This is a genomic window from Leeuwenhoekiella sp. H156, assembly GCF_052218455.1.
In the GTDB taxonomy this organism is placed as follows: domain Bacteria; phylum Bacteroidota; class Bacteroidia; order Flavobacteriales; family Flavobacteriaceae; genus Leeuwenhoekiella; species Leeuwenhoekiella parthenopeia.
Genome location: NZ_CP197499.1, coordinates 2,809,305 through 2,866,975, shown reverse-complemented (window position 1 = coordinate 2,866,975; position 57,671 = coordinate 2,809,305). Strand labels below are relative to the sequence as shown.

Below are 57,671 nucleotides of genomic sequence, written 5' to 3'. Positions count from 1 at the left end.
ATCTGGCTTTAAGCTCTACACTTAAAACCTTTATTGTAGATCAAAATGGTTTTATCATTAATGCGCACACCAATTTGTTCAGCACAACTTTTGAAAGCGAACTGCTTACAGCTTTGAATAAATAATCCGGAGTTTTTTTAAGCTGAATTAATCCAATAAAAAAATCGCCCGTCTTGATTTAAGACGGGCGATTTTTTATTTTGAAAGAATGGCTTTTTAGCTATTCCCTTTTTTATAATCGGCTAAGAATTTCTCCAGACCTATATCTGTAAGTGGATGACTCAAAAGACCTTCTATAGACGAAAGCGGCCCGGTCATTACATCAGATCCTAACTTGGCACAGTCAATAACGTGCATCGTGTGACGGATCGAAGCTGCAAGGATTTCAGTCTCAAAAGCATAGTTGTCATATACCAGACGAATGTCTGCGATAAGCTGAAGACCATCTGTAGAGATATCATCAAGACGACCTAAGAACGGAGATACATAAGTAGCACCTGCTTTAGCTGCAAGCAATGCCTGCCCTACTGAGAATACAAGAGTACAGTTTGTACGTATCCCTTTATCACTAAAGTATTTTAATGCTTTAACACCATCTTTAATCATTGGTATTTTAACTACGATTTGCTCGTGTAATGCAGCAAGCTCTTCACCTTCCTTAACCATTCCGTCAAAGTCTGTAGAGATTACCTCTGCACTCACATCACCGTCAACAAGATTACAGATGTCAACATAATGCTTAAGAATATTTTCTCTTCCGGTAATGCCTTCTTTAGCCATCAATGATGGGTTCGTGGTTACACCATCAAGTACGCCCAGATCCTGAGCTTCTTTAATCTGATCAAGGTTTGCGGTATCAATAAAAAATTTCATGAGGATATTTTTGGTTTATCAATTGTTTTATGGTCAAAATTAAGCAATTAAAACTTGAATTTTCGTAAAGTTACGTTATTATACAAATTAAGTGTTAATGTTACATTTACGTATTAATTTGGAACTTTTAGAGCTTGTAATGGTTCAACAGCAGTCGCTCATAGGTTTTGCCGGGCAACACACCTTTTAAAAAGGTAGAAAAGCGTTGCATAAAAGCCCCCACTTTATAGTCTACCTGTGGTTCTTTGGTATTGATAATTTCGAAAACGGCTTTAGCCATAAGCATAGGATCCTCCCCTTCATCTACGTGCTCGTCCATCAAAGCTAAAGACTTCCCGTAATTTGACGCGTAGTCTGAATCTTCACGCAAAGGAGCGTGATAACGACCGGAAGCGATATTGGTTGCAAAATCTCCCGGCGCCACGTTAGTCAGCTTAACATTAAATTCCCTGAGTTCCATACGCAAGGCTTCGGTGGTTAAACTCAAAGCTCCTTTGGTAGCTGAGTACGCACTGCGATAGGGCAAGCCCATATAACCGGCAATAGAAGTCACATTGATAATTAAGCCCCTGCGTTGTTTACGCATGGTGGGAAGAACTGCTTTCATCACTGCAATAGGACCAAAATAATTAGTCTCAAAAACCGACTTCAATTCCTCTTCCGGAATTTCCTCAAGCGGACCGGTTATACCTTTACCGGCATTGTTTATAAGTACATCAATAGTGCCTTCCTGCTCTAAAACAGTGGCAACGGCAGCTTTTATAGTTTCGGTTTTGGTCACGTCAAGTGCTACCAGATTGACCCCGTTAAGCGTTGAAGATTTTGGGTTACGACTGGTACCATAAACGGTAAAACCTTTGGTAACCAAATATTCAGCGATTGATTTACCAATGCCTGAGGAGGCTCCGGTGATCAGGACAACTTTTGACATAATGTGCGTTTAATGGCGAAGAATTTACGCAAAAATAAGGCATAAAAAAAGGCAAGCTACCTACATCACACCGCTACGACCATCTACCCTTGCTGCGTTCCCGCCCTGGGGGAATTCGACAGGAGCTGGTTGTGTAGGACTTGCCGGGTGCAAATATACATTACCTATCTGCTTTGCCAAAGGTTTTTTAAACTGAATTTATTGATTTAACTTCATCCCCAAATTCCAAAACACATGCGCATTTCTAATCTTCTCGTTATCTTGTCTTTAGGCATCTTCTTAGTCTCCTGCGGAAACGGAAAAGATCTCACCAAAAGTTTTTCGATCGTTGTTGACAAGCCTTTAGAGAGTTTAAAAAACGGCGAAAACATCACGATAAGCCTTAAACCAAAAGGTGATATTGTGCTTGATTCGGTAGTTTATCAGCTCGACAATACGAGAATAGGCAGTCAGCCGGGACTCGAGGCCCTTTCCTATACCCTTAATGAACAAAAGCTCGGCAAAAAGCAACTGCAGGCAACCTTATACGCAGGCGATAAAACCGCTGTTCTTAATGAAACGCTCATTTTGCTGTCTTCAGAAACTCCCGTGCTGTATACCTACGAAATCGTCAATACCTTTCCGCACGCCAAAGAATCGTATACACAGGGACTTGAATTTCACAAGGACAGCCTTTATGAAAGTATTGGCGAGTATGGTAAATCGGCCCTGCTTAAAACCGATTTGCAAAGCGGAACAATTCTAAAGCGCATTGATCTTGACAAAACGTATTTCGCCGAAGGCTTAACCGTTTTAAATGAAAAATTGATACAGCTAACCTGGCGTGAGAAAATGGGTTTTATTTACGATATCGACAGCTTTAAAAAAACCGGAAGCTTTCAATATGGTCAAAGTAAAGAAGGATGGGGCCTTTGTAATGATGGTAAAAATATCTATAAATCTGACGGTACCGAAAAAATCTGGATTTTAGATCCCGAAACCTATGCCGAGACCGGATATTTTGAAGTGGTTGACAATAAGAAAGTGCGCTCCAAGTTTAATGAACTCGAGTGGGTTGAAGGTAAAATTTATGCAAACAGTTATCAGTTTGACAGCATCACCATAATCAATCCCGAGACCGGTGCTATTGAAGGCGTTGTCGATCTCAGATCACTCAAGAAACAAATAGGCTCCATTACCGATGATGCTAATGAAGTACTCAATGGGATTGCGTATGATTCAAAAAATCAAAAGCTTTATGTAACCGGCAAACACTGGGACAAATTATTTGAAATACGCATTTTCAAAAAATAAATTGAAGCGTGAAAAGTCAACTCGCATTTCTGTATAAGACATCCCTCTTCCTTGTAGTACTTGTGAGTTTAGCGTCGTGCAGGGATGATTTTGAGCCCGAGCGCAGTACAGGAAAGCTCGAATTTTCAAGAGACACCCTATATCTCGACACGGTTTTTTCAAATATTGGCAGCAGCACCTATACCCTTAAAGTATTCAACCGCAGTGACGCGTTTATACGTATCCCACAGGTAGGCCTGGCCAGGGGTGAAAATTCGGCATATCGCCTCAATATTGACGGCCGTGCCGGAAAAGTTTTTAATGAAGTAGAAATTTTACCCCGCGACAGTATTTTTATTTTTATAGAAACCACCCTGGACGCTCAAAATAATGATCAGCTTATCTACACAGATCAGATTGTTTTTGATGCTGAGCCTTACACCCAGAAAGTCGAACTCGTGACCCTTGTGCAGGATGCTGAATTTCTTTTTCCAGGTAGAAATGCCCAGGGTATTAAAGAGACTTTACAAATAGGTGTTGATGAAGCGGGCGAACCCATCCTTATAGAAGGTTTTGTTCTTGCTGACGATCAATTGCGCTTTACCAATGAGAAGCCTTATGTTATTTACGGCTACGCCGGAATCGCTGACGGAAAAACTATGATCATCGAGGCAGGAGCACGACTGCATTTTCACGACAACAGCGGCATTATTGTGGGCAATGGCGGAAGGATTGAAGCTAACGGAAGCTTAAGCACGAACCCGGAAACTTTAGAAAATGAAATTATTTTAGAAGGAGATCGTCTCGAGCCCGAGTATGCTGCTGTGCCCGGACAATGGGGTACCGTCTGGTTTACTCCGGGAAGCACGGGGCTTATGAATTATGTAACCCTAAAAAACAGCAATCTGGGTATCCTGGCAGATGGTAATACCGGCAATGCGGAAGCCGATATCCAATTGAAAAACACGCAAATCTATAACAGCGCTCTGGTAGGTTTATATGCCGTTACCGCTTCTATTGATGCTGAAAACCTGGTAATAGGCAATTCGGGGATTTCCAATCTATGGATCAGGATGGGCGGCAGCTACAGCTTTACGCACAGTACTTTTGCCAATTATTGGATTCAAAGTTTTCGCAACACCCCGGCCGTACAGATTGACAATTTTTTGGAGACCGAAGATGCCCTGCTTACTTCAGGCCTAACAAAGGCCGATTTTGTAAATTGCATCGTTTACGGTAACAGAGCTGAAGAATTGGGATTACGGTCTGTTGAAGAACTACCTTTCAATTTTTCATTCAGTAACAGTTTGATTCGGTTTGATGATCGTTTTGGTGAATTTTCGGCTTTGCCAAACTATGACTTTACAGATACAGCTAAATATCAAATGATTAAACGCAGTGAAGATCCTGATTTTGAAAACACAGCAACTAACATGTATCGTATAGGCTTAAATTCTGCTGCCCGGGCATTGGGTAATGCTGCAGGAGCTGCTCGCGTACCCCGGGACATTAGCGGTACAGAACGCAACAACAACCCGGATGCCGGGGCTTATCAGGCTACAAATCTTGACAATTAGATGCTCAAAAAACTAATTTATACCGCCATTTTTACGCTTAGTCTATTAAAAGCGCAGGCGCAGGCTCCGGAGCTTGAAGCTACCGGAGACCAAATCTATTGCCCCGGTTCTGAGATTTCAATCGTCGAAGATTTTACACTGACTAATGCTTCAGGCACGGCAATAAACGCGATTTATGTTCAAATTTCAAGCGGCTATGAGCAGGGCCGTGATTTTTTGCGTTACAACGGGAGTAATACGGCTATAACCCCCAGTTTTACAGCTTCCAGCGGTAAATTACAACTTAGCTTCCCCCCTACTTTGAGTCCTGCTGCGATAGAAACAGCCATAAAAAACGTAGGTTATCGCAGTACCAATACCAACGTAAGCGGCATTAAAGAAATCTCGATCACCATTGGCGATGCCAACTATTTACCATCAACCGGACATTACTATAAATACTTTCCGGATGCCGGAATCTCCTGGGATGCGGCCCGTGCTGAGGCTGAGAAAAAAGATTATTACGGCTTAACCGGTTACCTCGCTACCATAACAACTCCAGATGAAGCCCAGCTTGCAGGAAAACAATCTAGTGGAAACGGCTGGCTTGGGGGTACAGATCGGGAAACCGAAGGCGTCTGGAAATGGGTTACCGGACCTGAAGGAGCCAACGGCGGTTTGATATTCTGGAACGGAGGAGCTAATGGCTCAACTCCCAATTACGCAAATTGGAACGTCAATCAGCCTGATAATGCTCACGGCGGGGACGGTGAAGACTATTTACACGTTACAGCTCCCAGTATTGGCAACCCGGGGTCCTGGAATGATTTGCGGCTAAATGGTGATCCTTCGGGAGATTATCAGCCTCAGGGATTTGTAGTAGAATTTGGTGGTATGCCTAACGATCCGGTTCTTAAAATAGCTACCTCATCACAAATACGGGTTGCAGCTGTAGTAAGTACTACCGGCGACACCCGTTGCGGTCCGGGCGCAGTAAGCCTGAATGCTCAGGGAACCGGAGGAGAACTTCATTGGTATGACAGTGCCACCGGCGGAAATCTTCTGTTTACAGGGGCCAACTTCACAACCAATATAAACACAACAACCACTTTTTTTATCGCCGCAGAACCCGCGGGCTGCACTTCAGGCAACAGGCGCTCGGTTCAGGCTCTTGTACTCGAACCGGTGAATGTTGCTGCCCAACTTGATGTTTTTAATTGCGATGAAGATGGTACTCCTGACGGTTTTACAGTTTTTAACCTCAACACTATTGCCGCAGATATCTCAAATTCATCTTCTGAAACGGTAATTTTTTATACAAATCGCACAGATGCCGAGAATAATGACACTACAACCAGAATCAGTTCTTCAGACTACGACAGCAGCGCTGGCAATACACTTTATGCCCGCACCCAAAATACGAATGGTTGTTTTGGGATAACCCGGGTAAATCTGGAAGTTTCGACCACCTCCTTTCCTTCCGGTTTTGTTTATGAGCTTGCCAATTGTGATACCGATGGTGCTGTTGACGGCTATTTTGACTTTGATCTCAATGAGGCCACGCCGGCAATGCTGGCTCAGTTTCCGCAAGGCAGTAACCTAAGTGTTTCGTATTACCGCACCCGGGATGAAGCGCTTCTCAATCAAAATGAAATACCTCTTAACAACCCCTACCGCAACGAGACTGCAGATGAGCAGGTTGTTTACGTTCGGGTTGAAGACAATTCCGGCAACCGCTGTTATGGAGTAGGACCCCATTTAAGATTGCAGGTATTACCCGTACCTGAATTTGAAATCTTCAATGAAGGCCGTTTTTGCAGTACCGCTGCCTCATATACTCTCGAAACTATAAATGCACAGGGCTCCTACAGTTACGAATGGCGTGATGAACAGGGTATTTTATTGAGTACCGAATCTTTTGTAGTGGTCACGACTCCCGGAATTTATACCGTTAGCGCCGGCAACGGGGCGTGTGTCTCCGAAACTCAGCAAATTGAAGTCATCGCCTCTGAAGCTGCTACGCTTAGCACCGAAAATATCGAAGTAACCAGCGAGGGCGAATTTAATACCGTACGTATTATTAATAGCGCCAATCTGGGTCAGGGCGATTATGAGTTCGCTCTGGGAGATGAGCTGGGACCCTATCGTGACGAACCCCTTTTTGAACGGGTTACTCCGGGATTTAAAACCCTATTTGTTCGGGATAAAAATGGATGCGGCATCAGCAGTATTGAAATCCCCATACTGGGTTTTCCCAAATACTTTACGCCAAACAACGATGGTTATCACGATACGTGGGAGCCACTTGGGCTTAGTACACAGGACTATAGCGCAGTAAGTATCACTATTTTTGATCGTTATGGAAAACTTCTAAAAGCGCTTTATGGCTTTGGCGAAAGCTGGGATGGTACCACCCGTAATCGCGCGCTTCCTTCAGACGATTACTGGTATCGAGTAGAACTTACCGATTTAGATGGGGTGGTTACTCGTTTTAACGGCCATTTCACTTTAAAACGTTAGAATTGAAGATGGAAACCCTTCGGCTCTTTTCATACGGAACCCTTCAGCATAGCAATATACAGCAAAGTTTGTTTAAGCGGAAACTGGAAGGTACGGCCGATAAAATACTGGGGTATAAGTTGGGAACCATTACCCTTCCTGAAAATCACCCGAATGCGCAAACCTATTTTATAGCTATTTATACCGGTGATGAAAAAGATATTCTCGATGGAATTTGCTATACCATAAACGCATCAGAACTAAGTCTGGTCGATGACTATGAAGGACCCGCATACGAGCGTGCAACGGTTATTTCAAATTCGGGCAAAAAGGTTTTGATTTATAGAAGACCGATACACTAGTTTTAAATCTTAGTAATTTTCCTTCGACATATATAATTTTCGCTTATATCGATCTTTTAGTGTATTTTTTTTAACAATAAAATAGACCATATTCCGCTTTTTAGGCTCAACTACACAGAATGCATTTTTTTTCAGGTTTTCAGAAAAAACACCATAGATTCGTTGTAAAATCAACCAAATATGCGTCTGTTTCTCTCTTTTTTCAGCCTGTTTTTTGTTCAATTTGCCATTGCTCAAAATAATAGCCATCTTGATGCTCAGGTTTCGATTTCCCTTTCTGAGGAAACCTTTGACGCGGTTTATGTTCTGAAAAATTTACCGGTTAATTCGCAAAAACTTTCCTTTAAGCTGAATAAACATTTTAAAGTAAAACAGGTTTATTTAAATAATGACCCGATAGCCTCAAGCAAGTATCCGCAAAATTGCAACGACTGCCTTACTCACAATATCAATATCAACAGGCCTCTGAACAACCTCGATCATTTGAAGATTGAGATATCCGGAAAAATAAAAAATCTGGAAACCGATAAGGATGTGAGACGCCATAAAGGAGAAGTTGTGCTCGTAGATGGGGTGCTTCTGGCCGGTGCTAATGATTACTGGTACCCACAGGTGGTGCGCACCAGCGGTTCCCTTTCTGAATATATTAATCCGTTTAATATGACCTATTCGATCACGGCAACCTGTGCAGAGTGTGATCAAATTTACCTGGGTAAGGGAACTCCAAAAAACAGTGGAGCAACTTTCAGCAATGACCGCGCCGAAGGAGATATTACATTGATTGCAGGAACATTTGATTTTAAGGAAGATACCTATGCCAATTACATCAATGTTTCCGATACTGATATTCAAAAAATACAGACACGCTTTTCAAAAAGTCAGCAATTTCTGGAAGAATTCACACAGTTTACCGGAAAACAAAGCAAAACAGTCTATGCTCAACTGGAATCGCCCATTTATGGCAATGAAGCCAATTACAATACCATCGTAAATACCTCAGCCAAAGTAGACCTTAATAAAGTGGATGAAAACCTCACCGAGGATACGGCCTATTATTACTTCGCCAGCAACTTTGAGCCTAAAACTAAACTTGATCGGCTGTTTTTACAGGCTTTGGCTAAATATGCGCGCATTAAATATCTCGAGACCAATAACCGCGTTCAGTATAATCGCCTAACCGGAATTGTAAAGACTGGTAGTAGTGCTGAAAAACCGGTGGAATCTCAATCACAGCTTCAGGCATTACTCATTACACCGGGTCAATTTTTAGAATTGGAACAACGCATTGGTGCCGAAGAAATGCAAAGCTTCCTTAAGAATACCTTTCAGAATTTAGCATACGGCAAATCGAGCTATGATGCCTTCACCGAAAGTATCGCCTGTGTTAATACGCCCAACACCAATCTGGAAGCCTTAATAACACGGGTTCAGGATCAGTTTAAACTACGAGCTGCCGAACGCAATACCGATGTGCTGGTAGGTTTTTAAACCCTTCTGGACGGCTCTATTTAAAACGCAATAACGATTCTTTCACCTTAAGCAGACTGCTCGCCTTTTCTTTAGGTATTACCGACTCGTGACTGAGCAGAAAGTCGAGCTGCGCAAGTTCTATGCGTATTTGACGTGAACTGTGTAAAATCTGGAATGCTTCAGCAAAGCGCTTATTTAATTCGTCTAAAATAACCTGATCTCCGCCCTTTTCACTATTAACCAGGAGCATACCGAAGCTCACTTCGGTCATTCCCAAAAGCACCGAAATATCGAGGTCTGCGGGATCTACATCATCCAGGTGTTTTAAAAAGTCAGACAGATAGGCAAACACCGGTTTTTTGGTGTACTTATTCAATTGATTTTTTAGATTACCCTTACCGTAAGCTTCGAGCAGATAGCTTAAAAACACAATGTTTGAGAACGCGTCAAGCGTTTTACCGTCGTATGGGTTTGTGCTGTTATCGTAAGCTTCGGTATAGTAATCAAGTGCTGTTTGCAGGTATTGCAATTGCTTTTCCCCTTTTTCGTGCATCGACGCAAATTTGTAACAGTTGCCCACAATGCCCAGCCTTAAAGTGGTCTTGCCAATAAGGGCTAGCTTGGTTACCAGATCGAGCTCTTCCTTCCGCTCTGCGGCATCTTTAGAGAAATTCAAAGAGCGTAACAGACAAAAATGCTCTAAAACCTTCATCGAAAAATTAGCATCTTCGAGAGTCAAAACCGCCCTGAAGGTATCTAAAGCCTCAGCGGGCATATCGAGCTCATCGTAAATTAAAGCCTCTTTCTCTCTGATCACACCGTCGATCAGGTCATTTCGACTGGCATTTTCAAGAATTTCATCAAGCTTGCGCTTTACTGTTTTAGGATTAAAACTGCTGTGACGTATAGACGCATAAAGGTTTTCAAGATCTGTATACACCTGTGAACTCAGGACATAATCAAAGACTTCTTCTTTCTGGCGGACGTGTTCAAAAAACTTATAATGTTGATTCCCGTAGCATTGGTAAGCACCCCAGGTATTGGTATGCCGGTGGTTTTGATAGCATTTTTTACGCGCCATTTGTACAGCTTCGCCAAATTCATAACCGGAAAGCATACGACTGTAAAATTCTTCTGAGAAAGTTTCTGCGGCGGCGTCATCAACAGCCCAACCGGTCACAATGATGGCTTTAACACCCATGGCGATAAGTTGGGTTCCTATATTGGCCGCCAGTTTGTAACGCGAGCGCATGAAGGCATCATCGGTAGCATTTAAGGTTCCCGAAAAGCAGCAATTGATAAAAACAAATTCGGGCACATAGCTCAATTGCTTGATCATGGCAGGGTCTATACAGATGCCGTTACCAATGGCTATGCCCACCCGGTTATTTGCAGGATCGTAAAGCCCATGACCTGCAAAATGCAACAGTTTATATTCATTGGTATACAATTGCAACATAATATCTGTAGCATTGCTGTTAAGCAACGGAAAGGTCTCAAATCCCGAATTTTTAAGCTTATCATTTACCATTTGCGCCTCTGCTTTTGCAGCAGCTAACTGAGGCAGTGATGCCTCATTATAAATAGGATCGCCTATAATAAGCGTCTTGTTGCTCACGCTGCGCAACTGGTTACTCTCATAATCTGAAGTCAGCAACTGGCGTATGAGTCCGCTGTTTACGGCTGCCGGGGTTTCATCAGACTCAAAATCATGAAACAGCTCCCAGGGGAACTGAGCCGCTTTGAGATCGAGTTTAAACAAAATATTGTTCTGATTGCGGATGATGTCTTTAAACTGATTGGGTATGAGCAATTCAAACAGGGTTTTAGAAAGCCGCTTATCCCATGCCGAACTGCGCGACATCTGCTCCAGCAGAATCCCTACCTGTTCCAGACCGTTGTGCACTTCCTCTTCTTCTATCCGCGCCAAACCGCTTGATGAATTGTAAGCAAACCCGGTTATGCGATCGCCATCACAAATGCTTTTTACATTAAAATGATGCCACCAGTCTTCAGACTCATCTACAAATGCACGCCTTTTTTTGGCTCCCTCCTTACGCTCTATGCCTTTTATGAGCTCAAAATTAAAGCGGTTATCTGAATTTTTGAGCCTGCTCAACGCCCAGTAGGCCTGGCTCGCCAACGACTCGTAATGGTTTACAAATTCTACCTGAGTTAGTTCCTGTAAACCTTCCCCGTGTTCTTTTATAAACCGGTTGGCGCTGCTTACACCCAGTAAAATTCCCTTGATAGAATCTTCGATTTGTAATCTTCCGTAACCGGTACCCATCAGGATAAAGGAGATTCCCTCGGCATAGGATTTGGCTTTTGCCAGGGTATAATTATCGCGCATAAACATAGCGTATTTAAGTGCCGCCATCTCTACCGTTTTGGCAAGCAAATAATGGGTAAGTTCCTGCGAATTGCCCAGACCGCACACAATCGCTCCCCGCGGATTGGTATTCAGGTTAAAAAACACCTCACTCTCCCCTATCTTGCCGGGATAATATCCCATATCGTAGCGCTGCATCAGACGGCCATTGAGGTAGTTATCGAGCGCTTTTTCGGCACTGTGCACACCGTCATTATTAAAATGCCCCAGCATTACGGGGTATCGGGAAACTTTAAGATCGGCATTAATAACGGCAACATTAAGCATCGTGCGATCAGGCTGGGTAGATTTTCGAGCCGGTTCTATACCAAACAATACATCGCCTACCAGATTGAGGTTATTGCCCGGTGCAGGTACTGCGTGTACTTCACTGATGACTTCACCGGCGCGGGAGATGGGTTTGGTTTTGAGTAACCTATTGGTTTTACCTTCAAGCAGAATATCAACGATACCGTCGTAAATCCTGGGATCATTGGCGAGTTCGCCGTGTGAGGTATGCGTATAATACACATTGTCTTTTGGAATGCGCGACGGGATGCCCGTTACCCAGGTTACGCTACTGTCGCCCGCTGTGGTTGCGAGGTAAACCAGTTTTTTCTTATTCGAAAGAAAACGCGATTCGGTCTTATAATCATAAACCGTTTGCTCCGCGTGACCGGCCACATAATACACCTCTTTGAGGTCATCTTCGGTTAGATGTGTAACAAAATCCAGGACAGAATCGCGGTATTTTTTAAACTGATCCAGATCTTTTTTAAGCGGAATAACCATAGGCTCGGTACTTTCCGCTTTGCGGTCTTTCCAGAACTGCGAGTCCCAGAAGGGGCGTTTGCTATTGTTTTCAATAGGAAGTAATTCAAATATTCCCGGAAATTCCCTAAATACCTGAAGCAACTCTTCCTTAGAATTTTTAAAATCGATCATCGCCAGCTGCTTCACCCGGCTGCTGTGACCGGTGAGCACTTCCATAATCAAATACGAACCCAGCCAGGGCGTGCCCAGCATCACAAATTTATTGGCGGGTTTTTCGATAAAGCGTTTCCAGACGGGCGCAGCGTCCATCATAAACTGGCGTACTACCAGACCACCCATAGAATGCGCGATGATGTGAATGGGCTGGTTGTAAGTGTCCAGTAAATGCTCCACCTTTTTAGCGAGTTGGGCTGCAGAACCTTTCACGCTTTTACGCCAGTCAAACGGAAAGGTGATCACATCGTGCGTTTTAAGCAGGTGCTTTACAAAGTCATCGTAGTATTTTTTAATCACGCCCGAAGCTTCCACCCCGCTGGTATTGATTTCGAGATCGTCTTTAATTGCTCCTCTGTTTAATTCCCTAAAATCAATCCACTGCGGATTGCCGTTGTGATCGAGACTCGAACCCATAATCCCGGGAAGCAAAATGGCTATGCGCTTATTGCCGCTCACGTGCTCATAATGCACACCTTCCATAGAAAACATGCTGAGCAATACCCCACGGTTACCGGCTCCCGAAAACTTCTGGGAATAAAAGCCTGCCTGACCACCCGGAGCCGTAACGGCAGCCTGCAGAATGGCGTCACAGGTATTTTGATTGCGGAAGTAGTTGAAATGATTGGTGCTTCCGTCTTTCGACAGAAAGTATTGAATACCGCCCAGACGAGGTGCCCCCTGCTCCATACGGTCTGAATCGACCACCAGATCGTTTGCCTTCCAGTAAAACAAATTGGCCAAAATTACCTTAAGCGAATCGCCCAAGTGCCCTCCCACTTCGGCATCGCTGGCAATCACATACAAATCATTGGCGACCGCACTTCCTGAAAAGTTCAGCATTTTTTGAAAGCTGCTGTCGGGCACCATACTATACAAACCGGGCATTGCCTCGTGATTGGCTTTCTGTTTTACCACTTCGAGTAAAAACAGTTTTACGGTATTGTAAACCACGTTGACCTGTGCTCCGACAACCAAGCCCAAAGCATTGAGCAGCACATTGAGAAAATGATCTGTTCTGCGCGAAAGCAGGGTGGTGCCGCTGGCAGGGGCTGCTACCCGTATGACCTTGCGCACTTCAATTTTCTTTTTCCGGGCAATGGTGTTGATCTTTTTCATCAACTCAAAAGCTTCGGGATCTTCTTTTGTCATCATGCCCAGTTCCAGGTCACTAAAGCCAACCACTTCATTACGGTGATCGCATTTGGCCAAAACATCAGCGACAAGTCCGCCGCGGGAATGGCTCAATATTTCAACACTAACAGACTGGTCTACGTGTTCTAAAAAGTCGAGCGCATTTTGCAGCGGACTCACAGAAAGCGTACGATGATCAAGCGCAAGAATTCCTGCATTATACTGGCGCATCAACTGGTCCCAGATAGGACTCTGCCCCAGGCGCAATTCGGCGAAAGCGGCAAAGGTATTAGACAAGGTTCCGTGTATAAGCAGCAGGTAGGCTGTACTGGCAGGAGCAATTTTGGCCACCGGCATATATTGAAAGCCTGCATCAAGCTTGTAAAGTCCGGGCTGTGGCATCGCCCGCTTGTCGTAGGCAATCGCCAGATTTTTTGCAGAAGTCTCGGCGGCAGTGCCCAGTGTTTTAGCACGAATAAGTTTTAAGGTTTTAACCACCACACTACCAATAGCTCCCCTGGAGGCCTGCCTTCCGGTAACCTGAGGCTCAAAAACAAAAACTTCTCCCGAGCGCTTACCCGAAGCAGGTGCATTGTAAATTTCTTCAATATCCAGGGCATTGCCTATCCATTGAGTTTGATCAGAAAAGGTGAGTTCAATAATATCATCATCCTTCAGTTCGAGCTCAATACGCCGGTTTTCGGCGCGGCTTTTTTCGAGCTGTACCGCGGTGACCACTTCAAATTCTGAAAACTGGGCGGTTTGTAGATTTAATTCTTCGGCGATTAGGGTTCCGTAAACGAGTGCTTTGGTCATGATTTGCTGAAATTCTGATAGTTGTGAACTAAATGTACCTAAAAGACCCATTGCGAAGCACTTACCGTCCTGAATAAGGGGTAAAATCCCCGCCCACGTGCGGGAAAAAGGCGTAGTCTTTCCGGCGGGACTACGCGATTTCCTTACATGTTGATTTGAATAATGGTATTTTTGAATTTGAACACGTGAATTTTTCCGCAAAGCGGAAGCATTCCACACTTATAAAAAGGATAACTGTGCAAAAAGATAAGCTTACAAATAGCATCCGTACACGTGCCCTCATTTTTGATATGGACGGCACGATGTTTAATAATATGATGATTCACCATCGCGCCTGGCAAAAAAAACTGAGCGAACTGGGGCTTGAGATGACCCTGGAAGAAGTAAAGCGAGACATTCATGGCGTTAATGAAGAAATCATCAAACGTTTGTTTGGCGATCGCTTTAATGAAGCAGAGCGCAGGCAAATCGCCTGGGATAAAGAAGCTGCCTATCGCGAAATTTATGCCGATAAAATCAAGCTGCTTCCGGGATTACAGGCTTTTTTAGACAAGGCCAAAGAACTAAAAATCCCTATGGGCATAGGTACTGCAGCTCCCGGGGAAAATGCTGAGTTTGCCATTGAAGCGCTTCAGCTTGAGATCTATTTTAAAACCGTTGTGCACAGCGATATGGTACAACGAGGCAAGCCCGATCCGCAGGTTTTTGAGATGGTAAGCGCAGAGCTGGATATTCCGCTTGTGGAAAGCCTGATTTTTGAAGACAGTCCTACCGGTGCTAAGGCTGCTGCAAACGGTGGTTCCAAATCGGTCATTCTTACCACCACACACACGCCTGAAGAATTTGAAAGTATTGACCGTATCCAACATTTTATGCAGGATTATGAGCAGGTCGAGCTGGCGGATGCAGGAGCAGGCTGGTTTGAATTGCGCTTTTAAATCTTCCATTCGCTAAAAAAATGCTAAGCCTCTCAAAATTGTTGGCTAAAAACGTATTTTTAACGCTTTAAATTGAAAAAAACTTATGAAAAAAGTACTCTTGCTGGGCGTTGTACTCAGCTGTATGATGTTTGTAAAATGTGGACCAAAAGTATCCAACACGACTTCTGAGACGTCTGAAAAATCTACACCGCTGGCTGATGTGGACCCTATGCCTTTTGCTGAAAGTATTACGGCAGACGAACTTAAAGAAATGCTGTATGTATATGCTTCAGACGAGTTTGAAGGTCGAAATACCGGCGAACCCGGACAGAAAAAAGCTGCAGAATGGCTTAAGAATTTTTATGTAGAGCATGGCATTCCGTCTGCTCAGGAAGACAGCTACTTTCAGATTGTACCCGAGAGTTTCTTCCGCGCCGGAAGCGGAATTAAAGCATCTGAAAACGTAGTTGCCTTTATTGAGGGCAGCACCAAACCCGAAGAATACATCGTAATCTCTGCCCACCTGGATCACGTAGGCGTACGTGAGGATGGTGAGGTATTCAACGGGGCTGATGATGACGGTTCTGGTACCGTAGGCGTTTTAGAAATCGCCGAAGCTTTTAAACAAGCCGTTGAAAAAGGATATAGACCGCAGCGCTCTATCGTGTTTTTACACGTAACCGGTGAAGAAAAAGGATTATACGGTTCGCGTTATTACGCCGAAAACCCCATTTTCCCCATCGCAAATACCGTTGCCGACCTTAACATTGATATGATAGGCCGCGTTGATGAGGCGCATAAAGACAATGAAAATTACATTTACCTGATTGGTTCAGATAAATTGAGTACCGAACTCGATAGCATTTCGACTGCGGTAAACAACAAGTATATGAACATTGATCTGGACTATACCTATAACGACGAAAACGACCCAAACCGTTTTTACTACCGTTCTGACCATTACAATTTTGCCAAGCAGGGTGTACCCATTATCTTTTACTTCAACGGAGTACACGAAGATTACCACCAGGTTACCGATACCCCGGATAAAATCAATTACCCGATGCTCGCCAAGCGTGCGCAACTGGTATTTTTAACCGCCTGGGAACTTGCAAATCGTGCAGAGCGCATAGTTGTTGACAAAGAAGTTAAATAACTAGCTTAATTTTTAAGAATTGAAGCCCTTAAGCAATTTGTTTAAGGGCTTTTTTTATGAAAATCTGTACATTTAGAATTCAAGACGAAAACCGTGAAACACTGGATTGACCCTCAATTAGAACTGGTAAACGAAATAGTAAAACTGGTTCCCCTGAGCCCGGAACATCGGGACGACCTGGTAGAAGCCGCGACAGACGGAAAACTGTGGGAGTTGTGGTATACTTCAGTACCTGATGCGTCGAAGATTGACGATTACATCAAACTCGCCCTTGATGAGCAGGCCAAAGGTCTGGCGAAACCCTTTACCGTGATCGACGTCAAAACCGGAAAGATCATCGGTTCTACCCGATTTTGTAAACTCCAACCTCAACACCGCAGACTGGAGATTGGCTATACTTGGTATGCAAAGCACTATCAGCGCACTGGCGTAAATACGCACTGTAAACTATTGCTTTTAAAATATGCTTTTGAAAATTTGGACTGCATCGCCGTACAGTTTATGACCGACTGGTTTAATCTGAAATCCCGTGAAGCCATCGCACGCCTGGGTGCAAGGCAAGATGGTATTCTGAGGCATCACCGGCTTAATAAAGACGGAAGCTACCGCGATAGCGTAGTATTTTCAATCACCAATACCGAATGGAGCGGCGTTCAAAAAAATTTGCTGCTAAAACTTCACAGCTATAACCCATAATTCATGTATCAAAGAATAGCCCTGCTTCGCGGAATCAATGTAGGCGTTCATCGCCTTGGTAATTCAGAATGCTGAGTTCAGAGTGATGAGTTGTTTTGTATTTCGTATTTCGTATTTAAGGACCGGGAGTGATGCGACAAAGAAGCATCGTATCGAAGGGTCAACCTACAAGCTTTGGCTTCGATACAAATTTCACTACGCTATGCTGCGCAAAATTCACTCAGCCAACGCTTTGGTAATGCTGAATGCAGAGTGCTGAGTTCAGAGTTATTTTGTATTCCAGATTCCCGATTTTGTATTTTCAATTTCGTATTTCTAATTTTTTATTTTCGGGACCCTGAGTGATGCGACCTAAGGAGCATCGTATCGAAGGGTCAACTTCTCACCTCTTACCATTTACCTCTTACCGGTAAACTGCCCACTGAGACTGCCTACTGTTTTCGTATTTCGTATTTCTAATTTTTCGGGACCGGGAGTAATGCGACCTAAGGAGCATCGTATCGAAGGGTCAACTTCTAACCCGCAACCTGCAACCCTGTAACTTTTAAGCCGCAACACGCAATTCAGGTACTCCGGCATAAACCGCAAAAGCAGGTTCTGGAGTAGCAATCGGTGCCTGTAGTACTGCAGGAAGCGTATAGGTAAGCCAGATTTGAGCCAGTTTCCCGGGGATTTCAATAGCGTCTTTTACGCCTAATCGTGAATCGTCCACGTGCACCCACCGCATCAGGGGTTGTTCGATGATTTGCTTCAGGGTCTGTTCTTTGCCCAGGTATTTTTTCAGTCTTAAAAAGATTTCCACATCAAAAAGCCATTTGCTCACAAAGCCCTGTTCGTACAATACCGGGATGATCTCACGGGTAAATACTTTGGCCCCACATTGGGTATCTCTGATGGGTAAGCCTAAAATAAGGAGGATAAACTGCTTGATAAAGTTTGAAAATAAACTGCGCATAAAATTGCGCTCAATACCCCCACCACCCGAATTTCGCGAGCCAAACACCATAGATACGCGCTCGCGTTTCAGGGTAGTCACCAGATCTTTAAAGTCCCGGAAATCGGTAGACAAATCGGCATCTATAAAGCCGATGTAAGCGATATCATCCAAAGTATACAAATAGCGGGCACCGGCACGAACTGCGGTAGCTTTACCCGAGTTTTTCTTTACATCTACAATACTGATGCCTGTAGGTGCCTGAGCACGCATACGGTTTAATACATGTAGGGTACGGTCTTTACTGCCGTCGTTTACAAAACATAAATGATAATCTTCGTGCTCCTGAGCAAAGCGCACAAAAGCTTCCTGGTTAAGACGTTTTTCTTCGTTGTAGCAAGGTATGATAATGCCTGTTTTCATCGTAGTAGATTTTTGGGTTTGTATTAATTACCGTACAAACATACCAGCGTCTCGGGATGAAAATTGTGGTTTCTCTGTGACTGAACCGTTTCTGTAGATGGAAACCATTCGTCGAAGGACGAACCATTTATCGAATATCCTATCTTTACCTTAAACAAAAAAGGGCCAATACACCTGATGAAGGCAAATCAAACCAATAAATACCTGGTCACCGCAGTACTGCTGGGCATTATTGTGCACGGTACCTCCATATTTTTTACACTGGAGCGCACCTACGACGCCCTGATTCATTTATTTTTTGCCAATCATTATGCGACCAGCTGGTTTGAACCCTGGAACTACAGCTGGTACACGGGCTTTACCGTTATGGGCTATCCGCCGCTGGTACACCAGATCATCGGGGCGCTATCGCTGGTGGGCGGACTCAAATTTGGCATGTTTACCCTCGCCTTTGTGGGCATCATCTTATTCATCACCGGCGTTTACCGCTTTACCCTGGTGCTTATACCCGATAAAAAGGTCGCGGGTTACGCGGCCATCCTGGCGGTCTTTTCATCTTCCTTTGTAGAAACCCTCCATATTTTCGGGCAGTTGCCCAGCATTATCGGGATTTCAGTGTTGATGCATGCGCTGCCTGAAATCTACCTCTGGCTGAAAACCGCCCGCAAACGACACCTGTTTAAAGCCCTGGCCCTGCTTTCGGTCACAGTAACCTCGCACCATGTCACCCCTATTTTTGGGATGGTATTCTTTATTTTTCCACTTATAGGTATGGTAATTATGGATGCGACACGCGAAAAAGTCTCCACCAACCGTGAAGTCACCCTGATGCTGTTTATCAAAACCCTGTGGAGCCATCTCAGGCGCATCATCATCTTTGGTGCTTCGGCTTTGGTCCTTATAGTAGTCTGCATATTGCCGTATTGGATCAATTCCAAAAAAAATCCCATCACCCAGGTTCCCATCCCACACGGTTCCCGGGATAATTTCCTCGAAGTGACCTCATCGGGACTGGCGTTTTTCATCATTCCCTGGGGTATTTTGCTGCTGCTCCTGCCCTATTTCTACTACCGCTATTACAGCAAGCGTCTCTTGTTTTTCGGGATCAGCTTTACCCTGTTGTCCATTTTAGGAACCGGGGGCACCACACCTATTCCGTTAAAGATTTTGGGCGAAAACGCGTTTAACATACTCACGCTCGACCGGTTTACACTTTGGGCTTCCATAATGGCCTTACCGGCTTTTGGCGAGTTTTGCTATCGTTTTGTGGAAGGGGATTATAAAGAATACCTGCAGGCCAAATGGGGTTCACTGCTGCACCGCGCTGCCGGAGGTTTCCTGGCCGGGGTTTTTATCGCCATCGCCATTTTTACGGTTACCCTGGGTAAATTCAGGCCCAGTCAGCCTGCTACCTTAAACATGCTGCCCATCGTCAATTTCCTCAATCAGGACAACCACGACAAATGGCGCTATCTGCCTTTGGGCTTTGGCGATCAGATGGCCTGGCTTTCGGCCCTTACTCCCGCAACCACGGTTGACGGTGATTACCACTCCGCTCGTCGCCTGCCCGAACTCACTTCCCGTGCGGTAGAACGTCTCGAAAATTCGAAATACCGCGGTATTGAAGGCATCGGTTCACTGCAGCAGTTTCTCACGGTACCCGAAAAATACCATCTTAAGTATGTGTTTTCAAACGACAAGTTCTACGACCCGCTCCTGTATTTTACGGGTTGGCACCGCCTCAGCGTGCTCGAAAATGGCATTCAGGTTTGGGAAAAAGCAGGTATAGAACCCTTACCCAGCTTTATCCCAAAAGAAGATGTCGCCCTGTTTCAAAAACTTATGTGGGGCACCATCCCGTTTCTGACCGTAATTATCGCCCTGCTGCTGCACCTGAAATCAATGTGGACGCGCTCCTTCAAAAAAGGACGGGAACGCGCAGCCGCTTATTTCAATTTCATCCCCTCAAGGCATCGCATACCCGGTTTGCTTTACCGGATTTCGCTGGTTTGGGTAGTATTAATGACCGGTTTCTTTTGTTTTGGGATGTACCTGTTTTACATCAAAAGTGAAGAGCAGTTGAGCCCTGAAAATGCCGTGATGGCCTATTACGATGCGATGGACTTTAAAGAGTTTGAGCGGGCGCATTCCTATATTGATCCGCAAAGCGGAAAGAGTATCGCCCAGTTTATGCTGGAGATTTCGGTATCAGACGGCTTGCTGAGTTCGTATGCCAAGCTCGACCGCATCGATGTGGAACTGACGGCAGCAACCGATTCAACCGCTCATGCCGTTGCCCGGATGGAATGGGTCACACCCCTGAAAATCATCGAAACAACAGACAGCCTGCAACTGGTAAAACGCAAAGGCGACTGGTTTTTAAGAGCCGAAAGCGTAGATCCCGATATTCCGCCAGATCAGCTGCTCACCGAAAATACCACAGCCTGGTACAACCACGGCAAGCGTAAAATCACTTCCGAACAAACCTACCACGAGGATATCCTGAAACAGCCCGTGGTCGAGGTGCTTTCGGCCCGACTCGTGCAGCGCGACAGCCTGTTTTACATTGTGGGCGAAATTCAGAATGTAGACAACATCCCGGCAGATATTTCGGTGACCGGCGCTTTATACGATGCCCAAAACCGGGAGCAGGCCCGCTACAACGCGCAGGATCTGGTTAAGCACAAACTGCTGCCCAAAGAGACCACACCCTTCCGTATCGATTTTATTGAAATCCAGAAAGATTCGGTACTTCGGGATATTGAAAATTTTGAGGTACAGGTAAAAGCCAATGTCGCCACGACCGATCTGTACCAGGCGGTTGCACCTTCCGCCTTGAATCAAAAAGACCGCCAGCTTACCGGCTTCCTTTTTAACCCAACTACCGAGGCGGCGACCATTCCGCAGTTGCTGTTAGCCTATTACAATGAAAATCAGCAGCTGGTTTGGGTAGATGCTACCTATGTTGACGAAAGTGTGCGTCAACAACGCAAGCAGCCTTTTCAACTGAACTTATACACCGGCGCATGGCCACAAATCTGTGCTTCGGGTTTGAGTACGGTTTCGGTAAACGGTCTCCCCAATCAAAGTATTTCAGATAAAATCGTACCCTTTAGAACCGATTTTGGCAACGCCCAGGAATTAATCGAAATCAGCGGGATGCCCTATCGCTATCTCAGCATCACCCCAAATGCGTATATTGGTAATCCGCGATGAAAACCAGAAATACATACCGCTTCCCTTTAGCCCTGCTCCTGCTGGGTTTGTTTTGGGTTGCCAAAGCGCTTCAGACTCCTGCAACCCAGACGGACGAAGACGCCCTAAAGCTTGAAATCCCCGTTTCACAAACCGTTACGCCCGAAGGAATACCGCTTCGGTTTTCAACCTACCGGCTTCCGCTTAACGATTCCATCCGCCTTATTGCCTCGGGGACCTATGGCACCACCGTTTTAAAACCCCAATCCGGTACTGAAACCCCCTATTTCCACATTCCGCCGGAACTCACCAAACACACCGGAGTGATCACCTGGCAACTGCTTGAGGGCAAAACCCCACTGCAGGAAGGCCAATTTAGCCTGCTTGCAGATACGACACATTTGGGCGAACTCGAGAATTACCTGGGTCCGCGTAGCATTGTGGCCAGTGAGCGCGATTATACCATGCTCGTAAGCCTGCCTACCGATTATCTGGACAATCTGTTACCCGACGGAACACCGGTAGTGATCAAACATCAGTTTCAGGAGCAGATTACCACTTTCCCAAGCCCAAGCCGTGCAGGTTTTGCCTGGAAAAACATCCCCGCGCCCCTGAAAACCGGCCGGGTGACTACCGCCAGTGTTTTGGGCAACGCAGCGTCACGCGAACTCGTCGCTGATGTGTATCCCGATTTGGCTGAAAACTTCAGGCTAAGCATCGAGCAACTGCACCCCTATGCAGACGGCAACGCCTTGGTGACTTTTAAAACCGATCAGATCAGGGACGAGCACGGCAATGTGATTACTGACGGTACGCTGGTTTATTTCTATATGCGCAATAAGGAAGGTAAGCGCTGGAAAACCGCCGTCTCAAGCCTTAACGGCTATGCCTTTGCCCCGGTGCTGCACCCGGAATTCCCCACCACCTGGACGGTAGAAGCCGTAATCAAAGGCATTGCCCGCAGCGGCGCTGCTCAGGTGAGTTTTAAACCGGCAACAGACGAGATCCCGCTTAGCTTTAAAGACCGAAGTCTGCACCTAGGGCCCGTTACCAGCTATCTGGGGCAATTGATTCCCGATGGAATTAGCGTCGAAGTTGAGATCGGCAATACAACCCGAATTCTTAAAACCAAAGATGGCCGGGCTTCCTTTGATCTGAATCCCGAAGAATACGCCGCAGGAGACTATCTCGTTACCGTAAAAGCTTTAGGTTTAACCACCCAAAAAACCATCGCGCTGCAGTGAACCGAAACAAAACCATATTGAGAGCCACAATTTTACTCCTGTTTGTGCTGGTAAACGCCGGAATTCTTTTTGGCATCAGCCAAATCATCGCCTACCTCAATACGGGTGCCGATAAATCGACCATGCTGCATCTGGATGCCAAACGCGCCGATTATTACCTGCCCGATGTAACCTGGGAATCTGTTGAAAATCCCGGGAGGCCCCTCGAACCCGCAAACCAGACCCGCCTCGAACAGGATTACCTCGACGCCTGGTATGTACGCAACAACGCCCTCTTTACAGGCGACGAGACCGGAATCAACGATCACTATACCTCAAGTGCCCGCGTCAAACTCAAAGAATTGATGGCCTTTAACCAGGCAAACGGAATCCAAATAGAGACGACAACACTGGCGCATCATCCCACGCTGGAGTTTTACAGTGCAGATGGTAAACTGGCCGTACTCACAGACCGAAAGGTAAGTGGTTTTGAAAAGATCTATACAAACGATACACTCCTGCAAGCCCAGGCCTTCAACGCAGATTACCGGGTGGTGCTCCTGCTCGAGGACGGCTTTTGGCGCATCAGGCATTTTGAAAGACTCGCGGCCCGTAAAGATTCGGTTGTACCTGCTTCCATTCCAATGCAGGCGGAAGCTTTAGAAGGCATCAACTACTATCCGCAGGAGACGCCCTGGGATACCTTTGGCGAAAACTTTGATCGCGAACTACTGGCTAAGGATTTCAGGTTGGTAACCGATTTAAACCTCAACTGCATTCGCGTATTTATAGGCTATGAAGATTTTGGTAAAGCCAACCCCAAACCCGAAAAACTTGAAAAACTCACCCAACTCCTGGACGAGGCCGATAAAGCCGGTTTGAAAGTGATGGTAACGCTTTTTGATTTCTACGGAAACTACAGCCTCAGCGATAATACGTTGACTAACAAACACCTGAGCGGGATCGTCAACCACGTGAAAGAGCATCCGGCGCTGTGGGGTTGGGATGTGAAAAACGAGCCTGATCTGGACTTTGAATCCCGTGGAAAAGAAACCGTTTTGTTTTGGCTGCGCCAAAGCATTCTAAAACTGAGAGCGCTTGACCCCGAACATCCCATAAGCATTGGCTGGTCAACGCCCGAAGCGGCTGTCCTGCTCGAAGATCAGGTAGATGTGGTTTCCTACCATTATTATCGGGATCTCAGTGGCCTTTCGGAAGCACATCAAAAGCTGAAGAACCAGACTAAAAAACCCGTAGTGCTTCAGGAAATAGGCTACTCGTCTTATTCAGGTATCTGGAATGGCTTCGGTATTGGCAAAACGAGTCAGGATGCGTTTTACAAGGAGTTTATACAACTAAAAAGGAGAGACAGTATAAACTATCTCTCCTGGACGCTCTTCGACTTTAGGGAAGTTCCGGAGCGTGTTGTGGGGCGGTTTCCGTGGCGTAAAAACAAACAGAAGTATTTCGGTATAATTGACCAAAATGGGGTGAAAGACGAGGCGTACTACACCATCAAAAACCGCTGATTAGGCCATCATAAGCATCCTTGAATGGCTTTTTTGATCAATTTCTTTAAAGGCTTCCAGATAACGTTGTGCAATTACCGACATCGGTAAAGCATTAGCCGCCTTATAGTTGGCTCTGGCAATTTCAATGCGATAATCTTCTATCTCTACCAGGTTGACAATTGCCTGTGCCATACTGCGTACACAACCGGCTTCAAAAAATTCACCCTGATAGCCTTCTTCTTCTACCAGTGTTGCCAGATCGCCCAGTTGAGGCATAACCACGGCTTTACCGTAACTACCGGCCTGATGCAGAACACCGCTGCTTCCGGTAGTTGAAGTGTAGGGGAAAACCACCATCGCGCTTTCGGCAAAAATGCGGGGTACATCTTCTTCAGCTACATAACCGGTGAAATGTAGATTTTTGACGTGAGCGTATTGTTCCTGAACACTGTTTAGATAGCCGGGCGTATTTGGACTGTCGGTACCGGCAATAACGATTTCCAGCTCTACCTTACTAATCGTACGAACCAGCTCAACCGCTTCAATTAACAACTCTACTTTCTTGTAAGTTCCAAATTTTCCAAAAGTCATAATCTTCAGCGGACCTTCAGCTACCTCAAAGCTGGGCTCTTTGGCCAGTTCAAAGGTGCCGTGCGGAATGAGCATACAGTTTTTGGCCTGATATTTCTCTTCCAGAATATTCACATACTTGCCGATGGTAAGGGCCACTTTATCAGCCTTTAAAACCACGCGGGTAAGCAGCGAACCAATGAAATTGAATACTTTAATTTTCAGTTTATTGGAAGTAAATCCGGCCTCATTCAGATCTACCGCTTCCATAATGTTATGCAGTAACACGATGGTTTTCATCCCCATCAATTTGGTAAAAAACGGAGCAAATAAGCCCAATGCAGCCGGAATCTTTTGGTCCCCAAACTTCATAAACTGAAGATTGTACAGTACGGCATCGGGTTTTACGGCTTTAAGGGTTTTGGTAATGGACCACACATTGCGATAGCTGTTAAACTTCCAGCAGTTGATGACTTTTACGTCACAACCTTCCTCTTCAAAATGAATGTCAGCCTGAGCAGGTTCTACATCGGTTAACAAAACGATTTCAGTTACTTCTTCAAGCTGGCGAAAATGCTTCACCAGGTGATAGGCATATTCGTTAAGGGTTACTTTACTGGGAGGATACGCGGTTACTATAGCTAATTTCATAATCAAGGTTTTTAAGATTTGGAGTACTTGAGGTTTAAATTCAGGACAAAAATGGGTTAGAAAAACAAGAGTTTTTGCCGAAACACGTTCGTTTGAAGTTTGGTGTCGACGAAGGGTAGTTATCTTACGATGAGGCCTTTTCCAGTTTTAAGGTATGTGACACAAAATAAGCGAGTTGCGCACCCAGCAACAGTCCCATAGCAATCACCTGAGCGATGACCACTTCGAGTAAACTGGCGTGAAAGAATACGATAAGCAGTACCTGCACCACCCCAAAAATACCGGCCAGCGCTACGGGTTTATATTCATCAAGGGATAAAAAGTAATAGGCAAACACATTAGACAGGGCAAACAGGGAGGTCGCCAGCGCATACCAGCCGAGCAAAGGCGCGACAGAAAGGTAAGCTTCCCCAAAGAGCAGTTGTACTGAAAAAGCGGGAAACAAAAAGGTAAAGACGGTGATGGAAAGCGACAGCAAACCAATGTAGCCCAGATACTTCTTAAGAACGGGTAACGGATTCTTCCCTTCTTTACGCAGCAGGACGACTTTGGGCAATAGAATCATCACAAACATCCAGGTCACAAAATACACTACCCGGCCTATCAGCGCCAGCGAGGCGTACAAACCCGCATCGTAGGCTTCAAAATAATGCTTCACCAGCAGGATATCGCTGTTGTTGCACATGATTTGGGTGAGTTCGTAAGCAGCGGTAAGTACAAAAAACTGCAGGATCTGTTTATACTGCCCGGGTGCCAGTACCGGCCGACTACCCGGGGTACGTGCGTTCTTTTGAAAGGGAAACATTCCGGCGACAAACGAGACCGCGATGGCGATAGAAACGGCGTAGGCCGCCTCGACTTGGAAAAGCAACAACAGACTAAAGGTCAGCACCAGGCGCACCAGCATTTCCAGTTGATAGGTTACCGAAAGCTGCACAAAAAGCTGATTACCCTGCAGGTTGCCGCGGTTGACGCTCATCGCAAAATATAGGGGTATCGCAAGGCCAAAAATCACAAACATCGTTGCCGAAGCCGTATGAAACAGCTCCTGTAAAAACGGGGCGCTCAGCACACACAAAACGCCAAAGCCAATCCCTGCACCGGTCGCATAACGCAAAGCTTTAGCGATTAAGGCTTCCCGTGCGTCAGGATCAAAACCGGCGGTAAACTTAGCCACCGCAAGCTGAAAAGTCATCGCCACAAATGACAGGACTAACAGCATCGTAATGAGTATGGCGGCATCAGCAAAGGCAGCCGGTCCCAGCACCCGACCCAGAATCAGGTTGTAGGCGTAATTGCCCCCATTTACCACAAAGGCACTGGCCATAAAGATTTGTTCGGGGGTGAGGAGTTTGGGAAGGCGTTTGGTTACTACAAGCATGAGTTAGGTCTTAGCAGGTTACTAATGAGATGACACGGGTTTCCGCTTTACGGTGTACCACACGCAGAAAATTTTGGGTAGCGGGGCGGTACGTATTATGCACCACTTTTAATTTAGATTCGGAGTTGATAGGAATAAGTCGCATAGTCTTTGGGTTTTAGTGATACAAAGATGTTGCGGGAATCACCGGGATTCGGTCAAATTTCGTTTAGCGGAAGCCTGCTGTAGATGAATGGTATTTAATCGGCTTTGAAATGTAGTTAATCGATTTAGGTGGAAGGGTTCCTGATTGCAGTATTTATTATTTCTTGTTCTTTGTTCTTTGCTCTTTGCTCTTTGCTCTTTATTCTTTATTCCCGTTTTCCGTTTTCCGTTTTCCGTTTTCCGTTTTCCGTTTTCCGTTTTTTAAAAGATATAGTAATCTGGATGTAAGTTCCGCTACCTTAAATTTTAGACCTTAAATCTTGAATGTAAAGAACTGCCAACTGAAACTGCTTACTAATGTTGAATGCAGAATAATGAATGCTGAGTTAAGAGTCTAAAGGACTACCGCAAAATCCAACTCCACACTCTGAACTCAGAACTCAGAACTTATTTGCTACTTCTCACCTTTCACTTCTCAAATCTCAAATCTTACATCTAACACCTCCCCTCCCACCTCCAAATACCAAAAAGTATCGACGAGTTGCAAGGAACTACAGATTGAATCTGTACCAACTGCTTCTAACTTGCATCAGTAAAATAACGATTATGAAAAAACTAGTTCTCGCTTTAAGTATGTGTTTCGCCAATTGGGCTTTTGCTCAGGAAATGACAACCGGATTTAACTTATTGGAAAACGGTAAGTATTCCCAGGCAAAACTCTTCTTTGAAGAAATCCTTGAAGCCTATCCTAGCAATAAAACGGCCCAACTCTGCTACGGCAGGGCTCTGGGTTTGAGTGGTGAGACCGCGAAAGCGAGAGCTCTTTTCACCCAAATGCAAAACGAATATCCGGGGGATTATGAGATTGCCCTAAACTATGCTGAATCGCTTTTATGGGCCGAAAACTTCAACGAAGCCCAAACGGCGTATGAAGACCTGGTTAAGACAGACAGCACCAGCTTTTCGGCGGTGTTGGGTTATGCCAATACCCTGTCTAACCTCAAGAAATACGACAAAGCTCTGGAGCGCGTCAATCAGGCATTGAGCCTGCAACCGGGCAATGCAAACGCCCTGGTTTCGCGTAAATACATACGTTTGGGCAGAGCCAATCAATTAAGCAGTGATGGGGATTATCGTACGGCTTTGGCTTTGCTTGATGAAAACCTTAAGGATTTTGAAGGCGATAACCTCAGCTTACAGGTTAGGGCCAATGTGCAAATCGCACAGAAAGATTATGATTCGGCTTTTGTGACTTATGGCCGTTTGGCAGATTCGGTTGCGGTTTTGACCGGGCAGGCTTTGGTAGCCCATCTCGACGGTGCCGATCAAAAGGCTTTAGCACTTTCCCGCAAAGCGAAAAATTTCAGCCCAAAAGATTCGCTGCAAAGCATACAGGCCAGCGAGCGTTATGTACAGGCCCTGATCTGGAACCAAAAATTTAAAACCGCACGCCACACTTTAGACAGCTTAGATCAGATTTATGGAAATGCCCCACGCATTTTGGCCTTAAAAGCCAGTCTGGGCATGTACACCGGCACCTTTAAGACCAGTATCGCACACTATCAGTCTATTTTAGAACAGGACTCCACCTCCTTTGACGGAAACCTGGGTATTGCCAATGCCTACCGTGCACAGGGTAACCTGGATCAGGCTTATGCTTTCGCCCAAAAAACAACGGAATACTACGAAGGTCAAAAGGACGCTCTGGGGCTGATGCAAACCCTTTCGGGCAGTCTTGCTCCACAGGTTATGCCACGTGCCGCCTATACCCGTGATAACGGAGGCAACCGGGCCTATGCCGCCGGTTTGAGCGTGCTGTTCCCGGTGTCCTACCGCTTTCGTACCCAAATCAATTACGACTACCGCAAAACATCCAATGAAAATGTGGATGCGCAGGCATCAAACAGCAGTTTTAATTTTGGGGTGCAGTACCGCATTCACAACAACACCTGGATTGAAGCCAACCTGGGGATTCTTAACGCCGAAGCCGACGTCAACAGCTATACAGACGTCAATGGGGCAGTGTTGTTAAAAGCCCGCCCGCTTCCCTTACAGTACCTTGAACTGGGCTACAGCCGCGAGTTACAAAACTTTAATGCTACGCTGATTGATCAGAAAATCTTTATGAATAACTACAAGCTCAATTACAATATGGGCACAAATGTAAACCTGGGCTGGTACACGAGCCTTATTTTCACGCCACAAACCGATGGCAACCAGCGCAAGTTGTTGTTTACCTCGCTGTATTACAACTTTACCAAAGCTCCGGCACTTAAAGGCGGAATCAACTACCAGTACCTCAGCTTTAAAGATCAGGTACCTACGCTGTATTTCAGTCCGTCAAGCTATCAGGCGGTGGAGTTGTTTGCAGATTTAAACGGAAACATTAAAAACTGGCAATATACGGCCAATGCTGCCGGGGGTTATCAGTTTGTGGAAAAAGACAAGGCTACTACCCTTTTCAGGATTGAAGCAGGCATCAACCATACGCTATCAAATCGTCTGGATGCAGGTTTTTATGCCAAATACAGCAACGTGGCTTCGGCTACTGCTGCCGGTTTTGAGTTCACCGAAGTAGGCGTGAAAATGAGATGGCAGTTTTTAGCAAAACCGGTGTTTAAACTTTAGTTCGGTTTTACAGCAGATTGAGCCGCTTCATCAGTTCGGGGCGGTTAGAGCGGCTGATGGGAATCACATCCCGCGCAATGAGCACGCTGTTGTCTTCAATATCAATAATCTTCTTGATATTGATAATAAACGAGCGGTGCACCTTCACAAACAAATGTTCCGGTAACTTCTCTTCTATTTTTTTGAGGGTAGAATGAACGGTGTAGTTCTTCTGTTCGGTCTTGATGAGGATGTAATCGCCTTTGGCCTCGATCAAAAAGATTTTATCAAATTCTATTTTAATCAGACGCCGGTCTATGTTGACGTACATTTCCTTTTCGGTTGAAGCTTCAGGATTTGCGGAGGTTTCTTTACTTACTACCGGTGTAGCAGCAGGAGCCGCAGCCGGGGCACTTTCGAGCCTTTGTAAAGCTTTGATAAACCGCGGAAGGGTGATGGGTTTTACCAGATAATCTACAATACAATCGTATTCAAAGGCTTCAATGGCAAAATTGCGGTCTGAAGTGGTGAGTATGACTTTTGGCGGACTTGCCAGCGTATCTAAAAAATCAAACCCTGTAAAATCGGGCATATGAATGTCGAGAAAGATAAAATCGACTTCATTCTTGTTTAAAAACTTGATCGCCTGAAGGGCATTTGGAAATTCATCAATGACCGTAACATCTTCCACCTGACTGCACAGGTGTGAAACAATCATACGGGAAGCATTTTCGTCATCTACAATAATACAATTCACAATTTGAGGCTTTTGGGTACTACAGCAAATTACAAATTATAAGTCATTTACAAAATCAGAAAGTCGGTTTAGCTCCCGTTCAAAGGCGATTTGTGAGGTTTTAGTGCAGACTTTTAACTCTTCTTCATAAAGAATAGCGATTTCGTAGGCATCGTCCATCCCGGCTATCCCCAGTTTGTGCTTCATTTTATGCACACTTTCGGCTGCAGATTTCCACTGCTCCTGCTCCATATAGCGGCGGTAGAGCTCTACTTCGAGAGGCAGCTCTTTTTTAAGAATGGCGATAAACTGGCTGCGGAACTTTTTATCGTCTCCGGCCAGGTTGTCAATATAGGTGAGATTAGGGCTTTTCATAGTAGTTTTCGGTTTGTGGGAGGGTGAAATAAAACGTGGTGCCCTTGCCCGGCTCACTGTCCAGCCAAATGCTTCCTCCATAAGAGTTTACAATTTTTTTGACAATGGAAAGCCCAATCCCGGTAGAGGCCGAATCGTGCTCCAGTTTTTGAAAGACTTTAAAAATTTTGTCGAAATAATTCGGATCAATACCTTTTCCGGTATCGGTCACTTCAAACTGATAGCCACTATCCAGTTCGCGGCCTACAATTTTGATAGTTCCGGAAGGTTTTTCGATGCTTTTAACCGCGTTACAAATGAGGTTTTGAAACAACTGCTGAATCTTAAACCGGTCTGCTGCAATCACCGGTAAACGGTGTACCTGCACGTCAATGCTTTCGGGAATGGGAATACCGGAAAGGGTTTCCTGAAGCAGCAGATTGAGATCGATCTGACTTTCGGTACCGCTGTCCCTGCCAATGGTCGAATAATGCAAAATGCCGCCAATGAGGGCGTCCATCTTTTCGAGATGGGTTTTGATGAGTTCCATTTGCTGCAGTCCGTTTTCATCAAGCACGTCTGCGTAATCTTCCCGAAGCCAGGACAGCAGGGCGTCTATGTTGCGTAGAGGCGATTTAAGATCGTGTGAAACAATATGGGCATAATCGCTCAATTCCTGGTTTTGCTCCTCCAGTTCCTGCAGGAGACGTTCCTGTTTTTTATTAACGGCAATCAGCTCTTCGGCCTGTGTGCTGATGTAATCAGATAGACTTTTACCCTCTAAAAGCGGTGCGCCGCTTGCCGGTGCCACCCGGTTGATGACTTCTTCAAACCTGCTTAAAAGCGCACGCTGTTTTTCGGTCTCCTGACGCAAGGAAACATTGGCCTGATAGAGTTCGTCTGAACTGAGCTTCATCGCCCGCTGCGTTATATTGAACTGGTCTTCGAGGTTGTCGTAAGAGGTGCTTACGGCCTGCAAAAAAGCTTGCATATCCTCCCGCTCCCGAAGTTCTTCGGGGAGGTATTTGCGCAGTTGGCGGAAAAGCAACTCGTTCATATCATTCGCTTATTAAAGTTATGGTCATGGTTTGGTTGTGCAGTTTGCAGCTGCGTTCGCCGTAAAAGGGAGCGATCTCACCATAGGAATACATGCCACTGATGATCACGTCTTCGCCCAGCACTTCCCGTACTTCTTCAACCTCTTCTTCCACCCGCTGATTGAGCACCAGTTTACGGCCTATACAGCTGATAAGGATGGCGAGCTGGGGTGGTGCCGTGCGGCCTTCAAGCGCTCGTAAAGCGGCCGTTTCTGAAGCCATGGCAAGGCTGTCTGTATTGGTCATCATCAGTTGTACCAAAGCCTGCTCGGGCACGTCACCGGCCAGGATCATCGCGTTCTGTGCTTCATCAATCTGAAGAATGGTACGCACAAAAGCCTGATTGTTTTCGGTACTGGTAACATTAAGCGGATAAATCAGGGCAGATCCCGGAAGTTCTTTAGCCTTTTCGCCCAAATACATGCGATACAAGTCAAGGGCAGGTTTACCATCTATCTCGTACAACACATTGCCTTTAGAGCGGGTTACCACACGTTGCGGCCCAAAGGGAATCCAGCCCCCGTAGAGCGAAAAACTGGCTTCAAAGCTTTCGCCATAAAACCCAATCACCACGATTTCCCCGTCATCAGGCGGTTTATTATACCCGGCAAGTGTACGTTCAAAACGCGCATCATCACCGCACAAACCACCGGTGATCAACACCTTGCGAGCTGCAGCCTGCATGCCTTTGGTGAGTGCCGAGCCGTTTACCGAGCTGCCTTCCGAAACCACAAAAATGTGTTTGAGTCCTTCGGGACTCAATTTACTTACCACCTCACGCCCGGCCAGCTCACTGTTGTAAGCCACGCTGCTGATGTTTATGCTTTGCACTTCAAAATGGGCGCGTTCCAATTCGATAGCCGTGACACTGAGATGCTCGTCGTTTACCGAACCGGCAATCAAATCACCGCTAGACGAACCAAAAACCAAATGCCCATCGGGGAAAAGTTTTCGCAGTTCGTCAAAAGTAGCCGCCTCTTCCAGCAGAAACCGGTTACCAAATATCAGGACTAAAGGCTCTTTTAAGTCCTGCTTTGGCCCTATGTACTGCCAGGCTGCATTGCGTTTCCGCTGAAGTTGTACGGTTTTCATCGGTTATTTGGCTAAGGTGAAATAAAAGGTTGTTCCTTCCCCGGGCGTACTTTCCAGCCAAATCTTGCCGTTGTACAACTCCACAATCTTTTTGACGATAGAGAGTCCCACACCGGTAGAATCTTTTCGCTTTTGCAAAGACTGAAAAATCTTAAATATCTTCTCGTGATACTCCGGTGCAATCCCTACCCCGTTATCACTCACTTTAAAAAGCCAGTTATGTTGCTGCTCCTCGCAGGCAATACGCACCCAACCCGGATTTTTATCGCAATAGGCAATGGCGTTGCCGATAAGGTTTTGAAAGAGTTGTTGCAGCTTCACCCGGTCTGCCACCAGCACCGGAAGTTTATCGGGATACGTAAATTTAATATGCTCGGGGATGTGTATCAGGGTCTTGATATCTTCAAGTACCTGCTTAACCGGTACCTCCTCGCGCTTGCTGCTTTCAATACCCATACTCGAGTAGTTGAGCACGTCTGAAATAAGCTGCTCCATTTTTTCGAGGGTCTGGTCAATCAAGCCAAAATTAACGAGGGTCTGCTCGTCAAAATGCTCTTTATTGTCTTCCCTGATCCAGTCTACCAAGGCGCTCAGACTGCGCAGAGGCGATTTTAAGTCGTGAGAAACCACGTGGGCATATTCCTGCAATTCATCATTACTCTTCTCCAGTTTGCGCAGCAGATTTTCTTTTTGAAGCTCCAGGTTTTTGAGGTCGGTAATATCGAGGTGAATACCAATAGAACCTACCACTTTACCGTTGATGTTGTAATTAGGCGCCCCGCTGATGAGCCAATGGCGTAACTCGCCGTTTTTTCTGCGGGCACGAATCTCGTACGAGTTGGAAGCACCACGCTGGCGGCTTTCATTCTCTGCGTTGAGTTTATCGCGATCCCCGGGATAGAGCAAAATGTCCATTCCCTTTTTCCCCAGAAGTTCTGCTTCGGTATAACCTGACATTTCCTGGAGACTTTGATTGACCATCAGGATCTCATCATCGTTGTTTACCTCGATGAGGCCCAGGTTCATATTAGCAATGATGTTGCTGTATTTTTGACGTTCGGCTTCAATACTTTCGCGGTATTTGCGGCGCAGGGTCACATCACGGTAGGTCCAGAGATGCCCCTTGTATTGCCCCTCTTCGTAGATAGGGATAAAATCGCGCTCCAGCACGCGGCCATCGCGCATCGCGAGTTCGTCTGCAATCACCTGATCCTTGTTGACCAGCAGCTCGTTGATGCGGTTTACAAAATCTTCCGGATCTTCAAACAGGCCTTTGCTTTGCTCTGCAGCCTGCTCACAGTTCTGACCCTGCAGCAGTTCGGGCGCAACGGGAATGCCGAAGAAATCGCAAAAGCGTTTGTTTGTGATTACTATATTTCGGTTTTCATCTTCCAGAAGCACGCCGCTTTCGAGATTGAGAATAAGGGTAGAAAGGCGGTTTTGGGAATCTACCAGTTGCTGCTCGTTGCGTTTCTGGCTGGTGATGTCGCGAATAATACCCTGTGCTGCCAGGGGCTTTTTGTCGCGATCGTAAATTACACTGGCATTTATTTGCACATAGCTTACTTCACCACAGGCACGGCGTATGTGAATTTCAAAATTGGTAAGGGAGCCTTTTTGCATCAGCTGCTCAAAACCTTTAGCTACCAGATGCTTGTCATCTTCGGTTACCAGTTGGTATAAATAAATGTGATCTTTAAGGGTATAACCCAGTAAACCCTCGGCAACCTTGTTCATTTTAATGGGAACCCCTTCCAGATTCATCATCACATAAGCATCAGCAATATTACCAAAGACGCCCTGCAACTCAGAGTTTGCGGTATATACCAGGCTTTCGAGTTTCTGATTGGTCTTTTTAAGCTCTTCAGACTTAAAATACAGCTCACGGGACTTTTCTTCAAGTATACGCTCTGCCTCTTTACGGGCAGCACGTTCCCGGGCCAATGCCCTCTCATACAACTCGAGCTGCTTATCACTCATAAACGCGGATACTAAATTTTACTTCGGTACCATCATCCTTGATCTTTTCGACCAGCACTTCTGCCTGATGACCAAAATGCGAAAGGGTACGCTGCATTAACCCCTTGCCAAAGGCATACATCGCCCGGCTGGAGCGATATAACAAAATAAGCTTGTCGCTGTCTTTTTCCAGTACCCGAAAAACGGGCAGTTCGGCATCGGGATATATTTTTCGAACCTCAACGTGGATGTGGCTTTCTATTGAAGCCAGTAAGTCTAATGGATGTGTGTACTGGGTGATAAAACCGGGGTAACTTCTTAATACCACACCGAAGAAATGCTCGCCGTAAACTTCGAGCAGGGTGTCAATAGAAACTCCCGTTTGCTCACTGAGTTCACCCAGCAGGCTCAGCATTTCAGAAAATTGATAGGTGCCTACCGCAGTATAGACTCCACCGGAAGGCAGGTGCGCTGCGCTGATGAGATGGTCTACCATCTCCAGGCCGTAGCGTTCTTCTACCAGCTCCAGAAATTCTGTAAAAACAATACCTTTCATTAGGAATCAATAAGTTCGTTAATACTCCAGTAGTCTAAAGCAATTTTGATTTTGTTGACGTAATCGTCGTATTTCAGAGGCTTTATCAGGTAACCTGCAACGCCTATTTTATAACACTCCAGCATATCCTTTCGGTTTGCCGAAGTGGTGAGAATCACAGTGGGCAAAAACCGCAGGCGCTCATCTGCCTTGAGGATTTTCAGGAAATCAATTCCGTTGATTTTTGGCATATTGAGATCCAGAAAAACAACATCGGGCAAACTCCCTCCGGCTTGCAAAAGGCCCAGTGCCTCTTCGCCGTCACGGGCTTTGATAAGCTGATGCGCTACGCCAAGTTTGCTGATAGCTCTTTCCAGTTTCATGACTTCGATAGCGTCATCTTCGATAAGTAAGATATTCATTTTACGTGTGATCACAAGTTTTAAGTTAGGGAAGCTACAAAATTGCATCAGAAATTGTTCTCAAAAGTTAAACCTAGATGAAGCCTGCCCAAAGTGTAGACGAGTGGTCGTTAAGTGTAGACGAGTGGTTTTTACAAGTAATTTAAAAGACTAAAAAGAGGAGCGTGAACCTGCCAATTGCTTACTAGTTCAGAATGCAGAGTTATGAATGTAGAATTATGAATTCAGAATGATGAATTATGAATTATGAATTATGAATTATTCTGTATTTCTAATTTCTAATTTCGTATTTAATTACCCTGAGTGATGCGACAAAGGAGCATCTAATCAAAGGAAAAGGCTGGGGATGGATGTAATTTTGAATTTTAAACCTTGAATATTGAACCAACCAGATGTGATTTCTCAGTCGCTTAGGGCTCCCTCGAAATGACTGTTGGCCAAAGCTGAATGCGGAGTACAGAGTTAGGAGTTATTTTGAATCGCTAAAAGTAACTCAACACTCAGAATTCTTAACTCTGCATTCTGCTAACTGCCCACTGAGACTACTTACTAATTCAGAATGCTAAATTATTTTGTATTTCTAATTTCGTATTTCGTACTTCTCACTTCTAACCACTTACCTCTAACCAGCAAACTGCTTACTGCTTTCTATTTCGTGCAATTATCCCTTTATAAACCGAAGCGTGCTGCTCTGCTCCCCGCTGGTAACACGAATCAAATATATGCCGGGAGTTAAGGAAGATACCGGGATCGTACGTGTTTGCGAAACATCAAGCGGCCCCAGCACATTGCGCCCATTCAGATCGTAAATGATGGCTTGCGATGCATTTGCCTCATTAAGCTGCAACTGAAGCACATCGTTAGCAGGATTGGGATAGATTTTAAACGAGTCTTCAGCATTAACAGTTGTGACACTCAGCTGATCAAAACGTACCGGTAAACTGGCAAGCGTATAACCGGCAGATGCCGAAAGATAGGCCGTAAACGGATCTACCGTTTCCGGAGTTCCGCTCGCGACCCGTTTAAAAACCGGGTCTTCATTCTCCATAGCTAGGGTATAAGCCCCTGCCATGGCCTGAGTTTTAATATAGACCGCGTTCAGGTTATTTGTGGTGTTGGCTTTGGGAGTACTCACCGCACCACTGCCCGTAAAGCTAAAGCTGCCTGTTCCTAAAACCAGTACCGGGGTATTGGCCGGGATGACGTTACCTGTGATCAATTTGCAGGCAATTTCATCGGTTCCGGGTTCTATCGTATAGCAATCTGCACCTTCGGGAATAGAAGCTTCAAAAGGTAAAATAAGCAGTTCGTAACCGCTAAAATCCCGGGTATAGCTGGCCTGTGTAGCCGTAAAGCCTTGGGGCACCTGGAAGTTTCCGTTGCCTTCCAGTTTCAGCTGCGAAGCCTGAGTGCGGCTAACTACATTAGGCTGATCCAATCCACTGCTTTCGACAGTGTAAAACAACAGGTTGGGATTTGCCGCCTGAGATTTCCAGTCGGTAGTTTCAGGGATGGCCGTGGTCTGGGTAAAATCGATCCCGGTATAATCAGGATTGGAAAGCGCTTCGAGCAAATCGCTGTCTTCCTTGCTGTAAATTCCTTCAAAAGCATAGGCCTTTTCATTCCCCAGTAAAAAATAAACCGCTCCAAAATCAATGGTCAGCACCGAACTGTAATTGGTATTGCTGATACCTAAAATTCCCGTGATTCCATCGGTAAGTACCGCCCGTGAAAGATCGAACTCCCATTGAAAATTACCCGTCGCAGGCATATTGATACGCCCGTAGTTATGCGAACTCAAAGCTCCCGCAGCGTTGACGTAGTGCAGGGTGGTATTGTCTGAATTGTATTGATTGGCAGAGACCACATTTTTCACCTGAAAAACCAGTTTGGTATAACGGTCATCAAGCGCCAGATAGCCATTAGTCAATGCGGTGTTTGAGCTGATGAGGCGGTTGTTAACGCTAAAGGTCTTCTGACGGTCACTCAGCTGATAAGCGGTACCAAAAGCTGCCTGCGTGGGGTTTTGGCTTTCTATGGGATTGTAATATACGGGGCTTCCGGTCATTTGCGACTCGGGCCGCTCGCTGCTTTTTTCAAAGACCAGCGTGGTAAAACTGCTGGGCGCAACGGTAATTTGCGGGCGAAAACGTTCTGAATCATAGGTAACTTCGGTAGTGGTCATACTTTCAGACGTTGTGGTGACCACGCGGGTACCGCTTTGGGTATAAAACGGAAGGTCTGCCGTAAGATTATAGGTGTTGGCCGAAGCATTGATAAGATGCAGCGTCAGGGTGTTTCCATCCTCAGAAATATAGGCCGAACCTTCAAGTTGCCCGCTGTCATCAAGCCAGGTTGCGGCAATACGCTTTTTACCGGTGGTGTATTTCGCAAAATGCGACAGAATATACCCCCTTTTGGTAATCACGCCTTCCTGGGTACCGCGCTCGCCATCACCCATCATCCCGTAATAGCGTTTGGAAGCGTAATGCACCCATGCACTTACGTTTGACAGCATGGCTGTGTTGATGCTTCGGGCAAAATCAAAGGCGTCCTGCTGCCAGTTATAATCGCGCGGAGCCTGACTGCCGGCGTTCCAGTTGATCAAAAACTCGGTCATCCAGGCCTCTTTCCCCTGACTGCGTTGCAAGGTAATCCCTTCGGTCTCCACCGCGCCATACTGATGACCGGCAAAAATGTCGAATTGTTGGTTAACCCCGTCTGCTGCCAGTGCCTGCGCATAACGCGTGGAAATCCCCACCGTCTCCGGGGCGATAATTTTACAGTCGATACGGCTGCCGTAATCCCGTATAAAGTTTGCCATTTGCTGCGGCGTCCAGGAGCAACCCGCGTAAGTAACCTTATAATCGGGTTCATTTTGCAGGGAAATGCCATCCAGTTCTACCCCGTTATCCCGCAGGTACAGCACGTAATCATTGAGATAGTCTGCATAATCCCCGTAGTTTTCTTCTTTGAGAAAACCTTCGATCTCATTGCCGTTTGCGTCAGTTACGATACCGGCTATGTTGTTGTTTGTTTTCCACTCGGCCGGCATAGACCAGGGGCTCGCAAAAATGATAAGTCCCAGGGATTGCGCAAGCTGGGCAGTGGCCAGAGACTGTGGCCAGTTGTCACGACCTATGGGAATATAAAGCCGCATGATGTTATAACCCAGTTCGCTGTCTGCTCCCCAAAGCTGGCGTATTTGAGCAGGGGTCATGTGGTTGTAGGCAAATTGCGGACTGCACACAAAACCGCCGTAGCCCGTAACGGTTTGAAAGCTGGCATCTGCATCGATTTGCACCGTAGCATTGACTTCCTGCCCGTTGAGGTTTGACAGCATCAGACAACAAAGCAGGCATAAAAAATAGGTGTAGTGTTTTTTCATGGCAGTAGTTTTTTGGTTTCAGTTTAGTATGATCGGGATTTAAAAGGTCCCGATTCTGGTTCTAATTGGTTTTAAGAAATCGATTGCGTAAATCGGTTAAAAAAAATATGCGTTAACCCGGGAGCCAAAAAGCGCTCGCATTTACGGGTGTAATTTAGAAAGTTACAGGCTTGTTCACTGCCAGATTGGGTTACACATACTTTTGAATAGGATACATGAAAGGGGTTTTAAAACTAGAAATGACTCAACTATTTAGAAGCAAAATTTGAAACAAGCTTAAATCAACATCCTGAACAGTTGAAATCTATTTATTTTGGAAATGCTTACCGCCTGGGTTAAAGCCCGGTTTATCTTTTATATTTGTTTAGGTGACGGGTAAGCTGCTATTTAGAAGATAAAAGACTTTCGGTTAACGTTAATTACCGAAAATCAAAATTCCCCGGAAACGGGAAAGCGCTTTGCAAAATAACAGACAAATGCTTTCGTATTTGCGAAATACAAACCATCCTGATTGTTCCACTAAACCATTCGGTTTTAGCTGAAAGACGATATGTTAATCGAAAAATACAACTCAAAATGGATTGAGCAGTTCGAGAGTTTAAAACTGGAAATCGAACATGGTCTCAATGGACTAAATCTGCCCATCGAGCACGTAGGAAGTACTTCGGTACCCCATTTAGATTCAAAACCCATTATAGACCTTGATATCATCTACAAAAACGCATCTGAGTTTAAACTTTTAAAAGCCAGGCTCACAAGTATTGGGTATTATCATAATGGAGATCAGGGAATTGAGAATCGGGAAGTATTTAAACGCGATAAAAAGGGCGGGCATCCTGTTTTAGATTCCATTCCGCATCATTTATATGTTTGCAAGGCTCAAAGTGAAGCCTTGCAAAGGCATATCCTAACACGTGATGTTCTACGGAAAAATGAATGGGCCAGAACAACATATCAGGCAATGAAGTATGAGCTGGCCGAAAAGGCAAATCAGGATAAAAAACGCTACGCAGCACTTAAAGAACGCTATGCCAATGCATTTTTTGACGAAATCATCGAAAAAGAAAAGTTAAGCTCCGGTTCCCGGCAGGAATCAAAAGATTGATCTCTAAAATTGGATTCTTCAATTCGCTTACAAAATTACCCTAACCAGATAAACTCCAGAATCATTACCAAAGCCAACGCGTGCTGCTCAATTTCTCAGAAACAAACCAGCATATAGTTAAATATCAGTGTTTTGCCTGTTTTTTGTATTTTATAAGTATATGAAAACGAAAACACGAATTGCCAAATTGGAGATATTTCTTCTCCTTACTGCTTTCATTCTATTTGGGAGTTGTGCAGAGCCTGAAAATAAAGTTACGCTTACTGTGACGGCAACCGCCTACAATGCTGTTGAACACCAGACTAAAAAAGGCAATCCGGGTCTCGCAGCCTGGGGGGATCGGTTAGAGCCCGGCGAAAAAGCTATTGCTGTATCCCGGGATCTTATACATTTAGGATTAGATTACAACGAGGAAGTAGAAATTGAAGGATTGGAAGGCACCTACATTGTTAAAGATAAAATGAACCGACGCTGGGAGAAGAAAATTGATATTTATATGGGGTTTGATGAAGAAGCGGCAAAAGAATGGGGCAAAAAAACAGTTACTATCACCTTCAACAAAATAGACCGACCCGATGATCAATTTTCATCGGACTAGTCCTATTCTAAAATCACTACGCGCTGTAGATTAGATATTCCAACATCCCGTATCACAGAGGCTTTACGCTAAATTATAGACCTTCTGTTTATGTATACCATATGCTTACCTAAAAATTAAATACTTTTAAGAGCTCAACGAAAAGCTATGAAACAAATCCTATATGCCGGTCTCCTGCTTTTGGCACTCAATTCCTGCAAGGAGCAACCCCGGGAAACCGAATGGATCACACTCTTTAACGGCACCAATCTGGAGGGCTGGACGCCTAAATTCTACCATCATGAAACCGGTGATAATTATGCCGATACCTTTAGGGTTGAAGACAGCAGTATCGTGGTGGCTTATGATAAATACGACAGCTTCAATGAGCGCTACGGGCATTTGTTTTATGAGAAAGCTTTTGAATCGTTTCACCTGAAATTCAAATACCGCTTTACCGATGAGTGGATGGAAGATGCCCCCTCCTACACCTTTCGCAACAGCGGGGTGATGTTTCACAGTCAGGCACCCGAAACCATATTGAAAGAGCAGGACTGGCCGCTTTCGGTAGAATATCAGATGCTGGCAGAAGCCGAACCCGGAAAACCCAGACCTACCGGAAATATGTGTTCGCCGGGAACCGATGTCTATTATGAAGGCAAAAAATCAAACGATCACTGTATCAATTCAACCTCTGAGACCTACACCTGGGATACCTGGGTTGAGGCCGATTTGATTGTCTACAGCGATTCGCTGATTATTCATAAAGTAAACGGTAAAGAAGTGCTTCGGTACAGTCAAACGCAACTAGGCGGCGAGGTCGCAAACGGTTTTGACCCCGCCTTAAAAATCGACGGAACAGCCTTAAAAAGCGGTTATATTGGCCTACAGGCCGAAGGTCAGGGAGTTATTTTTAAAGATCTAAAGCTGAAAGAACTCTAGTGTGCAGAAGCCTTCTTGCCCTTGAAGAGTTTTTTGGCACCATTTACTATCGGTAAAACCAAAAATCCTATTACCAGACCTGCCAAAAATTCAAAAACAATTGCCGGAAGCCCCAAACTTTCTTCCCAATGGTGGAAGAACTCCAGATTATGTACAAATATTCCACCTGAAACCAACATTAAAGCGATGGTTCCTATTACCCCAAGGCTTTTGATTACCCAGGGAAGCGCGTTTACCAGAAACATACCTACTTTATCTGAAAAGCTATTTTCGCGGTCGTTCAGGTTGATGAGTTTGGCTCCAAATTCATCCATACGCACGATAAGCGCTACAATCCCGTAAACCCCTACCGTAGCAACCAGAGCGATAACAGTCACCACACCTATTTGGGTCGTGATAGGCTCCTGAGCCACCGTCCCCAATGCGATAATAATGATCTCAACCGAAAGAATAAAATCGGTAAGAATAGCCGATTTTACTTTCTCCTTTTCGCGGGCCATCAATTGTTCTTCACTCATTTTATCGAGTTCTTCAACGGCATTGTGCTTCTCGTGAGGCACCAGATATTCGTAGATTTTTTCGGCACCCTCATAGGCCAGATAGAGTCCGCCCAAAATTAGAATCACGGTTATCGCCGTGGGCAGAAAGGCACTCAGCAAAAAGGCTATGGGCAGAATAATGACTTTATTGAGTAACGAGCCTTTGGTGATTGCCCAGAGAACCGGTAATTCACGATCAGACATAAAGCCCGAAGCTTTTTCGGCATTCACGGCAAGATCGTCTCCGAGAATTCCGGCGGTCTTTTTACCCGCTACTTTACTCATTACGGCTACATCATCCATCAATGCAGCGATATCGTCTAATAATGCAAAAAAACCTGAGGCCATAAAGAAGTTTTGGTTGTCTGCGGCAATATAGGTTGGCTCCAGATAATATGAAATTAAAAAAACGATAATTTATTCAACCGATGCCGTTAAAAGTGCATGGTTCCTTCTGATAATAAGGATCAAAACAAAAAGATTAAACACTTAAAAAATCGCTATAAATGAAGATTTCGTCGCTCCAATTTGTTAAAAATGATAATTATGTAGTACAATAACTACTATTTAGAATGATTTTAATTAATTTCGTCCGCCAAAAATACTCCATTCTCCAAAAAACTAATGAATACTATAAACCTTGGCAATTTTCGTTTAGACTTTCAGCCCCATTTTATCAAATTAAAAATAAATGAAGGTTATCATTTTGATGCCCGAGCATTTACGCAATGCCAGACGCTTAAAACAGAAATTTATGGGAATCTTAAAATCGGTCTACTTCTTTCAAATGATGTTGAAGCCGATTATTCTATAGACCCTTTGTTTTTGGTGAAATACCGTGAAACTATGGAGCGCCATTTTCAATGGATCATCATTGTATCTAACCGAAAACCCGATTTTATGAATTACAAATACATCTCCAGGTTAACCAGCATTCCCTGCAAATTTGTACGCAACTATAAAAGTCTCGATCAGGACTCTTGTATTGCCTCCTGACAGGTATCGGGTTGCGATAACCTGAATAAAGCCGCTGCTTAAATCTTAAAACTTAATTAAGAACACATTAAATACAGCCGCCAGCCCTTAGCTTTGATACTCAAAACCAATTGTAACTAAGGTTCTATGAAATATCTTTCGCTATACATCATTTTAGGAGTTATGCTTATTGCGGGCGTACTGTCCTTTTTCTTTTATAAAAAATCGATGCGCGAAGAAGAGGAAGTTCTTGCCAAAGCCACCTATACCATTCATAAAACCTGGGAGTTTCCGCAGATTCTTAATGAAGTAAGCGGTATTGCCTGGGTAAATGACTCTACGCTCGCCTGCATTCAGGATGAAGAAGGTGTTATTTACGATTTCAATTTAATTACTTCAGAAATTACCCACGATGTACGCTTTGGGGAAGATGCAGATTATGAAGCCATTGCCCTCAAGGGCAAACAGGCCTATGTGATGCGCAGCGACGGACTCGTTTTTGAAATTGCCGATTATACGCTGGATACCCTGGACGTCTCCCCGTTTGACACGCCGTTTGATGCCCAGAACAATATGGAATCTTTAGCCTACAATCCTAAAACAGATTTGCTGGTCACGGTACCCAAAGATCGCGGACTTAAAAAAGACCGCTACAAAGGATTATATGCCATATCACCCGAAACGAAAACAATGGGTGAAAATCCCTTGTTTAACATCGATATGAAAACCAAAACGCTTGATTCTATCCAAAAGAAAAAGGCAGAAAACAACTTCTACCCTTCTGATCTGGCTATTCATCCTAAAACCGGCGATTATTATCTGGTAGACGGGCGAAATCTAAAACTCCTGATTCTTACCCAAAGCGGGAAAGTAAAAGCCTTACACAACCTCAACCGCTATCATTTTGAACAGCCGGAAGGAATCGCCTTTAGTCCCGAAGGCCGTTTGTTTATCGCAAACGAGGCTGCCGGTGGCGTGGCAACCCTGCTGGAGATTACGCTCGAAGAATAACGAACACGCACCAAGCTCAGGTTGACTTCCTTTTAAAAATCTGCTACAGATCCGCCAATATCAAAATGGATGGTTATCACATCGTCTATGACCACGAGACCCATCAGTTTTCTGGGTTTTTCAAGCTGAAAATCCATAATATTTACTTCAAGTTTTCCCGTTGCGTGGCTTAAATCCTGCCGGTCGTAATCAATGGGAACAGTATAGGTATGCTGCTTGCCTGCAAGGGAAATAATTACCGTGGCCTCATACCCCTTTTCAGACACCGACACCCGGGTGAAATTTAAAAAAACGGAAGGATAAGCTTCCGCCCTGAGCATCTCCCTAAAATCTTTATTTATTGCCTTTCCGCCGCAATCAAAACCTGCCAGGTCCAGCCGGAGTACGGCATTGCTAAGCACATACAGGTTTGCTGTTTTGGCGTAAGTCAGGCTTGTTTTAGGCTCCAAATAAGCACTATCAAATGTACATTCAAAGCAATTTACATTGGTAGACCCTTCAATGCTAAGGACACTGCTTTGTAACCCGTTAATCAGAAGCCCCTGCGGCTCCTTTTGAGCGTATCCGCTAAACAAACCAAGTACCCACAAAATAATTAAACCTGTTCTCATAGTGCCAATTGAAAATGCATTGGGATAGAACAACACCTATCCCAATGCACATTAAAGTTTGAATTAAAAGCTGATCACAGCCTCCAGAATGAAGCCGTCAAACTGAGCTTCGTTATGCAAATCGGTTACCGGATAACCCGTGTATTTTTGAGCCACATATTCGGCTTTCATCAGGATATTTTGAGTCATAAACCAGCCTGCGGCCAGTTGTACCCGGCTGATATCGACATCGGCTCCTCCCACTAATTCTCCCGAAACGTAATTGTAGCGTCCACCCAGATAGATTTTTTCCTGAGCACCAAAACGGTAAATCAATTCGCCTGAATATTGATTCCAGCTGCGGTTATCGGTTTCTCCCGGAGCTTTTCCGGTTGCATTCTCATAGACCCCGAAGAATTCCAAACCTTTATACTTCAGAAAGGGGTTGATCATAAAACTGGTCAATTCAGAACGTAAATCGGGGTTTATACGACCCGCACGAAAACCATCTCCCGTACCATCTTCGGCAATCATCACATTGTAATATCGTGATCCGGAGCGGTCACCACTGTACAGATAAATGCTTTTTGACTGGTTGGATTTGTACACAGACCCGGTAAGCCTAACCCGTAAATCTTCGGCAAGGGTATCATCAAAGCCTACTTTGGCGAGGAAAGACGGACTGGTTGTTTCAGGATTGGTAACCGCCTGGTTTAATTTCCCGTTGGTCAGACCCAGCATTCCAAACCAGCCTTTGTCGAAGTAATACACCTCGGCTCCAACTTCGGTCGTAAAGCTGTCCATCAAATAATTGCCCACAAACGGATTGTAAAGCGCCATAGCATTATCGGTACGTCGCAAATGCGCATCACCATAGTTGTTTTCCATATGACCAATTTTGATACGCATATGATTCATCAGCTCTTCCATAAAGCCCTTTTTGATAAAATCAAGCTTATCGATTTGAAAATACCCACCCTTCACATAGGTCTCTGTGTGATGCTGTGAAGACAGATAGGTTCTTAAGTGCATACGCACCCCATCGTATAAAACCACATCGAGATCGAGGTTTGCGGTAGCCAGGTTAAAATTGCTGCCTATATCCTGTAGTGCGGGTGTAGCGGCATTACCTGAGTTTTCGTGATCCAGTGCCTGAAACTGCAGGGTTGATGCGCCGCCTAATCGCACATACAGTCCTGAAAAACCGGACACGGTATCTTTAGGTGCTTCAAACTGATTGATGCCGCGCTGGTCTGGCTGTCTGAAATTGTCGAGATCACGCTTGCTCTGAGCCTCTGTCGAAAATGCAATAAGACCAAAAAAGGCTGCTATTAAATAAGTAATTGACTTGTTCATGAGTATTGATATTTAATTGATTGTGTTGAAAAAAGAAACTTTAAAATCGATTTGAATGTCATCTCCGGTTTTGATCGTTCCGAATAATGCGGTTGGCGGCTCCACTTCAAATTGGGTCATCCTGAGTTTTTTAGAGCCGCTAAGACGTATGCTATCTGCTGTAAGTTCTGCCTGAAATTCTACAGCTACCGGTTTGGTAACCCCTGCGATCGTGAGCGCCCCGGTTGTCTGTAAAAGGTACCCGCCCGATTGTGTGGCCTTTATCGCTTCTACAGATTTTAACTGAAAGCTAATTGTTGGATGGTCTTCTGTTTTTAAAGCTTTAAAGGTGTTTTTGTCCATCCCCGATTTGCCGCTTAACAGCGACTCCGATTTTACGCTAAACGACAGATCTGAGACTTCCTGCAGATGGCCCTCACTTTGCTTCAGGCTAATTTTGCCTTTCATACGAGTTGCCTCCAGCTCCCAGTCATGAATATTAGAGGTTCCTAAAACCCGCAATTCAGACTCCTTTTCTTTTAAGTCATAGGTCTGTGCCTGTATACAGGTTAACCCAAGAAAAAAGACACTGAAAATCAACATGCCCCAACCCTTTCTAGTATTTGTTCTCATAGCTTTTGCTTTTAATTCTACAGGACAAAATTGCACGCTTATGAGGTCTTAAAAGATGACTTATATCAGCTTCTGATAACTTTGTTTAATTGGAGTGTTTAAAACAAAAGCGCATAAAAAAACCCGCTCAGCAGCACTGAACGGGTTAATCAAAATTCCTTGAAGAGGTGATGATCTACATATCTTCTTCGGGACTAACGGGCAATAAAATCAAAGTTTGCTTACGGTCGCTTCCGTTCATCAGGTAATCTATCTTGAGCTTGTAGTTGATCTCACGCTCTTCCGAATAAAACGCGCCATCGCGAATGTCAAAGCCACCGGTTTCGGTATAGGCCAGGCTCACAATTTTCGATTCATCGATAGTGCGCAATTTTAATAGTTCGTGTTCACTTAAACTATATCGTTTGAGAAGTGTGTTGAGGCTTTGGGAAAAATGGCTGTTGGCTGAAGTTTTCATAATACAAGAATTTTCAACAAAATTATTATTAACAATATAAATGAACGCATTCCGTATTCCCAATTCACACTTTATTAGCACAGTTTTAGCCTATTATTAAGCTTTTTGGTTTGAAAACCAGCATCAGGACTTTAATTGGTTCACCGCTAAATACAAGAAAATTAATTATTTAGAATAATTAATTAAAATACCCAAACTGCAATTTAGACCGGCTTATACGAAAGCTATTTCTTAACACTTCTTTAAAGCTGTGTTATATGAGGGTTAAAGTCTCGGGCTTCTCCGTGATTTTAACATATTTTCAGCCCTTGTAAGCAAATCCTATATGAAAATCACTACATCTACAACCCTACCTTTTTATTTAACGGCAATTTTGCTCCTGATTCTCCCTATTTGCGGGGCACAGGCGCAGGATCGCAGCATAGAACAGGTGTTCTATTTTACCGGAAATACCTCTTTACAGACTCAAAACCCCTCGCTTGAAGTGCTCAATGCCATCACTGCCATGTCTCAGAATGATGAGAAAGCGACGTTTGTGGCTTTGGGTAACATCACCGATAAAGGCTATCCGCCAAAAGATAAAGACAGAAAGCAGGTAGAAGAGCAACTTAAAGCAAGTCTGCTGCAACCCCTTGAAGACTTTAACGGCAACCTGATCTTTATGCCCGGAAAAAACGAGTGGAATAAAAACGGACACGAAAATATTGACGATCTGGAGTCTTTTATACAGGATAACAGTGAGGTGAAATTTTGGCCAAACGACGGCTGTGTACGGGAGATAGAAGACCTGGATATGGATAAGGTCGAGTTGCTGATGATAGATTCACAATGGTTTCTCGAAGATTGGGATGATCATCTGTACCTCAACAACAAATGCGACATCAAAACCCGCGATGACTTTTTCGCGAAGTTTAAAGACGACCTTAAAGACGAACAAAACAAAACGGTAATTGTTGCCATCTACCATTCGGTACTTACGCGCTCGCGTCAGGATTTCTTCGAAAACATTGGCGGTCTTAGCAAACAGGATTACTACAGCCAGCAGCGTCAAAAACTTGCCGGAACGATCGAAACGCTGGCTACACTTTTTCCTGATGTGGTTTTTGTTTCAGCCAGCGACCGCAACCTGCAGTATGTGGAAGATGATGGTATCCCGCAAATCATAAGCGGTGCAGCGGCAGATAAACTGGATAATGTTAAGAATGCCAAAGACGGTCAGTTTGCCTCCAAGACCAACGGTTTTGCCAGACTTACAGTATATAACGACCGTAGCTCCAAAGTGGAATTCTTCGCTACAGGCAACGGTAACTCCGAAAAACTCTTTGAAAAAGACATTCGCCGTCAGCAAACCAAATTGAGCGAAGTAAGTTATCCTGATATTTCAAACTTTGGCGACACCTTTAAGACTTCGATCTATACACCCGAGGAAACAGACAAAAACGGTCTGTATCGCTTCTTTTGGGGAGAACATTACCGCCCGGTTTACAGTCGTGAGATCGAGGCTCCGGTTTTAGACCTTTCGACTTTGCCCGGCAATGTACGCGCCATTTCTGAAGGTGGTGGTAACCAGTCGCGTTCTATCAGACTTATAGATGAAGAGGAACACGAATATACCGCCCGTGAACTCCGCAAAAGTGCCGTACGCTTCATTCAGTCTAAAATAACCGATCATTACGTGGAAAACATCATGCGTAACTCTATCGCAGAAGATGTGGTTCAGGATTTTTACACCACGGCTCATCCCTATGCGCCTTTCGCCCTTAACCCTATTTTTGACAGTCTGGATATTTACAATGCAGAGCCTAAAATCTATTATTTGCCCAAACAAAAACAACTGGGTATTTACAATGAAGATTACGGCAACAAACTCTATATGCTCGAGGCGCACGCCGGGGACGAAAACAAGTCTTTTGAACGTTTTGGCGATGCAGATGATATCATAAGCACCAAAGATTTGCTGGCCAACATTCGCAAGTCTAAAAAGCATCAGGTTGATGAATCCAATTTCCTTAAAGTACGCCTAATGGATTTTGTCGTGGGCGATTACGACCGCCACTACGACCAATGGCGCTGGTCTGAATACGAGCAGGAAGACGGTAACAAAATGTATAAAACCATACGCCGCGACCGCGACCAGGCATTCCCCAAATACGACGGACTTATCCTGAGCATTCTTAAAATGGGAATGATTGATTTCCGCTCAATGGAAAAATACGATGAAGATGTAAACAGCGTCAAATGGATGAGCCGCTACGCCTATCCGCTTGATCAGGCTTTCTTAAAGGAAATTACCTGGGAAGACTGGCAAAAACAGGTTGATTTCATTCAGGAAAATCTAACCGACGAGACTATTGAAACCGCCTTTGCAACCCTGCCTGAAGCCACACAGGATGAGACTATCACAAACATCAAAAAGAACCTGAAACTGCGTCGTGATAATCTGCAATCTATCGCGAAGCGCTATTATGAGTATTTGATGAGCCATCAGATTATTTTGGGTACGGAAGATAAAGATGAATTCCGCATTACCCGTAAGCCAGATGGAGCGACGACCATAAGTCTAAAAACCGAAGGCGGCCGTGATTTTGAACGTACCTATACCAAAGACCTCACTAAAGAAATCTGGATTTACGGTCTGGATGACGAAGACACTTTTGTGGTAGAAGGTGAAGGTGATGATTACATCCCACTGAAGATTCTGGGTGGTGAAAACAACGACGTCTACGATTTTCAGAATAACAGACGCGTAAAGGCCTATGACTATAAAAGCAAGAAAAATACCTTTACCAATGCGGCTTCCAGCAAATGGCTGGTAGACAGTTACGATATCAACACCTATAATGATGAAAACCGAAAGCTAAGTGCCAATACGGTATTCCCAAGTATTGGTTTTGACCCTGATGCCGGTTTTAAAATAGGTTTACGCGATACCTACACGACCTACGGCCTGGCAAACAATCCGTTTAAAACGCAGCAAACCCTTACCGCTGCCTTTTATTCAGCAACCAGTGGCTTATCTTTAGATTATTCGGGAGAGTTTGCACACGCGTTTTACAATTGGAATTTTAAACTCGATGCGCGTATTACCAGTCCTAATTATGCGATCAACTATTTTGGTACCGGTAATGACACGGCTTATGATGAAGATGCGGTAAGCCGCGATTTCAATCGGGTGCGTATCGCCATTTGGAATATTCGCCCTGCCCTTAAATATGCTAAAGACCGAATCTTTTTTAGCGTAGGGCCCTTGCTGGAAAACTTTGATGTCGAGGACCGATTGAACAGTGTTACCTCCGATGAATTTACACCCGATAATGATGTATTCAGAAATCAGCTTTATGCCGGTGGCGAAGCCCGGTTTCAGTATAAAAACAAAACCGGTGAAATCGCTTTTATACGCAGAGGTTTTCAGTTTGACCTGACTGCAGGTTACAAAACGAGTTTGAAAGACGAGTTTAACAACAGCTTTAGCTATATCAATCCTTCGTTCTCTATAGACTTCCCGTTACACTCTAGTGGTTTTGCAGTGCTGGCCACAAAGGTTGAAGGTCAGGTAAACTTTGGTGATTATGAGTTTTTCCATGGTGCCACCCTGGGTGGTAACAACAGCCTGAGAGGTTTCCGTAATGAACGGTTTAACGGAAACAGCAGCTTCTATCAAAGTATTGATTTACGTACCGGTATCGCTGACTTGCGTACCAGCTACGTGCCTTTACGTCTGGGAGCAACATTGGGTTACGACTACGGTAGGGTATGGACAGAAGATGGTTCTTCAGACCAGTGGCATAGCAGTTACGGTGGTTCGATCTTCCTGAACGGGTTTAAGGCCGTCACCGCAAATATTGGCTATTACCTGAGCGACGAAAGCGATCGTGTCATTTTTACGCTGGGCTTTAGATTCTAAGCCTTTCAACAAAAAATCTTTTTTAAAAATCCTGTCGGTTTCGGCAGGATTTTTTTGGTTTAAGAGCACTGCTCCCGTTATGGATTCCGTCTAAAAAAACCGGGATAATTGCGGGGGTTTAGCCAAAGTACTTTGGGTATAAAAAACTTTCAACATCTTGAAATACCAAAAAAATGCATTAATTTTTACCGAAATACGAATTATTCAAGTGTATTTTTAAGGATAGCCAGGTTTCGTCCGCTACTGAAATACCGATAACCACTTTAAAATTTAAACCACATGAAACGCAACACACCGCTACATTCTGCACCTCGCAGGGATTTCATCAAAAAAGCTTCAATCGCCTCACTGGGTATTTCTATAGTACCCAGACACGTTCTGGGAGGCGTAGGTTTTACAGCACCCAGCGATAAACTTATGGTAGCCGGCATTGGTGTAGGCGGTAAAGGTGAAAGCGATATACAGAGTTTTGCAGATTCCGGTTTGGCCGAAATCGCTTTTTTATGCGATGTAGATGATCGCAGAGCCGCAACTTCCAGAGCCCGTTTCCCAAAGGCAAAATATTATAAAGACTACCGGGAGATGCTCGAAAAAGAAGCTGATAAGATCGATGCAGTATCGGTCTCTACTCCAGATCACGGCCACGCGGTTCAGGCGATGGCTGCCATGCAACTGGGCAAGCACGTCTATGTTCAAAAACCACTTACCCACGATATTTATGAAGCACGAGCGCTTACCGAGGCTGCAGAACGATACAAAGTGGTCACCCAGATGGGAAATCAGGGGGCTTCTAATGACGGTACCCGCCTGATGAGCGAGTGGTTTGACGCGGGGCTTATTGGCGACGTGACTGAAGTTTATTGCTGGACGGATCGTCCCGTTTGGCCGCAGGGAATCCCGTGGCCGCAAACCTCCGGTACAATCCCCGCAGAGCTCGACTGGGATCTTTGGCTCAATACTGCACCTTACAAAGAATATGTTGACGGGCTCGTACCCTTTAACTGGCGCGGCTGGTGGGATTACGGCACAGGTGCCCTGGGCGATATGGGCTGTCACCTGGTGGAAGTTCCCGTGCGCGTACTCAATCTTAAATACCCTAAAAACGTACAATGCAGCGTGGGCAGCGTCTATGTAGACGAATTCAAACGCGGGTATTTCCCCGACAGTTGTCCGCCTTCCAGTCACGTTACCATGACTTTCCCTAAAACAGACAAAACTACCGGAGACATTAAACTGCACTGGATGGATGGCGGCATTCAACCTACCCGTCCTGAAGAACTGGGGCCTAATGAGGTTTTTGGTGATGGCGGAAATGGTGTGCTTATTATAGGAACCAAAGGAAAAATGATGTGCGGCACCTACGGTAGAAATGCCCAGCTCTTACCTACTTCAAAAACCGCAGAAACTCAGGTGGCTGAAAAGTACGAGCGTGTTCCGGGCGGAGCTGAAGGACATTACAGGCAATGGGTTGAAGCCGCACTTGCCGGCTATGGCAAGAAAGAAGTGAGTTCGCCTTTCAGTGTAGCCGGTCCGCTTACCGAAACCCTGCTTATTGCCAATCTGGCCATACGAGGATTTGATATTCGTAAAGAACGAGAAGACGGGCGGTATGATTATCCCGGGCGCTATATCGAAATGCTTTGGGACGCAGACAACATGAGGGTTACCAATTTTGAGGAGGCCAATCAGTTTGTAAGACGCAACTACCGCGAGGGCTGGAAGCTTTAATACTTCAGCTTAACTAAAATTATTGGAAAAAATCCGTATTAACGGATTTTTTCCTTTTAAAAGACCATGAAAATTCGGTACTTTGCCCGTATGAAGGAGGCCAAGTTTGCGATCATAGATGTGGAAACCACGGGAGGCGGGATCAGAGGAAACAAGATCACTGAGATTTGCGTCATTGTTTTACAGCACGGGCAGGAAATTGACCGCTTTGTATCGCTGGTCAATCCCGGTCGTGAAATACCCCTGTACATCGAAAAACTCACCGGCATTAATGATGCGATGGTTGCCGATGCCCCTTACTTTGATGAAATCGCACCTCAGATCAATTCCCTGACCAAAGACTGTATTTTTGTCGCCCATAATGTGGGCTTTGACTACAATGTAGTACGTGCCGAGTTTGCCGAAGCAGGAATCGATTTCAACCGCAAGCGCCTCTGTACCGTGCGTTTGGCCAAAAAGCTCATTCCGGGTTTATTCTCCTACAGTTTGGGAAATTTATGTACGTCGATCAACATCCCGCATCGCGACAGGCACCGCGCTCAGGGTGATACCGAAGCTACGGTCATCCTCTTTCAGCGCTGCCTCGCATTGGATGAAGACTATGAAGTCATCGGTGGTTTTTTAAACCGAAAATCAAAAGAGTCTTACGTTCCGCCCAATTGTAAAGCTTCCGATTTTGAAGATTTACCTCAAAAAGCCGGTGTTTATTTTTTTAGAGATAAAAAAGGGAGTCCGTTGTACATAGGTAAAGCCATCAATATCCAGAAGCGGGTGCTTTCGCACTTTCGGGAAAAAAGCAACCGAAAATATGCGCTGTTGCAAGATACCTACAGTATTGATTACGAACTCACCGGCAGCGAGGTATTGGCCCTGCTGCGAGAGGCAGAATTGATTCTAAAGCACTATCCCAAATACAACAAGGCTCAGAAGAACCCGACGAAACCTTACAAGCTTACCTCCTATCACAATAAAAAAGGGATTGAACAATTTGCCCTTCATAAAAATAAGATTGCTCCGGTGAGCTGGATGCAGTTTTACACGCGTGAAGAAGCCATTGAATTTCTGGAAATGCTGTGTGAAAAATTTGAGCTTTGCCCGAAGTTTTGCGCGCTGCAAACCGGGGTTGAAGTCTGCTCTCATTATAAAATTCATCAGTGTAGCGGAGCCTGCGACGGAAGTCTTTCAGCCAAGGAATACAACCGGCGTGTAAGTAAGGCGCTTGATTTTATTGCACAATACGAAGACTCTTGTCTTTTGCTTGAAAAAGGCCGTGAAGCCGGAGAGAAATCGTTTATTTATCTGGAACAGGGGCGTTTTGCCGGATATGGTTTTATCAGCGCTCAGGAAGAAATCAATGGCCTTGATGATTATCAAAACTTTCTGATTCGTCAAAAGAGTTCTGCTTATGCAGACCGAATCGTTCAGCGTTATGTGACTACTTCAAAAAATCTGGAGCGCATCGCACTAACCGAATCTCAGGAGCATGAAAACTCCATTTTCGAACATTGGTTTAGCCAAGGTGCCTAGCCTTGAACTTTTAGTACGAGCCAGCGCCCGGCCCCATCAGCTCCGGCATCAGCATCATAAACCAATTCAATAGATCCTGTACCGCTTATGCCAAAAAAAGGTTTACTTACCGGGAAAGTGATGCGCTGTGAAGCGTCTGGCACTGTTGTGGATTCAAGCATCAAACTCACATTTTTACTCGAATCTGAAAAGAAAAGCGTTAACCTGCGCCCCTCCGTTCCTCCCTTAATGCCTCCAATTTCATAATTGGCACCGGCATAATTAATACAGGTGACAAAAGTTGCCAGATCATTTGCTTCTCCTTCCCCCAGTTGAGGATCAAGAACATGAATGCTTCGAGTATTACCGTTGGTTGCATCAGGGGTAATTATACCCAAATCAATCTGGCCCGTTGTACGGGACACAGGCCGTATTACCGCTTCATTATTCACAAAAATTATATTTGCCCCCAGCTCGGTAAGATTGAGTTGCTCACCTCCTGTTAGTCCGGTAACGGTAATATCTGAAGTACTCTCAACCGGTAAAACAGTTACCCGTGCCGTACCATTAACGTCAAGAGTTGCCTGAGGATTCTGTGTATTTATCCCTACCTGCGCATTTAAAAGAAAACACGCGTTTAGTAAAAAAACCTGTAATCCTATCCTTAAATAGCTGATCATCATCTTTTTAATTTTGTAAAGAAAGTAAAATCCACTTCTTAGTAACTCCGTCATAAATAAACTCAGCCACGCCCCCACCCGTTAAAGAAACGCTGGGATTAGCTAGTGCATTTATTTGATTTACTTCTTGAGAATGCCGTAGGTTGTCAAAGGTGACATTGTGTTTCAGACCTGTATAAAAGAAAATATGCATTCCGTCCTCGCCTCCTGTAAAACCGGTAATGGTGATATTTCTATCATAACCTGTTATTAGTATTACCGTTTTACCCTCATTAGCTTGTCCCGGCCCAAGATCAAGGCTAAGGTTATCTATTCTGGGATTCCCGGAACCTGCGGGCAATAAAGCCGCAAGATTTTTCGCTCCTATACGATATTCTGAACTGCTTACCAGTTCAATTTTGTTATTTACAATGCGTATTTGCCTGGAAAAGGGAAGTGAGGTGAGCGTACCGTTATCATCTGCTCCTACCAGTTTCACGGCATCATCAGGTGAAGTACCTTCAATTTTTAAATCACCTACCACGTGAAGCATTTCTTCAGGTTGAGTAGTACCAATACCCACCTGCGCAAAGCCAAGGCCGGTGAATAAAAAGGAAAGAAGAAAAAAATAATTTTGTTTCATAAATGCATAGCATTAGGGTTTGTTTACCCGCGAACATTAATCATAACCCATCTCTGGAGTACACCGCTGTAAATAAACTCTGCAATACCCCGACCTTGCAGTTCTGTATTGTTACCATCTAAAGTTTGGATGCGGTTTTCAGGTAAACTACCTGCGTCTTCCGGGAAAAAAGTAACATTATTATTTTGGGCGTTGAGTACATAGAGTACACGACCATCATATCCGTTTGCAAAACCGGAAATGTCATAATTAACGCTTGAACCGCTCAATCGAATAACGGTATTCTGCTCATTTACAGTAGCTAATCCTAAATTGTAATTATCATATTGCGTCGTGGTAGCAGTAGCGGATTGATTTACATCTCCGATATAGAAAATATTACCATCAGACTCATCGACCTGAATGATTCCATCAATAATGACGAAATCATCCCCCAAAGGAAACTCTCTGGCAAAGCCCGTATTGTTCAAACCCACCAATCGGGTTGCCTTTACAGCAGTGCTGGGAATAAATTTAAAATCTCCTACTATGTGAAGTGTGGCCTGTGGGTTAGTAGTACCTATGCCTACCTGCGCCTGTAGTGAAAAAGCGCATAAAATCCCCATTACGAATACTAGTTGTCTCATCATTCAACTTATAAAAACTAAGACTCAGGGGTAGGTAAAAATAAGAGTTAGTAGCCTCGAAAACAGAACTTAAGAGCACTATTCGACTAGTTCAAATTTTCTTCGTTTAAATAAGCTGATTACGGTTTTAAGGAAATTTTAAGGACAAAATCAGGGTAAAATTCCTACAGAAATAAGAAAGAAAGAGACTACTAATAAAATTAACAAAAATAAAGATGATTGAAAATAATGAACAAAAAGCAAAGTTTTTCCATTAACACCGAACAGAAGTAAAAAAATGTGCAGGGCAGATCATTGTATCCCGGGGCGAACTTATCAGCTACTAGCTACAGATCAATGGAATTTGCATCATTCGGTTTCTATAAAGATATAATCACGCAAATCACTTTGGCGCAAACCTTCTATAAGTTCGGCAACTGTTAGCGCGTTCAGTTTTGCGCCCGCTGTATTAGTATGGGTATGATCATCCGGAAAGAAAGATGCCACCTTTTCAGAACCTAACTGTTCGTATTTTTGAGCTACCGCCTCATTTAAATCGAGGAAATAGCCTCCCGCCTGCTCGACAGCTTCTTTGGCCCAGGTACCGTAGCTTTCAGAGACCCTAATAACCTGCCCGTCATCCCACTGATTACGGGGGATCATACTCAGGACAACAGGTGTAGCTCCTGCTTCCTGCGTTTCCTTTATGTATTGTTTCATATACCAGCCATACGTATGTACGGTCTCGGTACCCGTGCTATCGCGGTTGACTTCCTGAGTCTCATCTCCCATTCCAGGTAAAGATCCGCGATATTTGGGCTGATCTACGCGTCCGCCATCGTTATGACCAAACTGCATCAACACAAAATCCCCGGGTTTTAATTGCGTTTTGACAGCATCCCAGAGCCCCTCGTATCTAAACGTTCTGCTACTTCGGCCACCACGGGCTTTGTTGTGCAGATTGATACGGGTAGTATCGAGATGCTGCTCCAGAAACATCCCCCAACCCGATTTGGTAGGCTGACCGTTATCAGCCACTGTAGAATCCCCGATCAGATATAAATTCCGCTTTGCGGGAAGTTTAACCACAGGGTTTTTCAGCAAATAGTTTTTTAAGGTATTGTCGCTCTCGCGTAAACCTTCTGCAATCAGGGAAGCAGCAAGGGCAGCTCCTTTTGCTGAAGTATGCGTATGATC

Annotated in this window: 45 protein-coding genes and 1 other RNA gene (2 of these 46 cut by a window edge); 21 read left to right on the top strand and 25 right to left on the bottom strand. The window is 44.8% G+C overall.

Features of this window, described 5'->3' with window-relative positions; translation table 11 throughout:
- Nucleotides 1–125 carry the final stretch of a hypothetical protein gene (locus tag ACSSS3_RS12340; protein WP_442844868.1) on the top strand. Its footprint begins 1,288 nt before the window's first position, so only the last 125 of its 1,413 coding nucleotides appear in the window; the start codon falls outside the window, past its left edge; its stop codon occupies nucleotides 123–125.
- Between the two features lie 91 nt (nucleotides 126–216).
- Here the strand turns inward: ACSSS3_RS12340 and fsa are convergent, their stop codons facing one another.
- The 3 genes from fsa to ffs form a co-directional block, all read right to left on the bottom strand.
- Nucleotides 217–873: a fructose-6-phosphate aldolase gene (gene fsa, locus ACSSS3_RS12335; RefSeq protein ID WP_228230930.1), complete on the bottom strand. Its 657-nt coding sequence runs from the start codon at nucleotides 871–873 to the stop codon at nucleotides 217–219.
- Nucleotides 874–1,000: 127 nt separating this feature from the next.
- A complete protein-coding gene (locus tag ACSSS3_RS12330) occupies nucleotides 1,001–1,804 on the bottom strand; it encodes an SDR family oxidoreductase (protein ID WP_442844867.1) in 804 nt (267 codons plus the stop codon).
- 46 nt (nucleotides 1,805–1,850) lie between these two features.
- Nucleotides 1,851–1,950: signal recognition particle sRNA small type (ffs, locus tag ACSSS3_RS12325), an RNA gene on the bottom strand.
- Nucleotides 1,951–2,038: 88 nt separating this feature from the next.
- Between ffs and ACSSS3_RS12320 the strand changes: the two genes are divergently transcribed.
- The 5 genes from ACSSS3_RS12320 (at nucleotide 2,039) to ACSSS3_RS12300 (ending at nucleotide 8,981) form a co-directional block, all read left to right on the top strand.
- Nucleotides 2,039–3,097, top strand: coding sequence for a glutaminyl-peptide cyclotransferase (locus tag ACSSS3_RS12320; protein ID WP_442844866.1), 1,059 nt, complete (start codon nucleotides 2,039–2,041; stop codon nucleotides 3,095–3,097).
- A gap of 8 nt (nucleotides 3,098–3,105) precedes the next feature.
- A complete protein-coding gene (locus ACSSS3_RS12315) occupies nucleotides 3,106–4,653 on the top strand; it encodes a hypothetical protein (protein WP_442844865.1) in 1,548 nt (515 codons plus the stop codon).
- On the top strand, nucleotides 4,654–7,152 hold the full coding sequence (locus ACSSS3_RS12310; RefSeq protein ID WP_442844864.1) for a T9SS type B sorting domain-containing protein: 2,499 nt from the start codon (nucleotides 4,654–4,656) through the stop codon (nucleotides 7,150–7,152).
- 8 nt (nucleotides 7,153–7,160) lie between these two features.
- Nucleotides 7,161–7,493 carry a gamma-glutamylcyclotransferase family protein gene (locus ACSSS3_RS12305; RefSeq protein WP_442844863.1) on the top strand — a complete coding sequence of 111 codons (333 nt, stop codon included), beginning with the start codon at nucleotides 7,161–7,163 and terminating at the stop codon, nucleotides 7,491–7,493.
- A 180-nt stretch (nucleotides 7,494–7,673) separates the two neighbouring features.
- Nucleotides 7,674–8,981, top strand: coding sequence for a hypothetical protein (locus ACSSS3_RS12300; protein WP_442844862.1), 1,308 nt, complete (start codon nucleotides 7,674–7,676; stop codon nucleotides 8,979–8,981).
- Nucleotides 8,982–8,997: 16 nt separating this feature from the next.
- Here ACSSS3_RS12300 and ACSSS3_RS12295 read toward each other — a convergent pair whose 3' ends face one another.
- A complete protein-coding gene (locus ACSSS3_RS12295) occupies nucleotides 8,998–14,271 on the bottom strand; it encodes a DUF7379 domain-containing protein (RefSeq protein WP_442844861.1) in 5,274 nt (1,757 codons plus the stop codon).
- A 236-nt stretch (nucleotides 14,272–14,507) separates the two neighbouring features.
- On the opposite strand from ACSSS3_RS12295, the gene ACSSS3_RS12290 reads away from it, so the two are divergent.
- The 3 genes from ACSSS3_RS12290 to ACSSS3_RS12280 all read left to right on the top strand — a co-directional run bounded on the left by ACSSS3_RS12290 (nucleotide 14,508) and on the right by ACSSS3_RS12280 (nucleotide 17,043).
- A complete protein-coding gene (locus ACSSS3_RS12290) occupies nucleotides 14,508–15,209 on the top strand; it encodes an HAD family hydrolase (protein ID WP_228230938.1) in 702 nt (233 codons plus the stop codon).
- Between the two features lie 85 nt (nucleotides 15,210–15,294).
- Nucleotides 15,295–16,347, top strand: coding sequence for a M28 family metallopeptidase (locus ACSSS3_RS12285; RefSeq protein ID WP_442844860.1), 1,053 nt, complete (start codon nucleotides 15,295–15,297; stop codon nucleotides 16,345–16,347).
- A 93-nt stretch (nucleotides 16,348–16,440) separates the two neighbouring features.
- Nucleotides 16,441–17,043 (top strand): GNAT family N-acetyltransferase, encoded by a 603-nt coding sequence (locus tag ACSSS3_RS12280; RefSeq protein ID WP_442844859.1) that lies wholly within the window; start codon nucleotides 16,441–16,443, stop codon nucleotides 17,041–17,043.
- A gap of 544 nt (nucleotides 17,044–17,587) precedes the next feature.
- Here ACSSS3_RS12280 and ACSSS3_RS12275 read toward each other — a convergent pair.
- The gene (locus tag ACSSS3_RS12275; RefSeq protein WP_442844858.1) at nucleotides 17,588–18,400 is read right to left on the bottom strand and encodes a glycosyltransferase; all 813 of its coding nucleotides are present in this window, start codon (nucleotides 18,398–18,400) and stop codon (nucleotides 17,588–17,590) included.
- A 177-nt stretch (nucleotides 18,401–18,577) separates the two neighbouring features.
- On the opposite strand from ACSSS3_RS12275, the gene ACSSS3_RS12270 reads away from it, so the two are divergent.
- The 3 genes from ACSSS3_RS12270 to ACSSS3_RS12260 are packed head-to-tail and all read left to right on the top strand — an operon-like array spanning nucleotide 18,578 to nucleotide 24,347.
- A complete protein-coding gene (locus ACSSS3_RS12270) occupies nucleotides 18,578–21,616 on the top strand; it encodes a hypothetical protein (protein ID WP_442844857.1) in 3,039 nt (1,012 codons plus the stop codon).
- On the top strand, nucleotides 21,613–22,839 hold the full coding sequence (locus ACSSS3_RS12265) for a hypothetical protein (RefSeq protein ID WP_442844856.1): 1,227 nt from the start codon (nucleotides 21,613–21,615) through the stop codon (nucleotides 22,837–22,839). The genes ACSSS3_RS12270 and ACSSS3_RS12265 overlap by 4 nt, the downstream gene beginning before the upstream one ends.
- Entirely contained in the window at nucleotides 22,836–24,347 is a 1,512-nt protein-coding gene (locus ACSSS3_RS12260; RefSeq protein WP_442844855.1) for a cellulase family glycosylhydrolase, read from the top strand. Before ACSSS3_RS12265 ends, ACSSS3_RS12260 begins: the two co-directional genes overlap by 4 nt.
- Here the strand turns inward: ACSSS3_RS12260 and ACSSS3_RS12255 are convergent, their stop codons facing one another.
- The 3 genes from ACSSS3_RS12255 to ACSSS3_RS12245 form a co-directional block, all read right to left on the bottom strand.
- Entirely contained in the window at nucleotides 24,348–25,550 is a 1,203-nt protein-coding gene (locus ACSSS3_RS12255) for a glycosyltransferase (RefSeq protein WP_442844854.1), read from the bottom strand. It lies immediately after the preceding gene.
- 124 nt (nucleotides 25,551–25,674) lie between these two features.
- On the bottom strand, nucleotides 25,675–26,931 hold the full coding sequence (locus tag ACSSS3_RS12250) for a sugar isomerase (RefSeq protein WP_442844853.1): 1,257 nt from the start codon (nucleotides 26,929–26,931) through the stop codon (nucleotides 25,675–25,677).
- 10 nt (nucleotides 26,932–26,941) lie between these two features.
- Nucleotides 26,942–27,076 (bottom strand): hypothetical protein, encoded by a 135-nt coding sequence (locus ACSSS3_RS12245; protein WP_442844852.1) that lies wholly within the window; start codon nucleotides 27,074–27,076, stop codon nucleotides 26,942–26,944.
- 605 nt (nucleotides 27,077–27,681) lie between these two features.
- On the opposite strand from ACSSS3_RS12245, the gene ACSSS3_RS12240 reads away from it, so the two are divergent.
- Nucleotides 27,682–29,703: a tetratricopeptide repeat protein gene (locus ACSSS3_RS12240; protein ID WP_442844851.1), complete on the top strand. Its 2,022-nt coding sequence runs from the start codon at nucleotides 27,682–27,684 to the stop codon at nucleotides 29,701–29,703.
- Between the two features lie 7 nt (nucleotides 29,704–29,710).
- Here ACSSS3_RS12240 and ACSSS3_RS12235 read toward each other — a convergent pair whose 3' ends face one another.
- From ACSSS3_RS12235 to ACSSS3_RS12200, 8 genes are all read right to left on the bottom strand, one after another.
- Nucleotides 29,711–30,439 (bottom strand): LytR/AlgR family response regulator transcription factor, encoded by a 729-nt coding sequence (locus tag ACSSS3_RS12235; RefSeq protein ID WP_442844850.1) that lies wholly within the window; start codon nucleotides 30,437–30,439, stop codon nucleotides 29,711–29,713.
- Nucleotides 30,440–30,475: 36 nt separating this feature from the next.
- Nucleotides 30,476–30,793: an Hpt domain-containing protein gene (locus ACSSS3_RS12230; RefSeq protein ID WP_442844849.1), complete on the bottom strand. Its 318-nt coding sequence runs from the start codon at nucleotides 30,791–30,793 to the stop codon at nucleotides 30,476–30,478.
- The gene (locus ACSSS3_RS12225; protein ID WP_442844848.1) at nucleotides 30,780–31,829 is read right to left on the bottom strand and encodes a sensor histidine kinase; all 1,050 of its coding nucleotides are present in this window, start codon (nucleotides 31,827–31,829) and stop codon (nucleotides 30,780–30,782) included. The genes ACSSS3_RS12230 and ACSSS3_RS12225 overlap by 14 nt, the downstream gene beginning before the upstream one ends.
- Nucleotide 31,830: 1 nt before the next feature.
- Complete coding sequence (locus ACSSS3_RS12220; RefSeq protein WP_442844847.1) at nucleotides 31,831–32,961, bottom strand: FIST signal transduction protein; 1,131 nt, start codon at nucleotides 32,959–32,961, stop codon at nucleotides 31,831–31,833.
- 3 nt (nucleotides 32,962–32,964) lie between these two features.
- Nucleotides 32,965–34,941: a PAS domain S-box protein gene (locus tag ACSSS3_RS12215; RefSeq protein ID WP_442844846.1), complete on the bottom strand. Its 1,977-nt coding sequence runs from the start codon at nucleotides 34,939–34,941 to the stop codon at nucleotides 32,965–32,967.
- Nucleotides 34,934–35,476, bottom strand: a complete 543-nt coding sequence (locus ACSSS3_RS12210) for a heme NO-binding domain-containing protein (protein ID WP_442844845.1) — start codon at nucleotides 35,474–35,476, stop codon at nucleotides 34,934–34,936. The genes ACSSS3_RS12215 and ACSSS3_RS12210 overlap by 8 nt, the downstream gene beginning before the upstream one ends.
- On the bottom strand, nucleotides 35,476–35,877 hold the full coding sequence (locus tag ACSSS3_RS12205; RefSeq protein ID WP_442847426.1) for a response regulator: 402 nt from the start codon (nucleotides 35,875–35,877) through the stop codon (nucleotides 35,476–35,478). The genes ACSSS3_RS12210 and ACSSS3_RS12205 overlap by 1 nt, the downstream gene beginning before the upstream one ends.
- 661 nt (nucleotides 35,878–36,538) lie before the next feature.
- Nucleotides 36,539–39,265: a T9SS type A sorting domain-containing protein gene (locus ACSSS3_RS12200; RefSeq protein WP_442844844.1), complete on the bottom strand. Its 2,727-nt coding sequence runs from the start codon at nucleotides 39,263–39,265 to the stop codon at nucleotides 36,539–36,541.
- Nucleotides 39,266–39,815: 550 nt separating this feature from the next.
- Between ACSSS3_RS12200 and ACSSS3_RS12195 the strand changes: the two genes are divergently transcribed.
- From ACSSS3_RS12195 to ACSSS3_RS12185, 3 genes are all read left to right on the top strand, one after another.
- Entirely contained in the window at nucleotides 39,816–40,370 is a 555-nt protein-coding gene (locus ACSSS3_RS12195; protein ID WP_442844843.1) for a GrpB family protein, read from the top strand.
- A 160-nt stretch (nucleotides 40,371–40,530) separates the two neighbouring features.
- Complete coding sequence (locus tag ACSSS3_RS12190) at nucleotides 40,531–40,968, top strand: 3D domain-containing protein (RefSeq protein ID WP_442844842.1); 438 nt, start codon at nucleotides 40,531–40,533, stop codon at nucleotides 40,966–40,968.
- A 147-nt stretch (nucleotides 40,969–41,115) separates the two neighbouring features.
- Nucleotides 41,116–41,889 (top strand): 3-keto-disaccharide hydrolase, encoded by a 774-nt coding sequence (locus ACSSS3_RS12185; protein WP_442844841.1) that lies wholly within the window; start codon nucleotides 41,116–41,118, stop codon nucleotides 41,887–41,889.
- On the opposite strand, the gene ACSSS3_RS12180 is transcribed toward ACSSS3_RS12185, so the two are convergent.
- A complete protein-coding gene (locus tag ACSSS3_RS12180; RefSeq protein ID WP_228231664.1) occupies nucleotides 41,886–42,776 on the bottom strand; it encodes a DUF808 domain-containing protein in 891 nt (296 codons plus the stop codon). The genes ACSSS3_RS12185 and ACSSS3_RS12180 overlap by 4 nt on opposite strands.
- Nucleotides 42,777–43,052: 276 nt before the next feature.
- On the opposite strand from ACSSS3_RS12180, the gene ACSSS3_RS12175 reads away from it, so the two are divergent.
- The gene (locus tag ACSSS3_RS12175; RefSeq protein WP_442844840.1) at nucleotides 43,053–43,424 is read left to right on the top strand and encodes a hypothetical protein; all 372 of its coding nucleotides are present in this window, start codon (nucleotides 43,053–43,055) and stop codon (nucleotides 43,422–43,424) included.
- 126 nt (nucleotides 43,425–43,550) lie between these two features.
- Nucleotides 43,551–44,414, top strand: a complete 864-nt coding sequence (locus ACSSS3_RS12170) for an SdiA-regulated domain-containing protein (protein WP_228231662.1) — start codon at nucleotides 43,551–43,553, stop codon at nucleotides 44,412–44,414.
- Nucleotides 44,415–44,446: 32 nt separating this feature from the next.
- Here ACSSS3_RS12170 and ACSSS3_RS12165 read toward each other — a convergent pair whose 3' ends face one another.
- From ACSSS3_RS12165 to ACSSS3_RS12150, 4 genes are all read right to left on the bottom strand, one after another.
- Complete coding sequence (locus tag ACSSS3_RS12165) at nucleotides 44,447–45,025, bottom strand: YceI family protein (RefSeq protein ID WP_442844839.1); 579 nt, start codon at nucleotides 45,023–45,025, stop codon at nucleotides 44,447–44,449.
- A gap of 63 nt (nucleotides 45,026–45,088) precedes the next feature.
- Nucleotides 45,089–46,360 carry a hypothetical protein gene (locus ACSSS3_RS12160; protein WP_442844838.1) on the bottom strand — a complete coding sequence of 424 codons (1,272 nt, stop codon included), beginning with the start codon at nucleotides 46,358–46,360 and terminating at the stop codon, nucleotides 45,089–45,091.
- A gap of 12 nt (nucleotides 46,361–46,372) precedes the next feature.
- Nucleotides 46,373–46,972, bottom strand: a complete 600-nt coding sequence (locus ACSSS3_RS12155; RefSeq protein ID WP_442844837.1) for a YceI family protein — start codon at nucleotides 46,970–46,972, stop codon at nucleotides 46,373–46,375.
- 175 nt (nucleotides 46,973–47,147) lie between these two features.
- On the bottom strand, nucleotides 47,148–47,429 hold the full coding sequence (locus ACSSS3_RS12150) for a hypothetical protein (RefSeq protein WP_442844836.1): 282 nt from the start codon (nucleotides 47,427–47,429) through the stop codon (nucleotides 47,148–47,150).
- A 325-nt stretch (nucleotides 47,430–47,754) separates the two neighbouring features.
- On the opposite strand from ACSSS3_RS12150, the gene ACSSS3_RS12145 reads away from it, so the two are divergent.
- The 3 genes from ACSSS3_RS12145 (at nucleotide 47,755) to ACSSS3_RS12135 (ending at nucleotide 54,588) form a co-directional block, all read left to right on the top strand.
- The gene (locus ACSSS3_RS12145; RefSeq protein ID WP_442844835.1) at nucleotides 47,755–51,333 is read left to right on the top strand and encodes a ShlB/FhaC/HecB family hemolysin secretion/activation protein; all 3,579 of its coding nucleotides are present in this window, start codon (nucleotides 47,755–47,757) and stop codon (nucleotides 51,331–51,333) included.
- Between the two features lie 279 nt (nucleotides 51,334–51,612).
- Entirely contained in the window at nucleotides 51,613–53,061 is a 1,449-nt protein-coding gene (locus ACSSS3_RS12140) for a Gfo/Idh/MocA family protein (RefSeq protein ID WP_442844834.1), read from the top strand.
- A gap of 66 nt (nucleotides 53,062–53,127) precedes the next feature.
- The gene (locus ACSSS3_RS12135) at nucleotides 53,128–54,588 is read left to right on the top strand and encodes an exonuclease domain-containing protein (protein WP_442844833.1); all 1,461 of its coding nucleotides are present in this window, start codon (nucleotides 53,128–53,130) and stop codon (nucleotides 54,586–54,588) included.
- On the opposite strand, the gene ACSSS3_RS12130 is transcribed toward ACSSS3_RS12135, so the two are convergent.
- The 4 genes from ACSSS3_RS12130 to ACSSS3_RS12115 all read right to left on the bottom strand — a co-directional run.
- Nucleotides 54,585–55,250: a hypothetical protein gene (locus ACSSS3_RS12130; protein ID WP_442844832.1), complete on the bottom strand. Its 666-nt coding sequence runs from the start codon at nucleotides 55,248–55,250 to the stop codon at nucleotides 54,585–54,587. The two genes, ACSSS3_RS12135 and ACSSS3_RS12130, sit on opposite strands and share 4 nt — an antisense overlap.
- A gap of 4 nt (nucleotides 55,251–55,254) precedes the next feature.
- Nucleotides 55,255–55,869 (bottom strand): hypothetical protein, encoded by a 615-nt coding sequence (locus ACSSS3_RS12125; RefSeq protein WP_442844831.1) that lies wholly within the window; start codon nucleotides 55,867–55,869, stop codon nucleotides 55,255–55,257.
- 23 nt (nucleotides 55,870–55,892) lie between these two features.
- Nucleotides 55,893–56,498: a hypothetical protein gene (locus ACSSS3_RS12120; RefSeq protein ID WP_442844830.1), complete on the bottom strand. Its 606-nt coding sequence runs from the start codon at nucleotides 56,496–56,498 to the stop codon at nucleotides 55,893–55,895.
- 345 nt (nucleotides 56,499–56,843) lie between these two features.
- Nucleotides 56,844–57,671: the 3' portion of a rhamnogalacturonan acetylesterase gene (locus tag ACSSS3_RS12115; RefSeq protein ID WP_442844829.1), read on the bottom strand. Its footprint extends 684 nt past the window's final position; 828 of the gene's 1,512 nt are visible here — the last part of the coding sequence; its start codon lies beyond the right edge, outside the window; its stop codon occupies nucleotides 56,844–56,846.

Bases quoted from the DNA above. Each gene is read 5' to 3' on its own strand.
- ACSSS3_RS12245 (WP_442844852.1), bottom strand. From the start codon at position 27,076: ATGCGACTTATTCCTATCAACTCCGAATCTAAATTAAAAGTGGTGCAT.
- ACSSS3_RS12230 (WP_442844849.1), bottom strand. From the start codon at position 30,793: ATGAAAAGCCCTAATCTCACCTATATTGACAACCTGGCCGGAGACGAT.
- ACSSS3_RS12210 (WP_442844845.1), bottom strand. From the start codon at position 35,476: ATGAAAGGTATTGTTTTTACAGAATTTCTGGAGCTGGTAGAAGAACGC.
- ACSSS3_RS12155 (WP_442844837.1), bottom strand. From the start codon at position 46,972: ATGAGAACAAATACTAGAAAGGGTTGGGGCATGTTGATTTTCAGTGTC.
- ACSSS3_RS12205 (WP_442847426.1), bottom strand. From the start codon at position 35,877: ATGAATATCTTACTTATCGAAGATGACGCTATCGAAGTCATGAAACTG.
- ACSSS3_RS12145 (WP_442844835.1), top strand. From the start codon at position 47,755: ATGAAAATCACTACATCTACAACCCTACCTTTTTATTTAACGGCAATT.
- ACSSS3_RS12240 (WP_442844851.1), top strand. From the start codon at position 27,682: ATGAAAAAACTAGTTCTCGCTTTAAGTATGTGTTTCGCCAATTGGGCT.
- ACSSS3_RS12140 (WP_442844834.1), top strand. From the start codon at position 51,613: ATGAAACGCAACACACCGCTACATTCTGCACCTCGCAGGGATTTCATC.
- ACSSS3_RS12135 (WP_442844833.1), top strand. From the start codon at position 53,128: ATGAAAATTCGGTACTTTGCCCGTATGAAGGAGGCCAAGTTTGCGATC.
- ACSSS3_RS12270 (WP_442844857.1), top strand. From the start codon at position 18,578: ATGAAGGCAAATCAAACCAATAAATACCTGGTCACCGCAGTACTGCTG.
- ACSSS3_RS12165 (WP_442844839.1), bottom strand. From the start codon at position 45,025: ATGAGAACAGGTTTAATTATTTTGTGGGTACTTGGTTTGTTTAGCGGA.
- ACSSS3_RS12275 (WP_442844858.1), bottom strand. From the start codon at position 18,400: ATGAAAACAGGCATTATCATACCTTGCTACAACGAAGAAAAACGTCTT.
- ACSSS3_RS12300 (WP_442844862.1), top strand. From the start codon at position 7,674: ATGCGTCTGTTTCTCTCTTTTTTCAGCCTGTTTTTTGTTCAATTTGCC.
- ACSSS3_RS12250 (WP_442844853.1), bottom strand. From the start codon at position 26,931: ATGCTTGTAGTAACCAAACGCCTTCCCAAACTCCTCACCCCCGAACAA.
- ACSSS3_RS12310 (WP_442844864.1), top strand. From the start codon at position 4,654: ATGCTCAAAAAACTAATTTATACCGCCATTTTTACGCTTAGTCTATTA.
- ACSSS3_RS12255 (WP_442844854.1), bottom strand. From the start codon at position 25,550: ATGAAATTAGCTATAGTAACCGCGTATCCTCCCAGTAAAGTAACCCTT.
- ACSSS3_RS12215 (WP_442844846.1), bottom strand. From the start codon at position 34,941: ATGAGTGATAAGCAGCTCGAGTTGTATGAGAGGGCATTGGCCCGGGAA.
- ACSSS3_RS12265 (WP_442844856.1), top strand. From the start codon at position 21,613: ATGAAAACCAGAAATACATACCGCTTCCCTTTAGCCCTGCTCCTGCTG.
- ACSSS3_RS12170 (WP_228231662.1), top strand. From the start codon at position 43,551: ATGAAATATCTTTCGCTATACATCATTTTAGGAGTTATGCTTATTGCG.
- ACSSS3_RS12180 (WP_228231664.1), bottom strand. From the start codon at position 42,776: ATGGCCTCAGGTTTTTTTGCATTATTAGACGATATCGCTGCATTGATG.
- fsa (WP_228230930.1), bottom strand. From the start codon at position 873: ATGAAATTTTTTATTGATACCGCAAACCTTGATCAGATTAAAGAAGCT.
- ACSSS3_RS12295 (WP_442844861.1), bottom strand. From the start codon at position 14,271: ATGACCAAAGCACTCGTTTACGGAACCCTAATCGCCGAAGAATTAAAT.
- ACSSS3_RS12220 (WP_442844847.1), bottom strand. From the start codon at position 32,961: ATGAAAACCGTACAACTTCAGCGGAAACGCAATGCAGCCTGGCAGTAC.
- ACSSS3_RS12160 (WP_442844838.1), bottom strand. From the start codon at position 46,360: ATGAACAAGTCAATTACTTATTTAATAGCAGCCTTTTTTGGTCTTATT.
- ACSSS3_RS12175 (WP_442844840.1), top strand. From the start codon at position 43,053: ATGAATACTATAAACCTTGGCAATTTTCGTTTAGACTTTCAGCCCCAT.
- ACSSS3_RS12195 (WP_442844843.1), top strand. From the start codon at position 39,816: ATGTTAATCGAAAAATACAACTCAAAATGGATTGAGCAGTTCGAGAGT.
- ACSSS3_RS12305 (WP_442844863.1), top strand. From the start codon at position 7,161: ATGGAAACCCTTCGGCTCTTTTCATACGGAACCCTTCAGCATAGCAAT.
- ACSSS3_RS12185 (WP_442844841.1), top strand. From the start codon at position 41,116: ATGAAACAAATCCTATATGCCGGTCTCCTGCTTTTGGCACTCAATTCC.
- ACSSS3_RS12120 (WP_442844830.1), bottom strand. From the start codon at position 56,498: ATGATGAGACAACTAGTATTCGTAATGGGGATTTTATGCGCTTTTTCA.
- ACSSS3_RS12190 (WP_442844842.1), top strand. From the start codon at position 40,531: ATGAAAACGAAAACACGAATTGCCAAATTGGAGATATTTCTTCTCCTT.
- ACSSS3_RS12125 (WP_442844831.1), bottom strand. From the start codon at position 55,869: ATGAAACAAAATTATTTTTTTCTTCTTTCCTTTTTATTCACCGGCCTT.
- ACSSS3_RS12130 (WP_442844832.1), bottom strand. From the start codon at position 55,250: ATGATGATCAGCTATTTAAGGATAGGATTACAGGTTTTTTTACTAAAC.
- ACSSS3_RS12320 (WP_442844866.1), top strand. From the start codon at position 2,039: ATGCGCATTTCTAATCTTCTCGTTATCTTGTCTTTAGGCATCTTCTTA.
- ACSSS3_RS12200 (WP_442844844.1), bottom strand. From the start codon at position 39,265: ATGAAAAAACACTACACCTATTTTTTATGCCTGCTTTGTTGTCTGATG.
- ACSSS3_RS12330 (WP_442844867.1), bottom strand. From the start codon at position 1,804: ATGTCAAAAGTTGTCCTGATCACCGGAGCCTCCTCAGGCATTGGTAAA.
- ACSSS3_RS12150 (WP_442844836.1), bottom strand. From the start codon at position 47,429: ATGAAAACTTCAGCCAACAGCCATTTTTCCCAAAGCCTCAACACACTT.
- ACSSS3_RS12225 (WP_442844848.1), bottom strand. From the start codon at position 31,829: ATGAACGAGTTGCTTTTCCGCCAACTGCGCAAATACCTCCCCGAAGAA.
- ACSSS3_RS12285 (WP_442844860.1), top strand. From the start codon at position 15,295: ATGAAAAAAGTACTCTTGCTGGGCGTTGTACTCAGCTGTATGATGTTT.